This window comes from uncultured Alsobacter sp. (assembly GCF_945952055.1).
Taxonomy (GTDB): Bacteria; Pseudomonadota; Alphaproteobacteria; order Rhizobiales; family Beijerinckiaceae; genus Alsobacter.
The window spans coordinates 167,324-218,205 of the sequence record NZ_CAMFHB010000004.1; the positions used below are offsets into that span (position 1 = coordinate 167,324).

The 50,882-nt window shown below is 69.4% G+C and carries 50 protein-coding genes (1 of these 50 cut by a window edge); 18 read left to right on the forward strand and 32 right to left on the reverse strand.

All coding sequences use genetic code 11. The features are described from left to right. Positions 1-1,167, reverse strand: the 5' portion of a protein-coding gene (locus tag Q0Q47_RS04910; RefSeq protein ID WP_293855232.1) for a mandelate racemase/muconate lactonizing enzyme family protein. It extends 6 nt beyond the left edge of the window; the window shows 1,167 of its 1,173 coding nt (coding positions 1-1,167); the start codon lies at positions 1,165-1,167; its stop codon lies off the left edge, out of view. 138 nt (positions 1,168-1,305) lie between these two features. Between Q0Q47_RS04910 and Q0Q47_RS04915 the strand changes: the two genes are divergently transcribed. The 7 genes from Q0Q47_RS04915 to Q0Q47_RS04945 all read left to right on the forward strand — a co-directional run bounded on the left by Q0Q47_RS04915 (position 1,306) and on the right by Q0Q47_RS04945 (position 7,974). Continuing rightward, positions 1,306-2,070, forward strand: coding sequence for a FadR/GntR family transcriptional regulator (locus Q0Q47_RS04915; protein ID WP_293855235.1), 765 nt, complete (start codon positions 1,306-1,308; stop codon positions 2,068-2,070). Then, entirely contained in the window at positions 2,067-2,891 is an 825-nt protein-coding gene (locus Q0Q47_RS04920) for an SDR family oxidoreductase (RefSeq protein ID WP_293855238.1), read from the forward strand. Before Q0Q47_RS04915 ends, Q0Q47_RS04920 begins: the two co-directional genes overlap by 4 nt. Positions 2,892-3,096: 205 nt before the next feature. Then, complete coding sequence (locus tag Q0Q47_RS04925) at positions 3,097-4,338, forward strand: ABC transporter substrate-binding protein (protein ID WP_293855241.1); 1,242 nt, start codon at positions 3,097-3,099, stop codon at positions 4,336-4,338. A gap of 170 nt (positions 4,339-4,508) precedes the next feature. Continuing rightward, positions 4,509-5,429 carry a carbohydrate ABC transporter permease gene (locus Q0Q47_RS04930; protein WP_293855244.1) on the forward strand — a complete coding sequence of 307 codons (921 nt, stop codon included), beginning with the start codon at positions 4,509-4,511 and terminating at the stop codon, positions 5,427-5,429. Continuing rightward, positions 5,426-6,280 carry a carbohydrate ABC transporter permease gene (locus tag Q0Q47_RS04935; RefSeq protein ID WP_293855247.1) on the forward strand — a complete coding sequence of 285 codons (855 nt, stop codon included), beginning with the start codon at positions 5,426-5,428 and terminating at the stop codon, positions 6,278-6,280. Before Q0Q47_RS04930 ends, Q0Q47_RS04935 begins: the two co-directional genes overlap by 4 nt. A 7-nt stretch (positions 6,281-6,287) precedes the next feature. Next, positions 6,288-7,304 carry an ABC transporter ATP-binding protein gene (locus Q0Q47_RS04940; RefSeq protein ID WP_293855250.1) on the forward strand — a complete coding sequence of 339 codons (1,017 nt, stop codon included), beginning with the start codon at positions 6,288-6,290 and terminating at the stop codon, positions 7,302-7,304. Between the two features lie 49 nt (positions 7,305-7,353). Then, positions 7,354-7,974, forward strand: coding sequence for a LysE family translocator (locus Q0Q47_RS04945; protein ID WP_293855253.1), 621 nt, complete (start codon positions 7,354-7,356; stop codon positions 7,972-7,974). Positions 7,975-8,170: 196 nt separating this feature from the next. Here Q0Q47_RS04945 and Q0Q47_RS04950 read toward each other — a convergent pair whose 3' ends face one another. Both Q0Q47_RS04950 and Q0Q47_RS04955 read right to left on the reverse strand, forming a co-directional pair. Next, positions 8,171-8,374 (reverse strand): hypothetical protein, encoded by a 204-nt coding sequence (locus Q0Q47_RS04950; protein WP_293855256.1) that lies wholly within the window; start codon positions 8,372-8,374, stop codon positions 8,171-8,173. Positions 8,375-8,453: 79 nt separating this feature from the next. Next, complete coding sequence (locus Q0Q47_RS04955; protein WP_293855259.1) at positions 8,454-8,930, reverse strand: DUF3833 family protein; 477 nt, start codon at positions 8,928-8,930, stop codon at positions 8,454-8,456. Between Q0Q47_RS04955 and Q0Q47_RS04960 the strand changes: the two genes are divergently transcribed. Continuing rightward, positions 8,905-9,390, forward strand: coding sequence for a hypothetical protein (locus Q0Q47_RS04960; protein ID WP_293855262.1), 486 nt, complete (start codon positions 8,905-8,907; stop codon positions 9,388-9,390). The two genes, Q0Q47_RS04955 and Q0Q47_RS04960, sit on opposite strands and share 26 nt — an antisense overlap. 174 nt (positions 9,391-9,564) lie before the next feature. Here Q0Q47_RS04960 and Q0Q47_RS04965 read toward each other — a convergent pair whose 3' ends face one another. The 3 genes from Q0Q47_RS04965 to Q0Q47_RS04975 form a co-directional block, all read right to left on the reverse strand. Beyond that, entirely contained in the window at positions 9,565-10,620 is a 1,056-nt protein-coding gene (locus tag Q0Q47_RS04965) for a catalase family protein (protein WP_293855265.1), read from the reverse strand. A gap of 134 nt (positions 10,621-10,754) precedes the next feature. After that, positions 10,755-12,713, reverse strand: coding sequence for an acyltransferase family protein (locus tag Q0Q47_RS04970; protein WP_293855268.1), 1,959 nt, complete (start codon positions 12,711-12,713; stop codon positions 10,755-10,757). A 140-nt stretch (positions 12,714-12,853) separates the two neighbouring features. Next, complete coding sequence (locus tag Q0Q47_RS04975; RefSeq protein WP_293855271.1) at positions 12,854-13,642, reverse strand: cytochrome c; 789 nt, start codon at positions 13,640-13,642, stop codon at positions 12,854-12,856. Positions 13,643-13,838: 196 nt separating this feature from the next. Here Q0Q47_RS04975 and Q0Q47_RS04980 point away from each other — a divergent pair, with 196 nt between their 5' ends. From Q0Q47_RS04980 to Q0Q47_RS04995, 4 genes are all read left to right on the forward strand, one after another. Beyond that, positions 13,839-14,342, forward strand: a complete 504-nt coding sequence (locus tag Q0Q47_RS04980; protein ID WP_293855274.1) for a DUF2165 family protein — start codon at positions 13,839-13,841, stop codon at positions 14,340-14,342. 76 nt (positions 14,343-14,418) lie between these two features. Then, positions 14,419-15,702 carry an AAA family ATPase gene (locus Q0Q47_RS04985; RefSeq protein ID WP_293855277.1) on the forward strand — a complete coding sequence of 428 codons (1,284 nt, stop codon included), beginning with the start codon at positions 14,419-14,421 and terminating at the stop codon, positions 15,700-15,702. Positions 15,703-15,708: 6 nt separating this feature from the next. Next, positions 15,709-16,608: a hypothetical protein gene (locus tag Q0Q47_RS04990; RefSeq protein WP_293855280.1), complete on the forward strand. Its 900-nt coding sequence runs from the start codon at positions 15,709-15,711 to the stop codon at positions 16,606-16,608. Positions 16,609-16,669: 61 nt separating this feature from the next. After that, the gene (locus Q0Q47_RS04995) at positions 16,670-16,999 is read left to right on the forward strand and encodes a YciI family protein (RefSeq protein WP_293855282.1); all 330 of its coding nucleotides are present in this window, start codon (positions 16,670-16,672) and stop codon (positions 16,997-16,999) included. A 26-nt stretch (positions 17,000-17,025) separates the two neighbouring features. On the opposite strand, the gene Q0Q47_RS05000 is transcribed toward Q0Q47_RS04995, so the two are convergent. Then, entirely contained in the window at positions 17,026-19,317 is a 2,292-nt protein-coding gene (locus tag Q0Q47_RS05000; protein ID WP_293855285.1) for an FdhF/YdeP family oxidoreductase, read from the reverse strand. Positions 19,318-19,469: 152 nt separating this feature from the next. Here Q0Q47_RS05000 and Q0Q47_RS05005 point away from each other — a divergent pair, with 152 nt between their 5' ends. After that, positions 19,470-20,324, forward strand: coding sequence for a c-type cytochrome (locus Q0Q47_RS05005; protein WP_293855288.1), 855 nt, complete (start codon positions 19,470-19,472; stop codon positions 20,322-20,324). A 15-nt stretch (positions 20,325-20,339) separates the two neighbouring features. Here the strand turns inward: Q0Q47_RS05005 and Q0Q47_RS05010 are convergent, their stop codons facing one another. The 5 genes from Q0Q47_RS05010 to Q0Q47_RS05030 form a co-directional block, all read right to left on the reverse strand. After that, the gene (locus Q0Q47_RS05010) at positions 20,340-21,074 is read right to left on the reverse strand and encodes a ThuA domain-containing protein (protein ID WP_293855291.1); all 735 of its coding nucleotides are present in this window, start codon (positions 21,072-21,074) and stop codon (positions 20,340-20,342) included. Between the two features lie 34 nt (positions 21,075-21,108). Continuing rightward, entirely contained in the window at positions 21,109-21,942 is an 834-nt protein-coding gene (locus Q0Q47_RS05015) for a carbohydrate ABC transporter permease (protein WP_293855294.1), read from the reverse strand. Positions 21,943-21,954: 12 nt separating this feature from the next. Continuing rightward, positions 21,955-22,911 (reverse strand): carbohydrate ABC transporter permease, encoded by a 957-nt coding sequence (locus tag Q0Q47_RS05020; RefSeq protein ID WP_293855297.1) that lies wholly within the window; start codon positions 22,909-22,911, stop codon positions 21,955-21,957. Between the two features lie 66 nt (positions 22,912-22,977). Next, positions 22,978-24,234, reverse strand: coding sequence for an ABC transporter substrate-binding protein (locus Q0Q47_RS05025; protein ID WP_293855300.1), 1,257 nt, complete (start codon positions 24,232-24,234; stop codon positions 22,978-22,980). 55 nt (positions 24,235-24,289) lie between these two features. Then, a complete protein-coding gene (locus tag Q0Q47_RS05030; RefSeq protein WP_293855303.1) occupies positions 24,290-25,324 on the reverse strand; it encodes a Gfo/Idh/MocA family oxidoreductase in 1,035 nt (344 codons plus the stop codon). A gap of 101 nt (positions 25,325-25,425) precedes the next feature. Here Q0Q47_RS05030 and Q0Q47_RS05035 point away from each other — a divergent pair, with 101 nt between their 5' ends. Next, positions 25,426-26,460 (forward strand): substrate-binding domain-containing protein, encoded by a 1,035-nt coding sequence (locus Q0Q47_RS05035; RefSeq protein ID WP_293855306.1) that lies wholly within the window; start codon positions 25,426-25,428, stop codon positions 26,458-26,460. Between the two features lie 30 nt (positions 26,461-26,490). Here the strand turns inward: Q0Q47_RS05035 and Q0Q47_RS05040 are convergent, their stop codons facing one another. Continuing rightward, the gene (locus Q0Q47_RS05040; RefSeq protein ID WP_293855309.1) at positions 26,491-27,432 is read right to left on the reverse strand and encodes a Gfo/Idh/MocA family oxidoreductase; all 942 of its coding nucleotides are present in this window, start codon (positions 27,430-27,432) and stop codon (positions 26,491-26,493) included. 237 nt (positions 27,433-27,669) lie between these two features. Here Q0Q47_RS05040 and Q0Q47_RS05045 point away from each other — a divergent pair, with 237 nt between their 5' ends. Continuing rightward, positions 27,670-28,905: a PAS domain-containing protein gene (locus Q0Q47_RS05045; protein WP_293855312.1), complete on the forward strand. Its 1,236-nt coding sequence runs from the start codon at positions 27,670-27,672 to the stop codon at positions 28,903-28,905. A 10-nt stretch (positions 28,906-28,915) separates the two neighbouring features. Here the strand turns inward: Q0Q47_RS05045 and Q0Q47_RS05050 are convergent, their stop codons facing one another. Continuing rightward, positions 28,916-29,470: a YidB family protein gene (locus tag Q0Q47_RS05050; RefSeq protein ID WP_293855315.1), complete on the reverse strand. Its 555-nt coding sequence runs from the start codon at positions 29,468-29,470 to the stop codon at positions 28,916-28,918. A 131-nt stretch (positions 29,471-29,601) separates the two neighbouring features. Between Q0Q47_RS05050 and Q0Q47_RS05055 the strand changes: the two genes are divergently transcribed. Next, positions 29,602-29,877: a GlsB/YeaQ/YmgE family stress response membrane protein gene (locus Q0Q47_RS05055; protein ID WP_293855318.1), complete on the forward strand. Its 276-nt coding sequence runs from the start codon at positions 29,602-29,604 to the stop codon at positions 29,875-29,877. Here Q0Q47_RS05055 and Q0Q47_RS05060 read toward each other — a convergent pair. From Q0Q47_RS05060 to Q0Q47_RS05145, 18 genes are all read right to left on the reverse strand, one after another. Next, complete coding sequence (locus Q0Q47_RS05060) at positions 29,868-32,255, reverse strand: PAS domain-containing protein (RefSeq protein ID WP_293855321.1); 2,388 nt, start codon at positions 32,253-32,255, stop codon at positions 29,868-29,870. The two genes, Q0Q47_RS05055 and Q0Q47_RS05060, sit on opposite strands and share 10 nt — an antisense overlap. Positions 32,256-32,268: 13 nt before the next feature. Beyond that, complete coding sequence (locus Q0Q47_RS05065) at positions 32,269-33,741, reverse strand: ATPase domain-containing protein (RefSeq protein WP_293855324.1); 1,473 nt, start codon at positions 33,739-33,741, stop codon at positions 32,269-32,271. 106 nt (positions 33,742-33,847) lie between these two features. Further along, the gene (locus tag Q0Q47_RS05070) at positions 33,848-34,810 is read right to left on the reverse strand and encodes a LysR substrate-binding domain-containing protein (RefSeq protein ID WP_293855327.1); all 963 of its coding nucleotides are present in this window, start codon (positions 34,808-34,810) and stop codon (positions 33,848-33,850) included. 193 nt (positions 34,811-35,003) lie between these two features. After that, positions 35,004-36,464 (reverse strand): FAD-binding protein, encoded by a 1,461-nt coding sequence (locus Q0Q47_RS05075; RefSeq protein WP_293855330.1) that lies wholly within the window; start codon positions 36,462-36,464, stop codon positions 35,004-35,006. A 3-nt stretch (positions 36,465-36,467) separates the two neighbouring features. Continuing rightward, positions 36,468-37,592 carry an ABC transporter substrate-binding protein gene (locus Q0Q47_RS05080; RefSeq protein ID WP_293855333.1) on the reverse strand — a complete coding sequence of 375 codons (1,125 nt, stop codon included), beginning with the start codon at positions 37,590-37,592 and terminating at the stop codon, positions 36,468-36,470. 39 nt (positions 37,593-37,631) lie between these two features. Continuing rightward, on the reverse strand, positions 37,632-38,342 hold the full coding sequence (locus tag Q0Q47_RS05085) for an ABC transporter ATP-binding protein (RefSeq protein ID WP_293855336.1): 711 nt from the start codon (positions 38,340-38,342) through the stop codon (positions 37,632-37,634). Beyond that, complete coding sequence (locus tag Q0Q47_RS05090; protein WP_293855339.1) at positions 38,335-39,096, reverse strand: ABC transporter ATP-binding protein; 762 nt, start codon at positions 39,094-39,096, stop codon at positions 38,335-38,337. Before Q0Q47_RS05090 ends, Q0Q47_RS05085 begins: the two co-directional genes overlap by 8 nt. Positions 39,097-39,100: 4 nt before the next feature. Beyond that, positions 39,101-39,985, reverse strand: coding sequence for a branched-chain amino acid ABC transporter permease (locus tag Q0Q47_RS05095; RefSeq protein WP_293855342.1), 885 nt, complete (start codon positions 39,983-39,985; stop codon positions 39,101-39,103). A 4-nt stretch (positions 39,986-39,989) separates the two neighbouring features. Further along, a complete protein-coding gene (locus Q0Q47_RS05100) occupies positions 39,990-40,880 on the reverse strand; it encodes a branched-chain amino acid ABC transporter permease (protein ID WP_293855345.1) in 891 nt (296 codons plus the stop codon). A 70-nt stretch (positions 40,881-40,950) separates the two neighbouring features. Further along, positions 40,951-41,277 carry an NIPSNAP family protein gene (locus tag Q0Q47_RS05105; protein WP_293855349.1) on the reverse strand — a complete coding sequence of 109 codons (327 nt, stop codon included), beginning with the start codon at positions 41,275-41,277 and terminating at the stop codon, positions 40,951-40,953. Positions 41,278-41,459: 182 nt separating this feature from the next. Continuing rightward, entirely contained in the window at positions 41,460-42,215 is a 756-nt protein-coding gene (locus Q0Q47_RS05110; protein WP_293855352.1) for an SDR family NAD(P)-dependent oxidoreductase, read from the reverse strand. After that, positions 42,212-43,696 carry an FAD-dependent oxidoreductase gene (locus tag Q0Q47_RS05115; protein WP_293855355.1) on the reverse strand — a complete coding sequence of 495 codons (1,485 nt, stop codon included), beginning with the start codon at positions 43,694-43,696 and terminating at the stop codon, positions 42,212-42,214. Before Q0Q47_RS05115 ends, Q0Q47_RS05110 begins: the two co-directional genes overlap by 4 nt. 2 nt (positions 43,697-43,698) lie before the next feature. Beyond that, positions 43,699-44,898, reverse strand: a complete 1,200-nt coding sequence (locus tag Q0Q47_RS05120) for a cytochrome P450 (RefSeq protein ID WP_293855358.1) — start codon at positions 44,896-44,898, stop codon at positions 43,699-43,701. Positions 44,899-44,922: 24 nt separating this feature from the next. Next, complete coding sequence (locus tag Q0Q47_RS05125) at positions 44,923-45,684, reverse strand: SDR family NAD(P)-dependent oxidoreductase (protein WP_293855361.1); 762 nt, start codon at positions 45,682-45,684, stop codon at positions 44,923-44,925. Next, positions 45,681-46,385 carry a ThuA domain-containing protein gene (locus Q0Q47_RS05130; RefSeq protein ID WP_293855364.1) on the reverse strand — a complete coding sequence of 235 codons (705 nt, stop codon included), beginning with the start codon at positions 46,383-46,385 and terminating at the stop codon, positions 45,681-45,683. The genes Q0Q47_RS05125 and Q0Q47_RS05130 overlap by 4 nt, the downstream gene beginning before the upstream one ends. A 6-nt stretch (positions 46,386-46,391) precedes the next feature. Next, positions 46,392-47,138: an SDR family oxidoreductase gene (locus Q0Q47_RS05135; protein ID WP_293855367.1), complete on the reverse strand. Its 747-nt coding sequence runs from the start codon at positions 47,136-47,138 to the stop codon at positions 46,392-46,394. Beyond that, positions 47,135-48,307 (reverse strand): cytochrome P450, encoded by a 1,173-nt coding sequence (locus Q0Q47_RS05140; protein WP_293855370.1) that lies wholly within the window; start codon positions 48,305-48,307, stop codon positions 47,135-47,137. Before Q0Q47_RS05140 ends, Q0Q47_RS05135 begins: the two co-directional genes overlap by 4 nt. A 240-nt stretch (positions 48,308-48,547) precedes the next feature. After that, positions 48,548-49,090: a VOC family protein gene (locus tag Q0Q47_RS05145; RefSeq protein WP_293855373.1), complete on the reverse strand. Its 543-nt coding sequence runs from the start codon at positions 49,088-49,090 to the stop codon at positions 48,548-48,550. Positions 49,091-49,269: 179 nt separating this feature from the next. Here Q0Q47_RS05145 and Q0Q47_RS05150 point away from each other — a divergent pair, with 179 nt between their 5' ends. Together Q0Q47_RS05150 and Q0Q47_RS05155 are read left to right on the forward strand one after the other, a co-directional pair. Then, positions 49,270-49,740, forward strand: coding sequence for a GNAT family N-acetyltransferase (locus tag Q0Q47_RS05150; protein ID WP_293855376.1), 471 nt, complete (start codon positions 49,270-49,272; stop codon positions 49,738-49,740). A gap of 253 nt (positions 49,741-49,993) precedes the next feature. Further along, the coding region (locus Q0Q47_RS05155; RefSeq protein ID WP_293855379.1) for an MCP four helix bundle domain-containing protein at positions 49,994-50,882 on the forward strand (889 nt) is incomplete at its 3' end.

Here is a 50,882-nt window from a genome sequence, read left to right on the forward strand (position 1 = left end):
GACCCGCAGACGCTTCACGGCGTCCCAGTCGATCTCGATGCCGAGGCCAGGCCCCGTGGGCACCTCGAACAACCCGTTCTTCTGGCGCTCGATGCCGGGCTTCGCGCCCGTGATCCAGCACTTGAAGGGACTGCCGTCGGTCTCGCATTCCATGGCCTTCACGTTCGGCATGGCGGCGGCGAGCTGCACGCTCGCGGCCTCGCAGACGATGCCGGACATGCCGATGTGCGGGGCGTAGCGCACGTCGTGGGCGGCGGCGAACTCGGCCATGCGGCGCGTCTCGGAGATGCCGCCGGCCCGCGCCACGTCGGGCTGCAGATAGGCCAGCGTGCGCGACTGGACGAGGCGCATGGCCTGGTCGAGCGTGTAGTTGCTTTCGCCGGCGGCGAGCGGCGTGTCGCAGCGCTTGCGCAGCTCGACGTAGCCGTCCTCGTCCTCGGGGCGCAGCGGCTCCTCGAACCAGAAATAGCCGTTGGCGGTGAGCGCGCGGCCGACCTCGACCGCCTCCTCCAGGGTGTAGGCCCAGTTGGCGTCCACGCAGAGATCGACCGCGTCGCCGGCCCGCCTGCGCAAAAGCTCGATGCGGCGGCAGGCGTCGCGCACGGGGTTCGCCATCTTGACCTTGATGCGCGGGAAGCCGGCCTCGAGATAGCGCACCAGTTCCGCCTCCATGGCGGCGTCCGAGCCCCAGTTCACAGAGGCCGCGTAGACCGGCACGTGGGTGCGGCCCATGCCGCCGAGCAGGCGGTGGATGGGCATGTTCGCGGCCTTGCCGAGGATGTCCCACAGCGCGATGTCGACGCCGGCGATGGCCTCGAACAGCATGCCGCCGGACCGGCCCGAGAGCGCCCGGCGCATGGACTGCCACAGCGCCGTGATGGCGGAGGCGTCCTGCCCGATCAGGCGGGGCTTCAGCGACGTCTCGATGACGTCGGCATAGGCGCGCGGCGAGAAGCGGGCGAGCGCCTCGCCGACGCCGGTGATGCCCGCCTCCGTGCGCACCTCGACGAGGCAGATCGACACGTCGGTGTAGGCGCCCCAGGAGGTGACCGTGGGCGTGGGCAGCGTCTGGCAAAGCGGATGCGCGATGACGTCCGTGATGCGGAGCCCTGCCCCGCTCGCCGCCGGATCTGTCACGTCCTGGCCTCCCTCGGTCTTGCCCGTCATGGGACGGTTTCGCGGGACAAGGACTAGCGCGGAACTTCGTTGCTTGGCAACTGAGAAACTTAGTTGCTAGGTTTGCGGGAGCGTGCCATCCTCACCGCGATCGCCCGTGTCCCGGAATGCCCAAGCACCGGAATGCCAATGTCCGCTGAGCCTGCCCGCAAGTCCGTCTTCGCCGCGCAGCCCGCGAGCCCCTCGCGGCTCGCCGACACGGTGTCGGACGCCATCGCCGCCGCCCTCTTCGACGGCCGCATCGCGCCGGGCGAGGCTCTGCCCTCCGAGGGCGAGATCGCGAAGGAATTCGGCGTCTCCAAGCCCATCGCGCGCGAGGCGCTGCGCCAGCTCACCGCAGCCGGCCTCGTGCTGACCCAGCAGGGCAAGGTGGCCCGCGCCAAGGCGCTGAACGGCGACGCGCTGGAAAAGATCTACGGCTACGCCGTGCGCTCCAGCCTGACGCGGCTGCGCGAGGCCAACGAGATGCGCCGCGTGATCGAGACCGGCATCGCGCGCCTTGCCGCGCAGCGCCGCGAGAAGGCGGGCCTCGCGGCCATGCAGCTGGCGCTCGACGAGATGCGCACGGGGCTCGGCGACCCGACCCTGTTCACCGAGGCGGACGTGCTCTTCCACATGGGCCTCGCGATCGCCACCGGCAATTCGATGATCAGGGTGCAGATGGAGGGCATGCGCTCGGTGCAGCGCGAGGTCTCCGACCTCTTCTCGCGCCGCGCCAACCGCACCAAGGCCGACTGGCAGGCGACCATCGCCCGGCACGTCGCGCTCTACGACGCGATCGAGGCCGGCGACGCCGATCTCGCCGAGCAATGCGTGGCCAGGCACTACGCCGCCGCCGACATCGCCTCCTTCGAAGTGGCAGGCCGCAAGCTCAAGGGCGAGGCCGCGCCATGACCGCCGGGCGGTTCTCCCTCGCGGGACGGCGCGCCTTCGTCACGGGCGCCAGCTCCGGCATCGGCCGGGCCATCGCGCTCGCGCTGCACGAGCTCGGCGCGACGCTGGTGCTGCACCATTTCGGCGACCCCGAGGGAGCCGCCGCCTCGGCCCGCGCCGTCGGCGGGGCGCCGGTGTTCGAGGCCGACTTCACGCGGGCCGGCGCCGCCACGGCACTCGCCGGCGCCGTGCTCGATCGGCATGGCCCCATCGACGTCCTCATCGCCAATGCCGCTATCGAGCGCCGCGCCGCCTGGACGGCACTGACGGAGGCCGAAGTCGGCGCGCATGTCTCGGCGAACCTGCTGTCCCTCATCGCGCTCACCCAGGGCTTCGTGCCCGCTATGGCCGAGCGCGGCTGGGGCCGCGTGGTTGCCACCGGCAGCGTCATGGCGGCCCGCCCCCGCGCCGAGGCGCTGGCCTATGCCGCCATGAAGAGCGCGCAGTTCACCGCGCTGCGCTCCATCGCCCGCGAGGTGGGTCCCCGCGGGGTGACGATGAACGTCGTCTCGCCCGGTGCCATCCAGATCGAGAGGAACGCGGCGCGCTACGCCGACCCGGACTTCCGCCGGGCGGTGACGGCCAAGATCCCCCTCGCCCGCCCCGGCACGCCGGACGACGTGGCGGGCGCGGTGGCGTTCCTGTGCACCGACGCCGCGGCCTACATCACGGGGGCCAACATCCCCGTCGACGGGGGCTGGACGATCGGCGACGCGCCGGGGGCACTGCCGGGGGATGGTTCGTCCTCCGAGACGCGGCCTGCGGCCGTCGAGAGGACGTGAAACGTGGTCGGGGCTCGCGTCACCCCCTCCGCCGTCATGCCCGGGCTTGGCCCGGGCACCCACGACTTGGGACGGCTCAGGCAAAGTCGTGGGTCCCCGGGCCAAGCCCGGGGATGACGGCGGAGAGATTGTGCGGGCTGCGCAACGACCGCATAGGACGACGCAGAGTTTCAAAGCAACACGAAACCAAAAGGGAGGAACACCGATGAAGACCCTCACCACGCTCCTGGCCGTCTCGGCCACCGCGCTCGTCCTCGCCTCGCCGGCGCTGGCGGCCGAGCTGCGCATGACGATCTGGACCGGCAATGAGGCGCATCTGAAGATGCTCAACGGCTATGCCGAGAGCTTCAAGGCGACGCATCCCGACGTCACGGTGAAGTTCGAGACCATCCCGCCGGGCGACTACACGCAGAAGCTCACGTTCCAGCTCGCCGGCGGCAACGCGCCAGACCTCGGCTGGCTGATGGAGGACGCCGCCCCCACCTTCGCCACCGCGAACGTGCTGGAGGACCTCGCACCCACGCTCAACAGTGCCAAGGACTACGACTTCGCCGATTTCTCCAAGCCCGCCATGGGGCTCTGGATGACCGGCGCGAAGGTCTGGGGCGTGCCCTTCTCGACGTCGCCCTTCGTGATCTTCTTCAACAAGGACATGTTCGACAAGGCGGGCCTGGAAGATCCGCTGGCGCTCGCCGCCAAGGGCCAGTGGGACATGGCCAAGTTCCAGGACGTGTCCAAGAAGCTCACCGCCGCCAACGGCAAGTTCGGCTTCGAGTTCAAGGACGGCCAGGGCTACGACAGCCGCATCATGCACGCGCTGATGCCGCCGATCCGCGCCTATGGGGGCGACGTGTGGGTGGGCAAGACCTGCGGTTTCGACAGCCCGCAGTCCACGGCCGCCGTGAAGCAGCTCCACGAGATGGTGTTCAAGGACAAGTCCATCGTGCCGCCCGGCGAGAAGGGCGACTACTTCTCCGGCAACGCCGCGATGACCATCAACCAGATCTCGCGCGCCTCGCTGATGCCGCAGGCCGGCTTCAAGTGGGGCATCGCGCCCCTGCCGACGGGCCCCGGAGGCGAGTCCCCCGTCATCGGGCAAGCGGGCATCGTGGTGTTCGCTGCGGGCAAACAGAAAAAACTCGCGGCCGAGTTCGTCGCCCACATGACGACCAAGGCCGGAGTCGCCACCGCGGCGCAGTTCTTCCCGCCGGCGCGCCAGAGCGTGCTCGCCTCCGACGCCTTCGTGAACTCCAACAACCTCATCCCGCCCGCGCAGATGAAGGTGGTCGGCGACGCGATCGCCAAGGGCAAGGTGCTGCCCGCCCACGAGAAGAGCCCGCAGATCCTCGCCGCGATGAAGCCGCGCGTGGACGCTCTGTGGCGCGCGGACGCCAACGTGGAGAGCGCGCTGAAGGCGGTGTGCGGGGCCATCCAGCCGCTGCTGTGAGGGCGATCGCTCTCCTCCATCTCTCAGCGTCATGCCCGGGCTTGGCCCGGGCACCCACGACTTCGGGATGGCCCCGGCAAAGTCGTGGATGGCCGGGCCAAGCCCGGCCAGGACGCGGAGAGAGGGGCGCTTGAACTGGCCGAACGTCTCGACCCTGGGATTGGAACGCAATGCCCCGCCCCGCCACCGTCCCCATGGCGAACGACGACCCGCCGTGGCTCAGCCTGAAGATGCGCGAGGCCATGGAGGCCTGGCTCTTCCTCGGGCCGACGCTGGCGGGCTTCCTCATCTTCTTCGCCGGGCCGCTCGTCGCCGTCGTCGGCTACTCGATGACCGAGTGGAACCTGCTGTCGCAGCAGTCCACCTTCGTGGGCCTCAAGAACTACAGCCACGCGCTCACCGAGAACCCGGACTTCTGGCTCGTGGTGCGCAACTCGGCGATCTTCGCGCTGGGGCTGGTGCCGGCCAACATGGCGCTGGCGCTGGCGCTCGCCATCGCGCTGTCGCGCCCGTTCCGCGGCGTCGTCGTCTTCCGCACGGTGTTCTTCGCGCCCGTCGTCACCTCGGCGGCGGCGTGGGCGATCGTGTGGAAGTTCCTGCTGCAGGGCGAGGCGGGCTTCGTGAACCAGATGCTCGCTTACGTCGGCATCGCCGGGCCCAACTGGCTGCGCGAGCCCAACTGGGCCATGGTCGCGGTGATCGCGACCCGCGTCATCAAGATGGTCGGGCTCAACATGATCCTCTACATCGCCGCGCTGCAGGCGATCCCGCGCGACTACGAGGCCGCCGCGCGGCTCGAGGGCGCCTCGAGCTGGCAGATCTTCACCGGCATCACCTGGCCGCTGCTCGGCCCCACGACCCTCGTCATCATGGTCATCACCACGATCGGCTCGTTCAAGGTGTTCGACCACATCTACCTGATGACGGGCGGCGGGCCGGAGAACGGCACGCTGGTGCTGGCCTTCGCCATCTACGAACAGGGCTTCAAGTTCTTCAATGTCGGCTACGCCTCGGCGCTGGCGATGATCATGTTCGTCATCGTCATGGGGCTGACCCTGGTGCAGCTCGCCGTGCGGCGGAGGGACACGTGAGCGAATTCCTAACCCCGCGCCGGCTCGCGCTCATCAGCCGCATCTGCTGGACCTCGGCGCTCTGCGTCGTCGCCATCCCCTTCCTCTTCCCCTTCCTGTGGATGATCACCTCGGGGGTGAAGAGCGCGGCGGAGATCTTCGGCGCGCCCAGCCTGATCCCCAGGCATTGGCAGTGGCACAACTACGTCGAGGTCTTCACCTACCAGCCGTTCGCGCGGCAATACTTCAACTCGCTCTACATTTCGCTGAGCGTCACCGTCCTGACCCTGCTCTTCGCCTCGCTCGCGGGCTACGCGCTCGCCCGCATGCGCTTCGCCGGCGCGGCGATGGTCGGCCTCTTCCTCGTCTCGGCGCTGATGGTGCCGGAGGAAGTCACCATCATCCCGAACTTCTTCCTGATGAAGTGGCTCGGCCTCATCGACACCCACGTGCCGCTGATCCTGCTGCCCGTCTTCGGCCCGCACGGCATCGTCGCGACCTTCCTGATGCGCCAGTACTTCATGGCGCTGCCGAAGGAGCTGGAGGAGGCCGGCCGCATGGACGGCCTGTCGCGCCTCGGCGTGTGGTGGCAGGTGGCGATCCCGCTGTCGAAGCCTGCGCTAGCAGCGGTCGCCATCATCACCTTCCTGCACTCCTGGAACCTGTTCCTCGAGCCGCTGATCTTCGTGTCGTCGCTGGAAAAGTTCACGCTGCCGCTGGCGCTCACCAACTTCACCGACCCCTATGGCGTGCCGCTGTGGCACCTGCAGCTGGCGGCGACCAGCCTCGCGGTGGTGCCGATCCTGATCGTCTACCTGATCGCGCAGCGCCAGATCATCGAGAGCTTCGCCCTGTCGGGCGTGAAGGGATGACCCGACCATGGCCAGCCTGACCCTGCGCGGCATCACGAAGCGTTTCGGCCGGACCGAGGTGATCCGTGGCGTCGACCTCGACGTGAAGGACGGCGAGTTCGTGGTCTTCGTCGGCCCGTCGGGCTGCGGCAAGTCCACGCTGCTGCGCATGATCGCCGGCCTGGAAGACATCAGCGGCGGCGAGCTGCGCCTCGACGGCCGCCTCATGAACGAGGTTCAGCCGGCCAAGCGCGGCGTCGCCATGGTGTTCCAGTCCTACGCGCTCTACCCGCACCTCACCGTGCGCGACAACATGGCGTTCGGCCTCAAGGTCCGCGGCGTCTCCCTCCCCGACCGCCTCAAGCAGGTCGAGGCCGCGGCCGACACCCTGAAGCTCGGCGCCCTCCTCGACCGCTACCCGCGCGAACTGAGCGGCGGCCAGCGCCAGCGCGTCGCCATCGGCCGCGCCATCGTCGGCGAGCCGCAGGTCTTCCTGTTCGACGAGCCCCTCTCCAACCTCGACGCCGAACTGCGCGTCCACATGCGCTCCGAGATCGCCGCCCTCCACAAGCGTCTCGGCACCACGATGATCTACGTCACCCACGACCAGATCGAAGCCATGACGCTGGCCGACCGCATCGTCGTCCTGCGCGATGGCCTCGTGGAACAGGTCGGCACGCCCCGGGAGCTCTACGAGAACCCGTTCAACCTCTTCGTGGCGCAGTTCATCGGCAGCCCGAAGATGAACATCCTGCCGGTAGCCGCCGTGCGCCTGCCCGCGCCAGCCGGCGCGGTGAAGGTGGGCCTGAGGCCAGAGGATTTGCGCATCGTGGCGCCGGGGGCCGGGGTGGTGGACGGCACCGTCGTGCATGCGGAATACACGGGCGCGGCGAGCCTCGTGCATGTGGGGTTGGACGGCGGGGAGACGTGCCTAGTGGTGTGCCAGGGGGACGGGCCGGGGGATGGGGCGCGGGTAGGGTTGGGGTGCGAGGTGGGGCGGGTCAGATGGTTCGGAGACTCTGGGCAAGCTGTTTCGCAGTCTTGACCGACGAGCCAGACGGTTGCTGGATCGCAACCGTCCCTGAGGATTCCCCATGCCCCTCGAACCCTGGCTCGCCTTCGTCGCCGCCTCCACCGTCCTGGTCCTGATCCCGGGCCCCACCGTGCTGCTGGTCGTATCCTACGCGCTCGGACAGGGGTGGCGGGCCGCGCTGCCGATGGCGATCGGGGTCGCGCTGGGGGACTTCACGGCGATGTCGTTGTCGGTGCTGGGCATCGGGACGCTGCTGATGGCGTCAGCCACGCTGTTCGCGGCGGTGAAATGGGTGGGGGCTGCCTATCTCGTCTATCTCGGGGTGAAGCTGTTCCGGGCCGGCGGGTCGCTTTCGGCCGAGCCGCGGACGGGGGCGGCGAGTGCGTGGCGGATGGGGGCGCATGCGTGGCTCGTCACGAGCCTCAACCCCAAGGGCATCCTGTTCTTCGTCGCGTTCTTCCCGCAGTTCATCGATCCGCACGCGGCGTTCTGGCCGCAGGTCCTCGTGCTGCAGGCGACGTTCCTGGCGCTCGCCTTCGCCAATGCGCTGGCCTACGCCTACTTCGCCAGCCGGGCACGGGGACTGGTGCGCAACGAGCGGGTGATCGGCGGGGTGAACCGTGTCGGCGGGGCCATCCTCGTGGGGGCCGGGGTGGCCGTGGTGGCGCGGTCCGCAAGGTGAGACTGGCGCCAGCCACCACGCCGCTCATCCTGAGCCGCGACCCGAAGGCCGACAAGGCAAGGACGCAGCACAGGAGTTCCGCAGGCCGACTGCACCCTTCGGCTCGGCCGCAAGGCGGCCGGCTCAGGATGAGGGGCGTGGAGGCTGGAGACGGTGGGGTTCGCGGCTGAGGGCGCGGCTGCCCCCTGCCCTCGCCTCACCCGATGTTGCGGAAGGCGCTGCGGGTTTCCCACTGGGAGAACAGGGCGGAGCAGAGCTGCTTGCCCTCCTCCGTGCAGCGGCCATCCTGGTCGAGCCAGCCGCGGGACTGGGCCTGCTGGAGGGCTTCGGGGCCGAAGCCGGCTTGGGAAATGTAGTTCTCGAAGGCGAGGATCAGTTGCCTGACGGCGTCGTCGTTCATCGCGGTCCCCTCCGGTTACGACTTTCGTTCTACGCAGGGGCGGCGTGATTGGATCACGCCGGAGGGGCGCCCGCGCGGCTCAAAGCTTGCGGTAGGTCACGAACACCGTGGCGAAGGGCAGCCCGAGCCGGCCCGCCGAGCCTTTCACGCAGAAGCCGGTCTCGTCGATGCGGAAGAACCAGTCGTCGAAGTCCAGGCGCGAGGTTTCGCCGTCCTTGGCCGGGACGTCGCGGGTGTAGGTCCAGTGGAAGGCACAGCCGGCCGCCTCGCCCTTGGCGTGGCCGTCGAGGGTGGGTTCCTCGCCGCGGTAGCGGCCCTGGCCCTCGGGGTGGATCCGCCAGGCCAGCGTGTCGACCTGGCCGTCGTCGAAGGTCCAGGTCTCCGTGAAGCGGATCACGCCGCTCGCGGCGTCGTGCGTGCCCTGCGCGCGGATCGCGGCGCGGCGATCGAGGCCGCCGAGGGGTCCGGTGAGGATGGCCCAGCCCTGGAGCTCGCCGGTCAGCATCTCCTCCGGGCGGAAGATGGGGGTCGTGTCGGTGAAGTCGTCGATGGTCATCGGCAGGGCTCCCGGTTTCGACGGCAACGCCCCCTTCGGCCTGGCGTTCCTTGCCCATCGGCGCCGGGCGTTCAATGCTGCGTGTGGAGATACGGGACAGGCCATGAAGGTTGCAGAAGAGGACGTCGCCGGTACCAAGCGGACGGTCTGGATCGAAACGCCGGACGGAGGCGTCGCCGTGGTGACGGTGGACTCGGGCCGCGCCCCGAGCGAGGTCTGGGGTCGATCGGAATACGAGTTCAGGACCGACGTCGGCCGAGCCGCACTCGCAGCGCTCGTCGCCGCCCTCACGGGCGAGGAGAAACTTGGCCAGGAGAAATTTGGCGATGACCTGCAGGCCCTGGCGGCGATGCTGCTGGCGGCACGCTACCGCGACCGGACAGATGCCACCGACGACCTGCACACGTTCTGCCAACGGCATGGCATTGCGGCCGATTGGAGCACCTGGCACTCGGACTAGCGCATCGTCCCGTCCAGTGCGGCAAGTCGTGGGCCCGCCGCCAAGCCCGGGGATGACGCGCGCAGGGGTGGCGGCTCACGAGGAGGACGCTGGCGGGTGCCTGCGCCCTCCCCTCAGCGCGAGCGCTTGTCGAGCGTGTGCACGATCTCGACCCTTCCTCGGCTCGCGCCCCGGTCACGCCTCGTTCAGGCGGAACGCCGCCGAGCGAGGATAGGCGACGCGCCGCGAGCGGTTGACGGCACCGAGCGGCCGGTGGGCGGCGAGGCCCTGCCAGGGGCTGAAGGCCATGCCGTCGTCGACCGCGGCGGTAAGCGTGGGGCTCCACGCGTCCTGCGGGTCGGCCGTGATGCGGGCCACCGTGACGTGGGGGCTCTCGCTCTCCGGCCAGACGACCGACGCATCCTCGATCGGCATGGTATCCGGGTCGGTGCAGAGCTGCACGCGCAGGTCCCAGCCGCCACCATTCGCCTGGAACAGGGCGCTCATGGCGTGGCGCAGGCCATCGGGGTCGTCGCCCACCGCCACGTCGGTGCCGGAGAGAGCCGTCAGCGCGGGCGACGTGGGCGCCACCGAAACCTTGCCGACGAAGTCGCCCCACAGGAGCGGGGTCTGGCTGTGGTAGGTCTCGCCGGCGGGGTGGTGCTGGGGCTCGCCGCCCAGCGTCTTGAGCAGCGGGCTCTGGCCGCCGAAGGCCTCGACCGCCTTCTCGGCGACCCCGGCCACGGTGGACACGACCTCCTTCAGGCCCTCCACCCGGTCCGTCGTGGCGGCGAGCAGCTTCAGGTTGGCGAGGAAGGCGGCGGGGCTCGGCGCGGCGAAGGCGGGGCCGTTGACCAGCACGAAGTCCTGCACCGGGTCCTCGCTCTCCGGCAGGCGCGCGCCCGGCACCTTCAGCACCTTGATGGCCAGCCCGCGGGGCGTCGAAATGCGGTCGGGCAGGATGTCGCCGGGGACGGAGGAGAAGCGCATCACCACGCCAAAGCGGCCCGGCGTGGCGAAGAGCCCCTGGGCGTAGGCGGGCGGCAGTCCCGGCAACACCTCCAGGGTGCCCCGCACCACGGCATGGGCCTTGGCGTGGACGCTGCGCAGGCGGCGCCCCCCGTCGGCGAAGGTCTTGCGGCTGATGCCCACCATGGTCTCGGCGAGTTCGCCCGCCACCTTCGCTTCCTCCTGCGGGTCGATCTGCTCCATCGCAGGGTGGAAGGGCACGGGCGCGCGACGGTCGGTCATGGCGGATCCTTTGTTCCTGACGAGGCCGAACAACGCGGCGCCGGCGGGAACGTTGCCTGACCGGGCCTTGCCGCGAGGGCGGCTCGGCGGGGACATCGACAAGGACGAGGTGATCCAGGCCGCGGCGGCGGCCGTCAGCGCGCGGGGCGGCCTTCCGCCCAGAACTGCTGTTCGGCGAGCGCGGCCGCCAGACGCGGGGCAAGCGCCAGCGCGGCCTTCTCGGTGATGTGGCCGCGGTCGTGCCAGATGGGCGTGCCGTCGGCGAGCGCCTGCCCGCAGGCACGCTCGTCGCACAGCCCCGTGCGCAGCGGGGCGTAGAACAGGTTCGGTGCCGTGTGCGTCGCCAGGCGCGCGGCCTCGTCGAAGGGCCGGAAAGCCGCCTCGACCGCCGCCCGGTCGATGCTGCATCCGGGCTTGGTGGCGACCTGCCACGGCGCGTCGAGGCATTCGCGCGGGTCGAGCTTCGGCGGCGCGGTCCCGTCGAGGAGCAGCACGACGACGCCCCGGTCCGCCAGGCGCCGCGCGATGGCAGTGACGTTGGCGAGATAGGGCCCGGGGTTCGTGGCCCGGTCCTTCTCGAACAGGCGCTGGCCGATCGCGACCACGTCGCCTTCCCGCACATGGGCGGCGACGTAGTCGACGACCTCGGCGTTGTACTGCGCGCAGCGGGCCTGCGGCACCCGCGCCGCCTCCGCGGCCGGCAGCAGGGCGCATCCCCGCCCGACGGTCAGGTGGAGGACCTCCATGCCGCGGAACGCGCCCGCCACCGCCGGCGCGTAGTTGCGAGCGTGGCTGTCGCCGATCAGGAACACCGCCGCGCGCCCCTCCGAAGGCCGCGTGAGGCAGCGCCGGAGCGTCGCGGTCTCGAATGCGTCGATGTGGCAGGCATCCAGCGACCGGCCGGTCCGGAGATCCTTCCACCAGGTCCGCACGATATGCTGCGGATCGCCGGTCCCGACCAAGCGACCGAGATAGAGCCACCCGTCCAGGGGGCCGGCGACGACGAGCAGAAGGGAGGCGACGGCCGCGAGGCCCCCAGCCCCGTAGCCCAGGGTGCGTGCCCCCACCCGCGACCACGTGGCGTGACGCAGCGGCCGTTCGACGAACCGGTAGGAGGCGTGCGACAGCGCCAGCATAAGCGGCAGCAGCAGCAGCACCGACCACCCCTCGAGCCCGATGGTCCAGCGGGCGACCGAGATCACGCCCCAGTGCCACAGATAGAGCGAATAGGAGGTCTTGCCGAGATACTGGACCGGGGCCGCGGTGAGCGCGCGGTGCGCCAGCCCCCTGCCCTGCAGAGCGACGATCAGGCCGGCCGTGAGGGCGACCGCCGCGACGGTGGCCTCGACCGCGAAGCGCAGGGGGCAAAAAAAGCTCGCGAGCAGCAGAACCAGCAGCGGGGTGGCGGGCAGACCGCGCGCGGCTGCGGCCCGCTCACCGTCCCGCTGAGCCAGGCAGACGAGACTGCCGGCCGCGAGTTCCCAGGCGCGGGTCGGCATGAGGAAATAGGCCAGCGGCTTGTCGGTGTCGTAGAGGAGCACGAAGCACGCCAGCGACGCCGCGGCCACCATCACGAGCAGGGCGACGAAGGTCCGCATCCGGCCCCGGCCCGAGGCGAAGGTCCAGATGGCCAGCGGAAACAACAGGTAGAACTGCTCCTCCACGCCCAGCGACCACGTGTGAACAAAAGGATTGAGTTCAACCGACGCCGCGAAGTAGTCCGCAGCCTGGCGGATGAGGTAAAGGTTGGACAGGCCGAACAGCGCGGCGATCCCGGTGCGCAGCGACATGCGCGGAAAAGGGTCGAGCAGCGCGATGAAGGCCCCGGCCACGAGCACGAAGACCGCCAGCGCCGGAACCAGCCTCTTGACACGCCGGATATAGAAATCCAGCAGAAACTCGCGAAAATTCAGGAGCCGAACGCGAGGCAGCACGCTGGCCGTGATGACGTAGCCGGAGATGACGAAGAAGACGTCGACGCCGAGGTGGCCGCTCGGCAGGACGGACCGGTCAAGGTGATTGGCTATGACCGCCAGAACGGCCACGGCACGCAAGCCGTCGATCTCGGGCCGATATGCCTCCGCGCGAACCACTGCTCAAACCTAGTTAACCATTAGCTTAACGCTCAACCGCCCCAAATATGGGGCGCGTTCCGGAATGTAAAGACCGGTTGGTCATACGGTTTCGCAACCGTCTGGCCGGCTGCCTTGGTGAAGCATCCCTTGCATGCGGCTCAGCGGGCCATCGCCTGAAGGTAGGCCACGACCGCGTCGAGGTCCGCGTCCGAGAGCATGGACCGGTCGAAGCCCACCATCTGCTGCTGCGGCCAGGTCCGCACCGCCTTGGGATCCCTGATGAGCGCGCGCAGGCCCGCCTCCGTCAGGTAGGCCGCGGCCGGCATGGGGCGGCCGAGGTCGGGGCCGACATCCGCCGAGCCGCCTCCCTTCATCCGATGGCAGGGCATGCATTGCGCCACGAAGACGTCCTGTCCGTGCCGCGCCGCGGCGCCGACACCGGCCGCCACCGCGATCTGCGGCCAGCGATGCGCCGGGCTCTCCACCCCGACGATGGTGGCGACCTGCCAGGGCCACTGCTCCGAGGTGATGCCCGAGAGGGTCGGGTTCTGCCAGACGAGGTAGAACGGCCCCGCCGTGCCCGTGCCCTTGGGCAAGGGCTGCCAGGGCTTGGCGGGATCCTCCACGGCCATGTAGGCGACCGAGCCGCCCTGGGCGCCCTTGCGCACCAGCGCCATCGGGATCTGCGAGGTGAAGCCGTCGGAGGCCTGCACCTCCAGCGTGTCGACGTCGTCCGTCGGCAGCCCCTTCAGGAGCTGAAGCAGCGGGACCGCCCTGGCGGCCGGCGAGGTCTGCGGCACCGGCATCTCGATGGCGTCCGGGGAGGCCAGGAGCTCGGCCTGGGTCAGGACGCGCGTCTGCCCGCCGATGCGCAGGGTCAGGTCCGCGGCCGCGGCCGGACCGCAGAGCAGGAGCAGGGCGGCGAGCCAGCGGGCGGGGCGCAGCATGGGGATCCTCCGGAAGACGGGCCCCTGCCCTGCCTCTGAGCGGCCGACAAGGACAAGGAGCGCAGGACGGGGTGGCGATGGCGATGGCCTGGGTTCGGCTTGAGGCCATTGTCGCCGACCCGGCCCCCAGCACAAGCCCGGCCTTTGCGTGCCGTCGACGGCCGTGCTCATCTGTCGCGGTTCGGAGGGCTCCCCCATGGTTCTGCTGCGCCTGTGCAAGGCGGCGCTCGTCGCGGCCGTCGCGCTGTTCTTCACCCTCGTCGCCTTCGGCAACGTCACGGACTACGGGAGCAACTGGGAGTTCGTGCGCCACGTGCTCGCCATGGACACGATCTTCCCGAACTCGACCCTGACATGGCGCGCGATCACCAGCGTGCCGCTGCAGACGGCGGGCTATGTCGGCATCATCGCCACCGAAGCCGCCGCGGCCGCGGTGCTGTGGTTCGCCGCCGCCCGGATGATTGCGTCCCTGCGCGGCCCGACCTTCGAAGGCGCACTGACGATCGCGGTCGCGGGCCTGACGCTCGGCTTCCTGCTCTATGCCGTCGGCTTCGTCACCATCGGCGGCGAGTGGTTCGCGATGTGGCAGTCGAGCACCTGGAACGGACAGGCGAAGGCGTTCGAGTTCCTGTCGTGGATCGGCATCACCATGCTGATCGTGCTGATGCCCGAGCCCGCGGCGGCCCAGCCGGGGCGCTGAGGCCGCGCGCGAAAGTCTTGCAGCCAGGCCCTGCCCGTCTGGTATCCTGCGCCACCCGCGACGAGGACGAGACACCATGTATGTTCGCCACCTGGAGATACGGGACCTGCGCGCCTTCCGCAGCGCGGCGGTCGACCTGCTCTACCCGGGTCGCGAGCAGGACGCCGCGTTCGAGGAGGTGGTGCGCTGGCCGGTCCGCCTGCCCAACGTCAACGTCTTCCTCGGCAACAACGGCTCAGGCAAGAGCACGCTCCTGGATGCCGTAGCCCTGGCACTCATTTCACCGCTGGTGTCGTCATCCGGCTACCGACCCCAGTCGCTCATCCGGCGGGCCAGCCGCGGCAAGGTGGACACCGCCGAAATGGCGGTGGACCTCGTGCTGCACGAGCAGGACGGGCGGGCCGATGGGGACCTGGCCCGCTTGGCGGCCCGCGTCGAACGGCGCGGGGCGATCGAGTTCCTGAACCCCATGTCCTCCGTCATCCTGGATCGCTACTTCGAGGAGAAGGACTCTTCGTTCTTCTTCGTGGGCTACGGCGCGTCCCGGCGCGCCGAGGCGCTGTCGGCCAATGACCTCGCGACGCGCCGGCGCGCGCGGGCCGTGCGCTACGAACGGGTCTCGACCCTGTTCGAGGACCATCTCGCGCTGGTGCCCCTCAATGCCTGGCTGCCGGGCTGGGCGATCGAGAATCCGGGGCGGCACAAGCAGGTCGTCACGTTGCTGAACAAGCTGCTGCCGCCGGGCGTCACCTTCACCGGTGAGCTGGAGGCCGGAGAATATCTCTACAATTTCCGCAGCCTGGTCGTGCCGTACACGGCCTTGTCGGACGGATACCGGGCCTATCTGAGCTGGGTGGGGGACCTCCTCTACCACCTGTGCATGGGCGCGCCCTCGGGATCGAAGCTCGTCGACAGCCGCGGCGTGATCATGGTGGACGAGATTGACCTGCACATTCATCCGGCCTGGCAGCGCTCGATCATCCCGACGCTGTCGCGCACCTTGAAGAACATGCAGTTCATCTTCACCACCCACAGTCCCCTCGTGGTCAGCACGATCGAACGGGCCAACATCTACAATGTCGAGATGGGCCCCCGGGCCACGCCTAAGGTGAGCCGCCCGGCGCAGGAGACCTTCGGCCTGTCCGCCGACCAGATCCTGCGGTCGGACGTGTTCGGGTTGGACTCTACCCGCGACCCGGAGTTCGCCGAGAAGCTGCGGACCCTGTCCCGAGCCGCCGAACAGGGCGAGAGCGGAGCGGCGCTCGCCTTCCTGCGCAGCGCCTCGGCAGGCGGCGGCGAACCGCCGCCCGAGCCCTCGGCCGTGCCGGATTGGTTTCAGAAGTTCTCCGACCGCAGCTGAACGGCAATGATCAGGCACCAGCCCCCGCTCGCACGTGCCGACCTCGAGGCCCGGATCGACGCGCGGGCCCCGGCTTGGCGCGCCGAGGCGGCGAAGCGCACGGCCACGTTCCTAACGGCCGGCCGCTTCGCGGAGCCGAACGGCTCGATCTGGAGCGACATCAAGCCCGTCTACATGCAGCTCCAGTACAACAAGTGCATCTATTGCGAGCGCGTGCTGGGGGCAGAGCTCACGGGGAAGGCGGAACACGACGTCGAGCATTTTCGACCGAAGGGCCAGGTGAAGACCTGGCCGTACGCCAGCCGCAAGCCCAGCGTGAGCTACGATTTCCCGACGGGCACGCCCAACAAGACGGGCTACTACTGGCTCGCCTACGACATCGAGAACTATGCGTGCTCCTGCAAGGGGTGCAACTCGGACCGCAAGCGGGACTACTTCCCGATCCTCGGCCCTCGGGCGGCCGCGCCCACCGACATCGTGTCGCTGAACAAGGCGGAGCAGCCGCTGCTGTTGTTTCCCAGCGGCACGATCGGAGACGATCCGGCGCGCTTCATCACCTTCCTCGGCGTGGTCGCGCAGGTGCATCCGGCTGCCAAGGGCGTAGATCGCCTGCGGGCCCAGGTCACCATCGACTTCTTCAGCCTCAACGACCGCGAGGAGCTGCTGGCCGATCGGGCGCGCGTGATCCGCGAGCTCGCCTCGAAGATGCGACAGCTCCAGGACAAGGATCCCGCATGGAGAGCCGCCGCGCAGCAGGATCTCGAGCAAATCCTCTCCGATGCCAGCCCGCAGGCCGCCTGCGCGCGCGCCTATGCCGAGCTCGTCAAGACGGATGTCCAGAAGGCCTGGGAGATCTACCAGGACGTCCAGCGCTATCTCTCTCCGGGGCCGCGCCGACCGCGCTGAGCCCGGCAGGCGCCAACGATCCCGCCTCCCCCGCGTTGGTCCTCCCCAAGGAGGACACGACATGCCGAAGTTCGTCACCATCGGCTATGGCGACCGCGCCGGCTACGACCGCACCGCGCGCGAGGTCCTGGAGGCGGCTCATGCCGCGGATGCCGGCCTTAAGCAGCGCGGTGCCGTGATGGGGATCGCGCGCACGCCCGTGCAGGTGCGCAATCCCGACGGCGCGGGGGTTGCGGTGCAGGAGGGGCCGTTCCTGCGCTCGGCGCTGCCCGTCGCCGGCTTCGCCATCGTGGAGGCCGCGAGCCTGGAGGAGGCCGTCGCCCTGGTGTCCGGCGTTCCCTGCGCCGTGGCCCACGGCGTGGTCGAGGTCTGGCCGCTCGAGGAGACCTGAGGGCGGGGCCTCCTCGGCAGCGGCCCTCAGGCCGGGACGATCCGCACCGGCACCGACTTGTACGCCGGGGTCTTGGACTTCCAGTCGTGCAGCGAGAGCGGCACCAAGGGGTTGAGCTCGGGGTAGTAGCCGGCGACGCAGCCGTCCGGCAGGTCGAAGGGCACGACCTCGAGGTGGCCGACCTCGCGATGGGCGCCGTCCGGCGCGTCGCCGCGCAGGCCCACGCGCTGGCCTGCGGCGAGGCCGTGGCGGGCCATCTCGGCGGGGTTGATCAGCAGCACGTCGCGGCGGCCCTCGATTCCGCGCAGCCGGTCGGAGAAGCCGTAGATCGTCGTGTTGAACTGGTCGTTGCTGCGCAGCGTGATCAGCCGCATGCGGCCCTCCGCGGCGGGCCAGCCCGTGGCGCAGAGCACGGCGGGCGGGGTGAAGTGCGCCTTCCCGTCGTCGGTCTTCCAGACCCCGTCATGGGCGGCGTTGCCCCGGTAGAAGCCGCCGGGTGTGAACAGCCGGTCGTTGAAGTCGTGGAACTCGTCCGGATAGGTCCGGGCGATGTCCTCGCGGATCGTGCCGTAGTCGGCCACCCACCGGTCCCAGTCCACCTTGGGATTGGGCGGCAGGGTGGCCTTGGCGATGCCGGCCACGATGGCCGGCTCGGACAGGAGATGGTCGCTGGCCGGCGCATGCGTGGCGCGCGAGCCGTGGATGTTGCTCAGGCTGTCCTCGATGCTGACCACCTGCGGCCCGCCGGCCTGGATGTCCTCCTCGGACCGGCCGAGGCAGGGCAGCAGCCAAGCCTCCTCGCCGCACACCAGGTGGCTGCGGTTGAGCCTGGTGGCGATCTGGACGGTCAGGGCGAGGCGCGACCACGCCTCCTCGACCGCCGGGGCGTCCGGCACGGCCCGCAGGAGGTTGCCGCCGAGGCTCAGGACGGCGCGGATCTCGCCCGACAGGATGCCCTCGCAGGCCTCCACCGTCGTCACGCCCTTCTCGCGCGGCGGCTCGAAGCCGAACTGGCGGGCCAGCACGTCGAGGGGCACGAGCTCGGGCTTCTCGCTGATGCCGACCGTGCGCTGGCCCTGGACGTTGGAGTGGCCGCGCACGGGCGAGATGCCGGCTCCCTTGCGCCCGATGTTGCCCCGGAGCAGAAGCAGCGACACGAAGGCGGCGACGTTGTCGAAGCCCCGGGCGTGCTGGGTGAGCCCCATGCCGTAGATGCCGATGACGTTGCGCGCCTTGCGGTAGACCGCCGCCGCCTCCTCGATCGCGGCCCGCGCCAGGCCCGTCTCGGTCTCGATCTCCTCCCACGGGATCGCCTTCACGGCGCGCGCGAACTCCGGGAAGCCGGAGGTGTTGGCGGCGATGAAGTCGTGGTCGAGCACCTTGCCCGCGGTGCGGTCGTCCTCCTCCAGGAGGCACTTGGCGAGCCCGGTCAGCGCCGCGATGTCTCCGCCGGGGCGCACCTGGTGATACTGCGCCGAGATGCGGGTGGACGACCCGGTCAACATCTCCAGCGGGTTCTGCGGATTGATGAATTTCTCCAACCCCTTTTCCCGAACCGGGTTGAAGGTGACGATCGTCACGCCGCGGCGTACGCAGTCCTCCAGCGTGTGCAGGAAGCGCGGGCTGTTGGACCCGGTGTTCTGGCCGAAGAAGAAGATCGCGTCGCAGTGCTCGAAGTCGTCCAGCGTCACCGTGCCGACCGGCACGCCGATGAGGCTCTTGAGAGCGACCGAGGTGGTCTCGTGGCACATGTTCGAACTGTCGGGCAGGTTGTTGTGCCCGTAGAGCCTGGCGAAGAGCGCGTAGAGATAGGCGGTCTCCAGGCTGGCCCGGCCCGAGGTGTAGAACACGGTCGACTTGGGTTCGAGCGCCCGCAGCGCCCGGCCGATGCCGGCGAAGGCCTCCTCCCACGCGCAGGGCACGTAGCGGTCGCTCGACGGGTCGTAGCGCATGGGGTGGGTCAGGCGGCCCAGCTGCTCCAGGTCGTGGTCGTTCCAGGTGCGGAGCTCGGCCAGCGTGTGCCCGGCCAGGACCTCCGGCGTGCAGCGCCGGCTCGTCAGCTCCCACATCGTCGCCTTCGCGCCGTTCTCGCAGAACTCGAAGGGATGGGGATGGGCGGGCTTGGTCCAGGCGCAGGAGACGCACATGAACCCGCCGGCCTTGTTCTGGCGCATGAGGGTGCGGGTCACGGCCGGCCCGTCGGCCTCCTGCAGCAGGACCGCCGCCATGCCGCGGACGGATCCCCAGCCGCCCGCCGAGCCTTCGTACTCGACCGTCTTCTCGTCCGTGTGGGGGGCGTCGTCGTTGGCGGGGGCCATGGGGCTTCTCCTGCTCGGCAGCAACTCTCCTCAACGGCCGCCCGCACCCGCGCGTTCCGGGGAGCTTGGCCGCGAGAGCTTGGCCGCGGCTGCGAACTCCCGGGGCCGGCGCGGCGTTGTCGAGGCGGTGAGGCTGCGGGACGCATGGGCCGATGACGGGATCGACGCGCTGGGTCTGGACCTCTCTGGCCGTGGCGGCGGTCGCCCTGCCCGCGGCGGCGGCCGTCTTCACCTGGTCGGGGGTCTATGACGTCTCCGCCCTCAAGCCCCACACCCGGGGGGTGTTCTGGGTGCTCGGCGCCGCCCGCGCGGCCTCCATCGCCACGCACGCCAAGGACGTGTCCGTGCCGGCCGGGTTTCCGGCGACGCAGGACGGCGAGGCCGGACGCCGGCTCTACGAGACGCATTGCGCCGCGTGCCACGGCGCGCCGGGCCTGCCGCCCGGTCCCTTCGGCCTCGGCATGAACCCGACACCGCCCGCCCTGGCCGAGATGGCGCGCACGCTCAGGGCCGCGGAGATCTTCTGGGCGACGAGCAACGGCATCAAGATGACCGGGATGCCCGCCTGGGCCTACCGACTGAGCGAGGAGGACCGCTGGTCCATCACGGCCTTCGTGCTGGCCTCGTCGTCCGTGGTGCCCGGCGAGTATCGCGCGCGGCACGGCGAGGAGGGCGGCGGGCGGCGCCTTCCCCCGGCCGACGCCCCGAAGCCGGCCTGGATCGCCGAGGGCGCGGCCGACCGCGGCCGGGTTGCGATTGCGCAGCACGGCTGCCCGACATGCCACGTCATTCCGGGCATCGTCGGGTCCAGCACGGGCATCGCCACGCCGCTGAAGGGGATCGCGGCGCGCCAGTACCTGGGCGGGGTCGTGCCCAACACCCCGGAGACGATGGTGGCGTGGCTGCGCGATCCGCCGGCGATCAAGCCGGGGACCGCCATGCCGAACGTCGGGCTCGGCGAGTCCGACGCGCGCGACATCGCGGCCTACCTGTCGCGGCTCCAGTGAGCCGCGCGCGGGCGCTCAGCCGATCGGCTCGATCGGCGGGCGCATGAGGTTGGCCGGCGGGTTGCGGTCCTGCATCACCGGGGCCGCCCAGCGGATGCCGTTGGCGATGACGTGCTGGACGGTGTCGTTGTGGTAGGTCGGGAAGGTCTCGTGACCCGGGCGGAAGTAGAAGATGCGGCCGCGGCCGCGCACATAGGTGCAGCCGCTGCGGAACACCTCGCCGCCCTGGAACCAGCTCAGGAAGATCAGCTCGTCCGGCGTGGGGATCTCGAAGGGCTCGCCGTACATCTCCTCCTTCTCGAGCTCGAAGTAGCGGTCGAGGCCCTGGGCGATGGGATGCTCGGGGGTGACCACCCAGATCCGCTCCTTCTCGCCGTCCTCGCGCCAGTTCACGGTGCAGGCCGTGCCCGTGAGCGTCTTGAAGATCTTGGAGAAGTGGCCGGAGTGGAGCACCACCATGCCCATGCCCTGGAGCACGCGCGCGTGGACGCGGCGCACCACCTCGTCGGACACGTCGCCGTGCTTCTTGTGGCCCCACCAGACGAGCACGTCGGTCTTGTCGAGCACCTCCTGGGTGAGGCCGTGCTCGGGCTCCTCCAGCGTCGCGGTGCGGATGCTCTCGAAGCCGCGCTTGCGGAGCGCCGCCGCCAGCACCGCGTGGATGCCCTCGGGATAGTTGCGGGTGACGACGGGATTGTTCTTCTCGTGCCAGAACTCGTTCCAGATCGTCACGTTGATGGGCTTGCTCATCGATGCACCTGCCAGGCTGGGAAGGAAGAGGGTTTCACTTGATCGCGCCGGCCGTCAGGCCGCTGACGATGCGGCGCTGGAGGAGCACGAAGACGAGGATCACGGGGGTCACCACCACGCTGGCGAAGGCCATGGCGTTGCCCCAGTCGGAATAGTCGGCGCCGACGAAGCCGTAGAGGCCGACGGTGGCGGGCTGCAGCTCGTTCTTGTTGACCAGCGAGACGGGATAGACGAACTCGCCATAGGCCAGCAGGAAGACCAGCGTGCCCACCACGATGTAGCCGATGCGCGCCACAGGCAGCGTGATCCGCAGGAAGGCCGAGAGCCTGGTGCAGCCGTCGACGCGCGCCGCCTCCTCCAGCTCCACCGGGATCTGGGCGAAGGTGGTCCGCAGCATCACCACGGCGAAGGGCAGCGTCTTGGTGGTGGTGGCGAGCACCACGGCCGTCTGGGTGTTGATGAGGTCGATCTGCCTGAAGATCACGAACATGGGGGTCGCCAGGAGCGCCGGCGGCAGAACCTGCGACAGCATGATGCCCACGAGCACGGCATCCATCCAGAACGAGCGGACCCGCGACAGCGCATAGGCGGCGCCGGTGGCAAGGACGAGGCTCAGCGCCGTCACCGCCGAGGCGATGACGAGGCTGTTGCCCATGTAGCGGGCCATGTTCTCGCGCGTGAAGATCCAGGCATAGGCCGCGAAGGTCGGCGCGTGGGGCACCAGCGTCGGCGGGCTGGCGTTGAGTTCGAACGAGGGCTTCAGGCTCGAGGCGTACATCCAGTAGACCGGGAAGAGGTAGCACCCGGCGATGGCGAGCCCCAGCGCCGTCAGCATCCAGCGCTTGGGGGTGGAGAGAAGCTGGTCCACGGCGCGTCCTCCTCACAGGCTCTGTTCGGCGCGGACGCTGCGCAAATAGGCGACCGCGACCACGAAGACGACGGCGAGCATCAGGGTGGAGATCGCGGCGCCGCCGGAGAAGTCGAAGACCTCGAAGGACAGCTTGTAGGACCACACCGGGAAGATGTTGCTGCTGTCGACCGGGCCGCCGTGCGTCATCGTCCAGATCAGGTCGAAGGCGCGCATCGTGTAGATCGTGGACAGCGCCACCAGGGCATACAGCGTCGGGCGCAGCAGCGGCAGGGTCACCGAGAGGAAGCGACGGACCGGGCCGGCGCCGTCGATGGCCGCGGCCTCGTAGAGCTCGCGCGGGATGCCCGCGAGCCCCGCTGCGAGCAGGATCATGTTGAACGGCAGCCCGAACCAGACATTGGCCATGGTGACGGCGAGCAGCGACGTGGCGGGGTCGGACAGCCAGTAGACGGGCTTGGCGATGTGGCCGAGGCTGGCGAGCGCGTAGTTGAGGACGCCGTTGTCGGAGGCGAGCAGCCACTTCCACACGGCGCCGATCACCAGCGGCGGCAGGATCCAGCCGGCGAGCACCAGCCCGCGCAGGAAGCTCGCGCCCGGGAACCGCTGCTGGAAGAACAGCGCGACGGCGAGGCCCCCGGCGCATTGCAGGACCACGTTGAGGCCGACGAACAGGACAGTGTTGCGCAGGACCAGGGGGAACAGCGGATCGGCGAAGAGCCGGGTGTAGTTGTCGAACCCGACCCAGGGGCGCGAGAGGCTGCGCAGGTTGCCGACCGAGACCTCCTGGAGGCTCATGATGATGGTGTAGAGCACCGGATAGCCGACGAAGGCGATCAGGTAGAGCGCGGTCGCGGCCACCAGCACCGGCCAGATGGCGGTGGAGTCGGTGAAGCGGTCGAGGACACCGCGGCGCATGGCGGCGCGTGGACGGCCGGGTCTCGCAGCGGTGGCGTCGATGCTCGTCATGGCGCGGTGTCCGGGAGGGCGGGCGGCCGCGGTCCGGGGACCGCGGCCGTCATGCGGCGGCGTGGGTCAGAGCCCGTCGATGGGGTTCTTGTCGAGGAGCGGCTTGACCACGGCCTGGGCCTTCTCGAGGGCCGCGGCCGGCGTGGCCTGGCCCGTGAGGGCCGACTGGATTGCCGTCTGCACCGCCGCGGAGATCTGCGGCCAGGCCGGATGGGGCCCGCGCGCCTTGGCGAACTCCATCTGCCGCTTGAAGACCTCGTAGGCCTTGGGGTTCGACGGGTTGTCGATGGCGATGGAGGCGACCGGCGGCAGGCGCCCGCCGCTCCAGGCCTGCTTCATCTGCTCGGGCTCGGACATGAACTCGATGACCTTGAACGCGAGCTTGGGGTTCTTGGCGCCCTTGGGCACGCCCCAGACATAGCCGCCCAGCGCAGAGGCCTCGATGTTCTTGCCCTCGCGCACCGGCAGCACGGCGACGCGCCACTCGAACTTGGCGTCCTTGTCCATGCGCTGCAGCTCCCAAGGTCCGCTGACGACCATGGCCGAGCCGCCGCCGAGGAAGGCGCTGGTCATCTCGAACTGGCGCTTCACCAAAACGTCCTTGGAGGCCTGGCCGCTCTTCACCCAGTCGGCCCACAGCGCCAGGGCGGCGACGGAATCGGCCGAGGTGAGGTCGCGCAGGTTGCCGCCCGACTGCTGCAGGAAGGGCAGCCACTGGAACGTCCCCTCCTCCGACTGGATCGCCGAGAAGCCGATGCCGTAGACGTTCTTGGCGGGGTCGGTGAGCTTCTCGCTCGCGGCCTTCAGCTCGGCCCAGGTGCGCGGCGGCCTGTCGGGATCGAGCCCCTTCGCCCGGAACATGTCGGCGTTGTAGTAGAGGGCCAGCGTGTTGGCCTCGCCCGGCACGGCGAACTGCTTGCCGTTCCAGATCGTCGTGTTCCAGCTTCCGGGGAAGTAGCCGTCCTTCTTGATGACCTTGGAGGCCTTGACCATCTCGGTCAGGTCCTCGAGCGCGCCCTGGCTGGCGAAGCTCGCGACGACCGGGTTGTCGATGGTGATGAGGTCGGGCACGTCACCCGTGGCGATTCCCTTGATGAGCTGCTGCGAGAGCTGGCCGAAGGGGATGAACTTGTGGTCGAGCGGGTTGTCCGGGTTGAGCTTGTCCCACTTGGCGAGGTTGGCCAGCGCCGGTTCGGTGGCGTTGCCGAAGATGTGCCACATCGTGATCTTCTCGCCGGCGGCGGCGGAGCCGGCCGACAGGGCGGCCACGGCCACGGCACCCATGAGGCCCGCCAGGGCCTGACGCCTCGAACTGCCTTGCATCGTCTTCTCCTCCCTCGTTGTCCGCGGCGCCCGCCGCGGTGTTTGAACCGTCGTGTCAGGCGCCTGCGGGCGCGATCTCCACGCGCCGGCGCTCCCGCGCGCTCTCGATGGCGGCAAACACCATCGCGAGGCTGCGGACGTTGTGCTGGCCGGCCGTCTCCGGCGGCACGCCGCTACGCACGGCGGCGACGAAGTCACGCATGACGCCCTCGTGCCCGCCGATGCGCAGGGCCGGATCCGCCGGGGGCACGTCGATCGGCACGCCGTCGCGCAGCACGCCCTGCGCCGTCGTCCCCTCGCGCTCGGCGGCGAAGCGGTCGTGCCCGTCCCAGGTCAGCGTCCCGGCCGAGCCGACGATGCGCCAGGCGCTCTCCCAGCTCGTGCGGAGCCCCTGGGCGCACCAGCTGCCGCGGTAGGTGTAGGTGGCGCCGCTGTCGAACTCGAAGATCGCGTAGGCGCTCGCCCCGTGCGCGTACCAGGAGCCCTTCGGGTTCTCCTCGTGGCAGTAGACGGCGACCGGCTCGCCGCCGACCACGTAGCGGGCGGCATCGAAGGTGTGGATCGCCATGTCGAGCAGCAGGACGTTGCGCATCTCCTCGCGGAAGCCGCCGAAGCGGGGCGCGAGGAAGAAGTCGGTATGGACGCTGGTGACCTCGCCGATGCCCCCGCCCGCGACGGCGGTGCGCAGGCGGCGGATGCCGTCGATGTAGCGGCGGTTCTGGACGACCGCGTGGATGACGCCGGCGGCGCGGGCCGCGGCGATCATCTCCCGGGCACGGTCGAGCGAGTCGGCCATCGGCTTCTCGCTCAGGACGTGGCAGCCGGCGCGGAAGGCCTGCATCACCACACCGAAGCGGGCCTCGGGCACGACGACGTCGAACACCACGTCGGGCCGTACGGTGGCCAGCGCCTGGGTCAGATCGGATCCGGTCCAGGCCTCCGCGAGCCCGAATTCCGCGGCCCTCTCCCGGGCGCGGGCGGGATCGATGTCGAGGAGGCCTGCGACGGTCAGGCCGTCGATGCGGGCGGCGGCGTCGAGCCAGCGGCGGCTCATGGCTCCGCACCCCACGAGGAGAGCCCTCATGCCCATGCATTTCCTCCGTACTCGGCGCTTTGGCGCGCCGTAAACGTTTACGACGTTGCTACCGGACCCATGTTTTGTCAATACGGAGAGCGCAGCGGAGCGAGGGCATGGAACGCAGGGGCGTCGGAATCCGGGAACTGGCTCGCCAGCTCAACATCTCGATCGGCACCGTCTCCCGCGCCCTCAACGGCCGCGGCGAGGTCAATCCGCAAACAAGGATCCGCGTCCAGGAGGCGGCCGAGCGCCTCGGCTACGTGCCCAACCAGTCCGGCCGCACCCTGCGCCAGGGCAGCACGCGCAGCATCGCCCTGATGATGCGCATCTCCAGCGACCGCATGGCCTCGGGCGAGACCTTCTTCATGGGGCTCTCGGAGGGGCTGCAGGACACGCTCGCGCCCCTGGGGCTCGACCTGGTGCTCCTGCCCAGCGGCCCGTCGCATGACATGTTCGAGTTCCTGCGGCGCGCCGTGGAACGGCAGATCGCCGACGGGTTCATCGTCACGGACACGCAGAGGACCGATCCCCGGATCGACTACCTGATCCGCCGCCGCATTCCCTTCGTGGCACTCGGCCGGTCGCTGTCGGGGGGACCGCATCCCTGGGTCGACCTCGACTTCGAGGGCGTGGTCGACGATGCCGTGGCCCGCTTCGTCAAGGCGGGGCACCGGCGCATCGCGCTGGGCCTCTCCGTGCGCGCCGTGAACAACCGCGTCGTCGCCGAGGAGGCCTACCGCAAGGCACTGGCGGGGCACGGCCTGCCCTTCGATCCGGCGCTGGTGCTGCGGGTGCCCAACGCCGAAGGCGGCGGCCAGGAGCTCGGCAGCGCCGTGCTCGCCCTCCCCGACCGTCCGACGGCGCTGTTCGTCGCGCAGGAGACGCTGGCGATCGGCCTGTATCGCCGCTTCGCCGAGGCGGGCCTCGCCGTGGGGCGGGACCTGTCGCTCATCGGCTTCCGGCGCAACCCGTCCTGCCAGTCGCTGACGCCGGCACTGACCTGCTACGACCTCTCGCTCCAGAAGCTCGGCGCCCGCCTGGCCGACATCCTCGTCGCCGAGATCGCGGGCCGCGAGGAGGCAGCGGCGCCACAGGAGCTGTGGCCCATGCACCTCGTACCGGGAGGCAGCGAGACTGTCCGGGGCTGAGAGCCTGAGATGTCGGCGCCGCCCCTTCGATCAATCCTCGAACGGCTCGACCTCGACGCGCCGGCCCACCAGGAAGGCATCCGCCACGAGGCGGAAGGGATCGGCGTCCACGTCCGTTCCGCCGCCCGACAGCAGCGCGGCGAAGCGGCGGTAGATGCCCTGGTATTCGCGCGATGGCTCCTCGACGGCCGGCTTGCCGTTGATGGAGAGCTTCGAGCCACCCTCAGCGAGCAGCAGGTGCAGGCCGTCCTGGGTCTCGACTGCGATGTCCCAGGACTGCTTGCCCGTCTGGCGCCAGTCGAAGACCGCGGACAGGGTCTCGTCGGCGCCGCCCGTCGCGGCGAAGACGAGGTCGGCCGCGATGGGGGCGGCGCGGTTGGCCGGGAACGACAACGTCGCCGACCGCACGAAGAGCGGCGTCGGCATGATGCGGGTCACGATCGACAGCGCGTTGATGCCGGGGTCGAAGACGCCGAAGCCGCCGGGCTCCCAGATCCAGGCCTGGCCCGGATGCCAGTGGCGCACGTCCTCCTTCCAGGTCACCTCCAGCCGGCGGATCTGCCGGCCGGCGAGCTGGCGGCGGGCTTCCTCCACCCCCGCGTTGAACTGCGAGTGCCAGGTCGCGAAGAGCGTCAGCCCGGCCGCCGTGGACCGGCGCTGCAGGTCGACGAGTTCGCTGACCGTGGCCGCCGGAGGCTTTTCCAGGAGCACGTGCTTGCCCGCCGACAGCGCCGCCCTGGCGATGACGTAACGGACCTGCGGCGGCGTGCAGATGGCCACCGCATCCACGCCCTTCGCGTCGCGCAGCAGGTCCTGCCAGTCGCGATAGGACTGCGCGAGCCCCGGCAGGCTCTCGCCCCGCTGGCTGGCCACCGCCACCACCTCGAAATCCGGGTCGGCGGCGATGACGGGGACGTGCTGGTCGGTCGCGATCTTGCCGAGGCCGATCAGGCCGATGCCGTAGCGTGCCATGGTGTCTCCTCCTCCTGGGTGGGCGTTTGGTCCGCCAAGCCAACGCGGAACGGGGCGGCCGGATCACCGTCATGGGTCGATGCGGGCAAATATTACAAAAGCCAAATTCGTAGCCGCAGCGCCACAACGTTTAGATTGCTCAATGTTTGCGAAACGAGTCCCGGGTTAAGACCCGTGCACGACGGTGCAGCACCCCCCGAACTGGTCCGATCGAACGATCCCGGCTCGGATTCCACCATGACGTCCCACCATCCGCTACCCCGCCACGCGGCCACGCCGCCGTCCCTGCACGAGTCGACCTTCGGGGTCGGCGAGCTGTTCTTCTCCCGCACCGACCCCGCCGGCATCATGCAGTCCGGCAACGCGGTCTTCCAGCGCGTCAGCGAATATTCCTGGGACGAGCTGATCGGTCGTCCGCACAAGCTCATCCGCCATCCGGGCACGCCGCGCGCCGTGTTCCACCTGCTCTGGCAAACGATCAAGGCCGGCAGGCCCATCGGCGCCTACGTCCAGAACAAGGCGCGCAGCGGCGCCTTCTACTGGGTCTATGCCGTGGTGACGCCCATTCGCGAAGGCTATCTCTCGGTGCGGCTCAAGCCCGTCAGCGACCTGGTGCCGCGCATCAAGGCGCTGTACGCCGCCCATGCCGAGATGGAGCGCAAGAGCGGCTGCACGCCGGCCGAGAGCGCGGCACTGCTGCTGGACGAGATCAGGGGCCTGGGTTTCCCGGACTACGGCGCCTTCAGCGCGGCGGCGTTGGCCCGCGAGCTCAACGCCCGCGCCGACGCGCTGTCGCGGGACCGGGACGCGATGACCGGGTGCCTGAACGAGGTGTCCGTCCTGACGCGTTCGATCCTGCTGCTGTCGGATGCCACGCACCGGTCCTACGCCGCCCTCAAGCTCGCGCCGATGAACATCAGCCTGGAGGCATCGCGCGCCGGGCAGGCCGGCATCCCCACCGGCGTCGTCGCACGGAACTACCAGATGCTGGCGGGCGAACTGAACGACGTGCTGACGGCCTTCGTGGTCGCGGCCAACGAGCTCGGCGAAAGCGTCAACAAGAGCCTCTTCCTGGCGGGCACCGCGGCCCTGCAGCGCGAGATGCACGCGGTGTTCGATGGCGAGCGCGGCGGAGGCGGCAGCACGCGGGCCGCCGACATGGCGATCCTGCATGAGCAGCAGGGCGCTTATTTCAGCATGGCGTCCGCCAGCCTGGACGACGTCGCGCGCGCCAGGACCGCGTTCGTCCGCTCCTGCACCGCCATGGGCCGTCTCGTCTCGGCGCTGGAGGTCATGCGGGTGATGGGCAAGGTCGAATGGGCCCGGGTCGGGGTCTCGTCCGGGCACATGGACGCGCTGCTCAGTCAGTTCGGCGCGTTCCAGACCGAGTTGCGCGACACCTTGCGCAAGCTCGACGGGCTCAACAAGGACCTGGGCCTGCTGGCGACCCAGGCGCTCGCCGCGGCGGCCTGACGGGCCGCGCTCAGGCCCCGGCGGGCAGACGGCCGTCCGGGGTCAGGCTGTCCACCGTGCGCGGCAGGTCCTGCGACAGGCGGGACAGGAGTTCGTCGCGCGAGAGGCCGGTCTTCTCCTGCAGAGACTGCAGCACGTCCGGGCCGATCGAGCGCTCGAGCTCGTCGGCCGTGATCTCGCGGTTGGGACCGCTCGACACCCACGAATGGGCCGCGTCGCCCATGCCGTTCTGCTGGAAGCGCTCCATGAGCTCGCGCAGGCCGTTGCCGAGGAACCCGCCGGCGCCGGCGCCGCCCAGCATCGAGCCGAGGCCGCCACCGGTGGAGCCACCGCCCAGGATGTCGGAGATCATGCCGCCGAGCCCGCCCGAGCTGCCGGTCTGCGGCACGCTGCCCTGGCCCATCCCCGCTCCGGTGGCCATTCCGGCGCCGTTGTCCAGGCCTCCTCCATTCCCCATGCCGCCGGCTCCGCCGCGCAGCATCTCCGCGATCTTGTCACGGTTCTGATAGCCGGCGATCGCCAGCAGTCCCAGGAGGGCGGTCATCGAGGGAAATTCACGGGACATCGGTCGGGCTCCAGGTTGCGACTTGCCTGCGCTCCAATCCGCCCAAACGGGCAAGGTTCCGCATCGAACCTTTTGCCCCCTTCGAAGGTTAGCTTGGCGTTCAGCTTGGGCAACATCTCGGGAAGAGGACCATGGGCATTCTCTGGACCATCATCATCGGCTTCGTGGCGGGCGTGATCGCCAAGTTCATCACGCCGGGCAGCAACGAGCCGTCGGGCTTCATCCTCACCACCATTCTCGGGATCGTGGGGGCGTTCGTGGCGACCTATGTCGGCCAATCGATCGGCTGGTACCGTGCCGGAGAAGGCGCGGGACTGATCGGGGCCGTGGTCGGCGCGATCATCGTCCTCGTGATCTGGGGCATGATCGCGGGTGGACGCAGCAGCAGCACGACCACCTACCGCTGATCCGCACCTCGCGCCTGTGACGAACGCTCTCCGCCGACCAGCGACTGGATCACGGCGGAGAGTTCGTCCTGGCGGAACGGCTTCGAGAGCTGGGGAAAGCCCAGGTCGAGGCTGCCGCCTGCATAGCCCGTGACGACCAGCACCGGCATGTTCGGAGCCCGCTCCCCGGCCAGCCGCGCCAGGTCGACGCCACTCATGTTGGGCATGGTGAAGTCGGTGACGAGGATGTCGAAGTCCTGGCCCGAGGAGAGCATGCCGAGCGCCTTGGCGCCGCCATTCGCCTCCGCGACGCTGTGGCCGAGTTCGCGCAGCATCTCGGCCATTCCGGCCCGCACCAGTTCCTCGTCGTCGACCAGCAGGATGCGCAGGCTCGCCGGCGCGGGCGCCGGAGCCTTCGGGCGCGTATTGCGCGCCCGCGGGGCCGGCGCCTTGGCGACCGGCACCAGCAGCGTGGCGGTCGTGCCGGTTCCGAGCAGGCTCGCCAGCGTGAAGGAGCCCCCGAGCTGCGCCGCCAGGCCGTGCACCATGCTCAGGCCGAGGCCCGTGCCGGCGCCCACGTGCTTGGTGGTGAAGAACGGCTCCACCGCGCGGCGCAGAGTGTCGTCGTCCATGCCCTTGCCGGTGTCCTCGACGGTCACCTGGATGAGCGGGGTTTCCTCGTCCCACGCCGGCGTCGCGGAAATGGTCAGCGTGCCGCCGTCCGGCATCGCATCGCGCGCGTTGACGCACAGGTTCAGGATGGCGAGCTCGAACTGGTTGGCGTCGAGGAAGGCCGCCGGCAGGCCGGGCTCCGCCTCGATGCGCAGCGTGATCCGCGCCCCGATCGAGCTGGCGATCAGGTCGCGCATGCCGTGCAGGAGCGAGCCCACGTCGGCGGGCCCCGCCTCCAGGGTCTGCCGCCGGGCAAAGCCCAGGAGCCGCTGCACCAGCGTCTTGGCGCGCTCGGCCGACTGGAGCGCGTTGCCGATCATGCGCGCGGCGCGGCCGTCGACCCCGCCGTAGCGCCGGTTCAGGATGTCCAGCGCGTTGGTGATCGGCATCAGCAGGTTGTTGAAGTCGTGCGCGACGCCGCCGGTCAACTGGCCGAGGGTGTCGAGCTTGGCCATCTCGTGCATCCGTGCCGTGGCCTCGGCCAGCCGCTGCTGGTCCAGCACCCGGTCGGTCACGTCCGTGGCGAACTGGTAGGCGCCGACGATCCGGCCCGCCTGGTCGCGGAGCGGGTTGAAATTCATCTCCAGAAGGCGCTCCTCGCCGCGCCTGTCGGCCAGCGTCACCACCTCGGTGAAGGCCTCGCCGGCGATGGCCCTGTCCCACGCCCGCGCCAGGACGGCCGCGGTCTCCGGGCGATCGTGCAGGATGTCGTCCAGCACGTCGCCGTGGCGCGGAACGCGGCCGAACAGTTCCCCGAAGACGCGGATCGCGGCCCGGTTGATGGCCAGGATCCGCCTCCCCGTGTCGAGCACCTGGACGAAGCTGTCCGTCCCTTCGACGATGTCGGCCAGGAGCTTGCGCTCGGCGAGGGCCTCGGAGACGCGCTTCTCCAATGTCTCGTTCAGGGTGACGAGCTCGAGTTCGGCGCGCTTGCGCGCGGTGATGTCCTGGAACAGGACCGCGACCTGGCGGCGCGAGGCAGGCTCCACCCGGAAGGCGGAAAGATCGAGGTGACGCTCGGTCGCCTCGAGCATCCGCTCGAAGCGGATGGTCGAGCCCGTCACCAGCACGTCCCGGTACATCCGGATCCAGCCGTCGGCCTCGTCGGGGACCATGTCGCGGACCCGGCGTCCGACCACGCTCGTGAGCCCGGCGTGGCGTTCGTAGGCGGGGTTGGCATCCACATGGACATAGTCATCCAGCGGTCCCGACGGGCCGTCGACGAACTCGATGACGCAAAAGCCTTCGTCCATCGAATTGAAGAGGGTCCTGTACCGGGTCTCGCTTTCGCGGATCTGGATGAGCCTGGCGCGGGCCTCGTACTGGCGACGGCGGCCGCGCAGGGCCGAGTTCGCGATGCTGACGAGCGTCGTGGGATGAAACGGGCGCTCGAGGAAGGTCACGTTGCCCAGGGTCTGGAGCAGGCGGTCGGCGGACGGGTTTCGCTCCAGGCCGCCGCCGCGCTGCGTGAGCAGGATGACCGGTAGGTCGGACCATTCCTCCTGGCGGTTCAGCCAGTCGGACAGGCCGCTGAGATCGGCGGTGGACAGCGCTTCCTCGGCCACCACGGCGAAGCCCGCGCCGGCCTGGAGTTCATCGACGAGGACGCACAGCGAACTGCAGTCGCGCGCCACCATGCCGGCCTCGCGCAGCATCATGGCCGCGACGTGGGCGTCGCGGCCGAGAGGCGCGAGGATGAGCGCGCGTTCGGAGATGGGTCCCGGCATCAGGCGGGGACCGTCACGGGCTGGCCGGCGCGGAGCCGGCCAGGACTGGAATGCCCGTCAGAACCCCCTGGAATCCGGTGAGTGGCTCGCCCAGCGTCACGCCGCGGCCGTCGATGCTATACTCGCGAATGGTTTCCTCGTGATGGCCAGAGCGCTTCTTGACGATCGAGATGGCGCGGCGGACCCGACCCATGGCCTCGAAGTAGCGAAGCAGGATGACGATGTCCGACAGATAGGTGACTTCCACGGGTGTCGTCATGTCGCCGACCAATCCGTGCTGGGCCACCGTCATCAACGTCGTGACGCCCTTGCGGTTCAAGTACTGCAGCAACTCGTGAATGTGGAGAATGAGCGCGGTCTCGCCCGGCATCGAGACGCTGTAGCCGTTCAGGCTGTCGATGACGACCGTGGTGGCCCCGCGTTCGACGCTCTCGCGCACACGCTGGGAGAACTCGCCGGGCGTCAATTCCGCCGCGTCCACCTGGTGCAGTTCCATCTGCCCGCGCGCGATCATGCCGTTCAGGTCGATTCCCAGGCCCCTGGAGCGCTCGATCAGCCAGTTCCGCTCCTCGTCGAAGATGAACATGGAGGCCTTTTCGCCCAAGGTGACCGTGGACTGGGCGAAGGTGAGCGACAGGATCGACTTGCCCGTCCCGGCCGGCCCGATGATCAGGGTGCTCGAGCCCCGGTCGATCCCACCGCCGAGCAGGGCATTGAGCTCGTCCGAGGGACTGGGCAGGACGCCACCCGTCACGTCCGTGCGATGCTCGGCCGAGATCAGCCGCGGGAAGACGCGGATGCCGCCGGTGTCGATGGTGAAGTCGTGGAAACCGCCGCGGAACTGCCGGCCTCGGAACTTGACGATGCGCAGGCGTCGGCGCTCGGCGCCATATTCAGGCGCAAGCTCCTCCAGGCGGATCACACCATGCGCAATGGAGTGCATGGCGCCGTCTTCCGGCATGGCCGACTGGTCGTCGAGCAGCAGCGTCGTCGTCCGCTGGCGAGCGAGGTACTGCTTCAGGGCCAGGATCTGCCTGCGGTACCGCAGCGAGCTCTGGGCCAGCAAGCGGATCTCCGACAGGCTGTCGAGGACGACGCGTTGGGGCTGTATCCGCGCCAGCGTCTCGAAGATCCGCTGCGTGGTCTCGCCCAGTTCCAGGTCCGACGAATAGAGCAGGCTTTGCTGCTGGCGCTCGTCGAGGAGGCTCTCCGGCGGGACGAGCTCGAAGATCTCGATCCCGTCCAGCGACCAGCCGTGCGAGCGCGCGCTGCTGACCAGCTCGTCCTTTGTTTCGGACAAGGTGATGTAGAGGCACTTCTCGCCTTGCGCCGTGCCTTCCATCAGGAATTGGGTGGCGACCGTCGTCTTGCCGGTCCCGGGCCGTCCTTCGAGCAGGAACAATCTGCCCCGGGACAATCCACCACCAAGCACGGCATCCAGGCCGGAGATTCCGAACCGTGCGCCTTTTTCTTCGTCTGTCTTCACGCCCTCTTCCCCGGTCAACTGCACGGAGGCAGGGCGACAACGCACGAGAGGCCGTCAAGTTGCAGGCATCGCCACAGCTAAAATCAAGCTGTGGCGCGGCAGGCCTTCAGGCCGCTCCGGATCGGGCCTGGACGCCGAGCCCGGCATCGTCCATCCCCTCGCTGCGCGGCACGGTCTGTCGGAGGAACGCGGAGAACCCCCTCGCCGTCTCGCCCAGCACGACGCCGCGCGGCCAGGCGAGGCCGATTTCCAGCGGCGGGATCGGCTCGGTGATGGCGCGGCGTTCGATCTTGTGGCCTTCGAGCGACCAGGGCCGGTAGATCGTGTCGGCGACGATAGTGACGCCGAGCCCGAGCCCGATCCATTCGCGCATCGCCTCCACGGTGGTCGTCCGCATGACCACGTTCGGCTCGAAGCCGTAGGGCCGCCCCAGCTCGCGCATGACCCGCTCGCCCTCGTCGACCATCAGGAACACGTAGGGCCAATCCTTCAGACGCGCGAAGGACACGGTCTTCTCGGCGAGCAGCGGCGAGTTGGCGGAGAGCCAGAGCCGGCGCTGCGCGCGTGCGAGGGGAAGGCTCTCCAGCGTGTCGTGGCGCGTCAGGTTCGACGTCAGGAACACACCGACGTCGGCGTCCCCGCTCATCAAGGCCGCCTCGCATTCCGGCCGCGTGCGCTCGACGAGTTCGACCTCCACGTTGGGATGGGCGCGCCGGAACTTCTCCACGTAGGGCAGCAGGAAGTAGCCCATGACGATGTAGCTCGCCACGACGCGCAGCCTGCCCGACAGGTTCAAGGACCCCTGGAACGGCCAGCGCTGCGCCTCCTCCACGGCCTCCAGGATCTTCAGCGCCTGCTGGTGGAAGAGATGCCCGCGATGGGTGAGCGTGACGCCGTTGACGTGACGCTCCAGCAGCGGCGTGCCCAGAGACTTCTCCAGCTCCATGATGGCGGTGGTCACGGCCGATTGGGAGATGCCGACCTCGACGGCGGCATTGGCGATCTTCCCCGCCTTCGCCGCCGCGACGAAGTAGATGAGCTGGCGAAGTGTGAAGGGCGGGGTTTTCATCGCGGTATCTTATTTTTCGATACCGGGGTGGGCAATATTGGATTGCTTAGCCGTCAGAGATGGCTCCCTCCCCTCCTCGCGTCGTGCCCGGGCTTGGCCCGGGCACCCACGACGTCAGGGCGGCCCCGGCAAAGTCGTGGATGGCCGGGCCAAGCCCGGCCAGGACGGCTGAGAGATGGAGATCTAACCGTAGTCAGCCCTTCGGCGCGTTCGCGAGGTTCACCAGCGCGATGCGGCTCGCCAGCATGCTCGGCTGGTGGGCGCCCTGGAGCGCGGGGGCCTGTACCGCTGCGGTGCGCCCCGCGGCGGCCGACTCCCCGGCGATCTTGCCGAGCGTGAACCCGCCGGCGAGCCGCATGCCGCCGAGTTCGGCGGTCGGGTTCAGGCCGCCCACGGTGTCGCCGGCGGCGTAGAGGCCGGGGATGCCGTCGCCGAAGACGTCGACGACCTGCATGGCCTCGTTCACGCGCATGCCGCCGCTGACGAAGTTGGAGCCGACGACCATCGGCACGGCATGGAAGGGGCCCTGCGCGATCGGGCGCCGGCCCTCCGGCAGGATCACGCGGCCGAATGAGCCGTCCCGGGTGTCGGTGCCGGCGAGAAACGCGTTCCAGGCCGCGACCGAGGCTTCGAGCCCGGCGGCATCGATGCCGGCCCTGACAGCCAGTTCGCGCAGGGTCGGTGCCGAGACGGAGGGCTCGGGCATCTGCTGCAGGAGCTGGCTTTTCCGGGTCGCCGTGACGTCGTCGAAGATGTAGTGCGCCGCCTTGCCGGGCTGGTGCTGGAGCGCCTCGACGCGGCGCTCGTAGGGCCCCGCCTCGTCGTGGAAGCGCTGGCCGGCCTGGTTCACCGCGATGCAGTCCTCGACGAAGGAGGACGAGACGATCACTAGCGGCAGCACGAGGCCCATGTTGATGAGGTCGGCGCCCACCGCGCCCGCCATCAGGTGCCCGTCGCCCCGGCAACTGTCGACGCCGAGATAGGGCGCGCGGGCGAGATAGGCCGGCACGTGCCGGGCCCGCAGTTCCGGGTTCGACTGGTAGCCGCCGGTGCCGAGCACGACGCCGCGGCGCACGCGCCAGCTCACGGGCCCGTCCGGGCCCTCGGCGATGAGCCCTGCCACCCTGCCCTCCTCCATCACGAGGCGCTTGCCCCAGGTGCGGGTGAAGAGGCGCACGTTGGGCCGGGCGAAATCGGGCGCGAAGGCCGTGCGGAAGGCGGCCATGTCCTCGACCGCCAGCATGCGGTCGGTGGTGTGCTGCAACGGCCTCGGGATGAACCGCGAGAAGCGGATGCCGCGCGCCACGAGGTCGTCGTAGGTCGCGGCGCTGTGCTCAACGAACAGGCGCACGAGCACGGGGTCGTGGATGACGGGATAGCGGTCGCGCAGCAGGTCCATGCTGCGCTCGGCGTCGGCGACGAAGCTCTCGACGCTGTCCTCGATGCCGGCGTCGCGCTGGGCCTTCGCGTTCACGAAGGCCATGTAGCCGGTGGACCAGACGGAGTTGCCGCCGATGTCGTCGAGGGCCTCGACGACGTGGACCTCCGCGCCCGTGGCGGCGGCGGCGGCCGTGGCCGCCATCCCGCCGGGCCCCGTGCCGACGACGAGGACGTCGCAGTCGTGCACGGGTCCGGGCGCGGAGGTCGTCGTCATGGCTTACTCCGCGAGGTTCCAGGCACCGCCCTTCACGCGCATCACCACGCTGCCGTGGGTCGGCACGCGGCCTTCGCCGAAGGTCATCGAGCCCGTGCCCATCAGGACCGGCACGTTCTTCGTGTTGGTCATGGCCTGGCGCAGGTTCTCGCGGGTCACCTCACCGGGGATGCTCTTCACCGCCGCGGCGATGATCTGCATCATCGAGTAGCCGGTCGCGGCCCAGTGGTCGGGGGCGACGTTGTACTTCTCCTGGTACTTCTTCGCGAACTCCTTGGTGGTGTCCGAATAGCCGGCGACGAAGATCGCCGGGAACAGGGTGCCGTCGCCCGCGGCGCCCGCGGCCTTGATGTACTGCACGGAGCCCAGGCCCGTGTCGCCCGACAGGATGACGTCGTTCTTCAGGCCGGCCTGCTTGGCCTGCAGGATGATGTTGGCGGCCTGCTCCGGCGGGGTCGTCACGAACAGGCACTTCGGGTCGGCGTCGACGATCTTGGTCGAGAGCGCGGTGAAGTCCGTGTCGGTCGCGAGGATGCCGACGTCGGCCAGGATGTTGACGCCCTGCTTCTTCAGCGTGTCGCGGAAGACGTCCTTCTGGATGACGTAGCCGGGGTTGTCGATGATCGACACCAGGAAGCAGTTCGCGGGCTTCAGCTTCTGGGCGATGTAGTTGGCGAGCGGCGGCATGTAGGTGATCGCCGTCTCGGTCGACTTGAACACCCATTCGCCGAGCGGCAGGACTTCGTTGGTCATGGCCACCGTGAACATCGGCACGCCGAGCTTCACGGCCACGGGGCCGGTCGACATGGCCTCGGCCGAGGAGATCGGGCCCAGCACCAGCTGCACCTTGTCGGTCTCGGTGCGGCGGGTCAGGAGCGCGATGGCCTCCTGGCGGTCCGACCGGTTGTCGTCATAGGTGATGGTGACGGTGTGGGGGCCGTAGCCGCCCGACGCCTTCAGCGCCTCGTCGGCCATCTTGATGCCGTTGACGAGCGGCACGCCGACGAAGGCATAGACGCCGGTGGTGGCGAGCACCGCCGCGATCTTCACCTCGGCCGCCTGCACCGCGCCGGCGGCGAGGCCCGCCACCACCGCGGTCGATACGAGCAGTCTGCGCAGGATTGTCATGATTTCCTCCCGTCCTGTGACGTTTGCAGTTTCGATCATTCACTCGGACATCACGCCGAGGTAGTGCGCGACCACGGACGCGTCCGCGGCCAGTTCCTGGCTCGTCCCGGACAGCACGATCTTGCCCTGGTCGAGGATGTACGCGCGGTCCGCGAGATCGAGCGCGAGGCGAACGTTCTGTTCGATGAGCAGGATCGTCATTCCGCGGGATTTCAGCTTGCGCAGCGCGGCGAAGACCTGGGCGATCACCACGGGGGCGAGGCCGAGGCTGGGCTCGTCGAGCAGCAGGAAACGCGGCGCGCCCATGAGCGCACGGCCGATCGCCAGCATCTGCTGCTGGCCGCCGGAGAGCGAGCCGGCCAGCTGGGCGCTGCGCTCCTTGAGCACCGGGAAGAGGTCGTAGACGTCCTCCAGTCCTCCCGCCGGCGGGCGGCCCTGGAGCGCCGTCTCGCCCAGCTGCAGGTTCTCCAGCACGTTGAGCTGCGGGAAGACCTGGCGGCCCTCCGGCACCTGGATCACGCCGGACTTGCTGACCGCCCACGGGTCCATCGCGGCGAGGTCCCGGCCTTCCATCAGGATGCGGCCGGCGGCCGGCTTCACCAGCCCGGAAACGGCGTTGACGAGGGTGGACTTGCCCGCGCCGTTCGGCCCGATGAGGGCGACGACCTCGCCCGCGCCGACGTTCAGCGAGACGCCGCGCAGGGCCTGGATGCCGCTGTAGCGGACCTGGAGATCGGAGACCTCAAGCATCGCTGCCTCCGATGTAGGCGGCGATCACCGCGGGATCTCGCAGCGCTTGCGCCGGCGGGCCCTCGGCGATCAGCCGGCCCCCGTCGAGCACGTAGATCTTCTCGCACAGCTTCGAGACGAAGCGGATGTTGTGCTCGATTAGCAGGATCCCCTTCCCGGCCTCGGCGAGGTGCTGAAAGAGCTCGGCGAGGATGTCGGACTCCACGTCGTTCATGCCGGCGATCGGCTCGTCGAGCAGCATGTAGTCGGGCTCGGACGCCAGCGCCCGCATCATCTCGACCTTGCGCTGGTGGCCGTAGGAGAGGCCGCCGGCGGGATAGTCGGCATAGGCGCTCATGCCGAACTGGGTGAGCAGCGAGCGCGCCTTGTCGCGGATCGCCTGCGTCTCCTGGCGCGACGCCGGCAGGCCGAAGAGCGCCGACAGCGTCGAGCAGTGCTCGTGCCGGTGGAAGCCGATGAGGATGTTGTCCAGCACCGAGTTCTCCGGGAGGATCCGGATGTTCTGGAAGGTGCGGGCGAGCCCGGCCCGGCAGATGTCGTCGGGCGCGGCGCGGGTGATGTCGCGGTCCTCCAGCAGGATCTGGCCGCCGCTGACGTCCATCATGCCGGTGATCATGTTGATGATCGTGGTCTTCCCGGCGCCGTTGGGGCCGATGAGACCGGTGATCGTGCCTCTCGGCACGGTCATGTTGACGTCGGCGGAGGCCGTGACGCCGCCGAACCTCTTGCTCAGATTGACGAGCTTCAGCGCCATGGCGTCAGCTCCCCGCCGTCGGCGCCGGCGCAGGCGCCGGCTTGGCCCGCAGGCGCTTGGCGTGGATGCGCTCGATCAGCGTGTCCGCGACGCCCTTGGGCAGGAAGTTGATGGTGAGGATGAGCAGGAGCCCGTAGACGAGCATCCGCGCCTCGGCGAGCGGACGCGCGAGTTCCGGCAGGATGATGAGCAGTGCCGTGCCGACGATCGGGCCCCAGATCGTGTTGCGGCCGCCGAAGACCACGTAGGACAGGATCGCGATCAGGAACGGGAAGCCGAACTGCGAGGGCACCAGCGTGTAGGAGTGGAAGGCCTCCAGCGCGCCGTAGAAGCCGGCCAGCGCCCCCGACACGATGAAGGCGAGCCGGTGGTGCGCCTCGATGGAGACGCCGAGGGAGGCCGCCACCGCCTCGTTCTGGCGGATGGCGTCGAAGGCGCGCCCGATGCGGCTGCCGGTGATCGCGGTCATCAGGTAGATCGTCGCCAGGGCGCAGACGGCGAGCGTCAGGGTGTCGACGACCTTGGGGATGCCGTTCAGCCCCGCCGCGCCACCGGTGATCTTCTCGGCGTAGTTGTTCAGCGACAGCATGATCTGGATGAAGGCGACGGTCGCGATGGCCTGGTAGACGCCGCGCAGCCGCGCCAGCGGGATCGCCAGCAGCAGCGAGACGAGCCCGCCGCCGATGGCGGCCGCGACCAGCGCCACGGGGGCAGGCAGGCCGTAGGTCACCACGAGCACGCCGCCGGTGTAGGCGCCGACGCCGGCGACGCCGACGGTCGCCAGCGAGAAGACGCCCGAGCGCAGCACCAGCCACTGGCTGTAGGCGAGCCCCAGATGCAGCAGGAAGAGATCGAAGAGCGGCAGGTAGCCGAGGACATAGGCGTTCATCGCGCTACCTCCGCCGGCCGAGGCTGCCGGCGCCCTCGCGGCCCATCAGCCCGTTGGGCATGACGAGCAGGATGACGAACAGCACCGAGAAGATGAAGGCGGTGGTGAGCCCGGAGGGCAGGTAGGCGATGGTCAAGGTCTGCAGCATGCCGAAGATGAGGCTCGCCAGGAGCGCACCGGGGATGCTGCCGAGCCCGCCGAGGATGATGATGACGAAGCCGTAGAGGAGATAGGGCTCGCCCATGGTGAAGTTGATGTTGTTGAAGGCGAGGCCCACCAGGACGCCGGCCGCGCCCGCGAGCGCGCCGGAGATGAAGTAGGTGAGGTTGTAGATGCGGTTGGGGTTGATCCCCATGAGCATCGAGGCGCGCTCGTTGTCCGTCACGGCGCGGACGCGGCGGCCAAACGGCGTGCGGTAGATGAAGTAGCCCATCACCAGCACGATCAGGATGGCGCAGCCCATCATCACGAGCTGCAGCAGCGACACGCGCAGGCCCCAGAAGCGGTAGATGACGACCGGCATGGTGTCGAAGGGGAAGCGCAGCACCTGCGTCTTCGAGATCCACTGCCAGATCGTCATGATGACGAGGCTGGCGCCCATCGAGGAGATGATGGCGCCGAACTCCGCGTCACCCGACTTGCGCAGCCGGCGGAAGCAGACGATCTCGATCAGCATCGACAGCGCGCCGGAGGCGAGGATCGCCAGCAGGAAGCCGAGGATCAGCGGGCCGCCGTTCACGACCGTGTAGTAGGCCACGAAGGCCCCCGTCATGAACACGGCCCCGTGCGCGAGGTTCAGCAGGCGCTGCACCCCGAACACGAGGTTGAAGCCCACGGCGAACAGCGCGTAGACCCCTCCCACGACGATCCCGTTCAACAGCTGCTGAAGAAGCATTCTCCCCCCTGCATTCGCCCGTTTCTCGCGGTGGGCGATCCCGAAATCGAGCGGAAGCTCGGCCTCGACGTCAAGTCTTCTGCGAACCCAAGGGCGAGAACGCCGTCGGCTTCAGGATGCGGCTTTCCTGCTTCACGAGCAGCGGCAGGATGCGACCGAGGAAGGCGCGCCACTCGGGTTCGGCCAGCAGCTTCGCCCGCCGCTCGTCGCGGTCGGCGAGGCTCGCATAGCCCCACAGGTGCACGGTCTGGTTCTGCTCGCCGAACTCGGACGTGAAGTATCCGATGAGGTTGCCCAGGATCCGCATCTGCATCTCGCGGGGCGCGCCGTCGTACTCGGCCATGAACACCGGGACCTTGCCCGGCAGGAAGGTGTAGACGCGTTCCTCGATGATCATCGTTGGATCCTTTCTTCAGTCCCTTCGATCTCTCCACGCGTCATGCCCGGGCTTGGCCCGGGCACCCACGACTTTGCCGGGCAAGGCTGCGTGTTCTGCCCGAAGTCGTGGATGGCCGGGCCAAGCCCGGCCAGGACGGCGGAGAGGAGGAGCAAGGGTGAGAACATGGATGGCACTCCCCATCACGTCGCCAGGAAGCCGCCGTCGACGGGGATGTCGGCCCCGCTGATGTAGGCCGCCTTGTCCGTGGCCAGGAACACGACGACGTTGGCGACGTCGTCCCACTCGCCGGTGCGCCGGAGCGGGATGCGCTCGATCAGCTTGTCGCGGGTGCCGTGGCTCGCCCCGCGCCGGTCGCGCATCGGCGGCATGACGCCCGGGTTGATGCAGTTGACGCGGATGCCGTTGGGCCCGAGTTCGGCGGCGGCCGCCTTGGTGAAGGCGACGATGGCGCCCTTGGTGGCGTGGTAGGCCATGTGGACGCCGGGCGTTCCGACTTTGGCGCAGATCGAGCCGATGGTGACGATCGAGGCCCCCTTGCCCATCAGCGGCCGCATCGTCTGCACCGCCAGGAACGTGCCGCGCAGGTTGATGGCGATGAGCTTGTCCAGGAGGTCGGACGACAGCACGTCGGGCGCCGCCGAGCCGTTGGCGCCGGCGTTGCAGACGAGGATGTCGACCCTGCCCTCGCGGGCGCCGATGTCGGCCGCCGCCGCGGCCCAGTCGGCCGGGCTCGACACGTCGAGATGGCAGTAGCGGGCCCGCAGCCCGGCCGCGACCAGCGCCTGCGCCGCCGCCTCGCCGTCCGCGTCGATGATGTCGGCGAGGATGACGGTGGCGCCGGCCTCGGCCAGGAGGTCCGCCTCCCGCCGGCCCATGCCGGAGGACGCGCCCGTGACGAGGGCGACGCGGCCTTCGAGCTCCCTGGACGCGCTCATGCGGCGGCTCCGTTGTCCGCGAGCGCGGCTTCCGCCGCGATCTGGCCGAAACAGAAGCCCTCCGACAGGTTCGAGCCGTCGGAGGGGTAGAGCATGCCCGTCGCCTGGCCGAGTTCGCCGGCGGCATAGAGACCGGGGATCGGCTGGCCGCGGGTGTCGAGGATCTGGGCGCGGGCGTTGCGGCGCGGGCCGCCCGTGGTGTTGGAGCCGCCGGGGTAGAGCTTCACGCAGTAGAAGGGCCCCTCCTCCACCGGCACCATGGTCTCGGCCGGACGGCCGAAGGGGTCCGGCGAACCCTCGCGGCAGGCGCGGTTGTAGGCCTCGACCTCCGCCTGGGCGGCGGCCGGGTCGGCGACGCCCGCCGCCGCGGCGGCTTCCGCGATGGTCGATCCCTTCGCGATCCAGCCCCGGGCGACCTCGGCGCTGTTGTCGGCGCTCCAGGTGTAGATCCCGACCGCGTGCGCGCCGACCGAGGGCAGCGTCAGCATGCCGGCCTTGCGGCGCTTCTCGTCGAAGAACCAGTAGCAGGGGTTTCGCGGCGTTTCGCCCGTCGCCGGATCATAGGCCAGCAGGTGGTAGTAGAAGCCGTGCAGGAGGTTCGCCTGCGCGCTCTCGTCGGCGAAGCGCTTCCCGTAGCGGTCGGTGATGACGTAGCCGGGCGGGTTCAGGAACAGGATGACCGGCAGGTCGCTGCCGTCCTCCAGCTGGAAGTTGCCGATGGCGCGGCCGATCATCTGGTTCATGTGCCAGAGGTCGGCGCCGACCTCCTGGGCCATGCGCACGCCGTCGCCGGTGTTGCCGGGATTGCCGTAGAAATAGACCGGCCAGGTGCGCAGGTAGTCGCGCTTCATGCGCGCATTGTGCAGGTAGCCACCGCAGGTCAGGATCACGCCCTTGCGGGCACCGATGCGCCGGCCGTCGGTCGTCTCGACGCCGACGATGCGCCCGTCGTCGGCCCGGATGAGGCGGTCGGCGGGGGAGTCCCACAACACCGGCACGCCGGTCTTGGCATGAAAGTTCTGGGCGAGCTTTTCCCAGAGAAACACGCCGGCCTTGCCGTTGAGGTCGAGGCGCGTCTTGGCCCCGCCCGGCTGGTACACGCCGAAGGCATCGGACCCTTCGAATTCCGGGTGCTCGGCACCACCGACCCGGGCGAGGTTCAGCTCCGGGGCGATCTCGAGAAGCCAGTCGATCAGGCCGGTGGCCCGGCGTGCCCAGGCCTCGCTGACGTCGCGGGGCACCATGCCACCGGCGCAGCGGTCGAGATAGGCGGTCGCCTTCCCGACGTCGGTCGTCGCCATCATCATGCCGCCCGACATGCGGGTGCTCGGAGTGTGCGCGTCGGCCGGCTCCTTCTCCAGCACGAGCACCTCGGCGCCGGCCCGCCACGCCGTGATCGCGGCGGCGAGCCCGGCACAGCCGAAGCCCACGACGACGATGTCGGCGCTGCGGTCGAAGCCCAGGGTGCCGGCGGAGGCCATGGTCAGCCCGCCTTCCGCACGACGAAGGGGAAGCTGTGGAAGTGCTTGCGGGTGGTGCTCTCGTCGATGGTCGGCGGATTGGCGGGATCGAAGTCCGCGCCCGCCGAAAGCAGCGCATGCACGACGAGGTGGATGGTGCCGTATTCGGTGCCCTCGTCGACCTCCATCCCGGCGCCATAGGGAATGCCGGCCGCCAGGATGCGGCCGACGCAGGCATGCATGCCCGCGCCGAAGGTCATCCCGTGCAGCTGGACCTTGCGGGGCAGTTCGCGGAAGGGGTTGTACTCGGCCGCATCCGGCCCGAACACGGACGGGTCGCGGTTACCCTGGGCGATGTTGATGTCGACGATCTCGGCCTCGGCCGCGGTCTCGCCGTTGGGCAGGTGCACCGGGCACAGCGCCTTGCGGCGGGCGACGGGGCTCGCCGGGTGCAGGCGCAGCGCCTCCCAGACGAACTTCTGCATCAGGCCCGGATCGTCGAGGAGCTTCTGGCGCGTCTCGGGATGCTTTTTGCACCACGAGAGGATCTCCCACATGGTGTTCTGCAGGCCGTTGGCCATTGTGAAGGCGCCGGCCAGGATGAAGAAGGCCGTGTCGCGCACGAGCTGGTCTTCCTCGATCCGCCCGTCGAAAGCCTGCAGCAGGCGCGTGAGCATGTCGTCCGGCAGCTCGACCGAGGGGTCCTTTTCCCTGGCGGCGATGAGGGCCCGCCGGCGGGCGGCGGAGTGCTCGTAGTAGGATTCGCGGAAGATGCGCAGCGCGTCGACGATCTCGGCGATCGCGGCCTCGCGGTTGCCGCCGATCATCTGGCCCATGGTCGGCGCCTTGCCGAGCTTGCCGATGATGAGAAGGATCTTGTCGGTCTGCTCCTGCGTGTGGTCGCGGTCGAGGCCGGAGGCGTCGGCGACCAGGTTGACCAGCACGCGGTAGGCGAATTTCGACAGGTCGCCGCGGCCCTCGGCGACGACGGGCTCCAGCGTCTCCTTGAGCGCGTTCGGGAACACCTTGTTCTGGTAATTCCGGAAGAACTCGCGGGTGAACAGGCTCTGGACGACGCGGCGCTTCTCCTTGTGCTCGTCGCCGTGGAGGCTGACCACGGTCGTCGGCAGGAAGATCGGGTCGGCGTCGTAGAGCGCCTGCTTGAGGTCGGGCAGGCGCAGCGCGGGCTCGAGCTGCGCGAAGACGTTCAGGTTATGCGTCATGTGCCATTCCCTCCCGTGTCGCCTTCAGAGGTTCGTGATGCCGAGTGACAGGCCGCCATCGACCACCAGCGAGGTGCCGGTGGTCCATTCCGCGCAACACATGTGGGCGATGCCCTCGGCTAGCTCTTCCTCGGTGCCGATGCGCCCGAGCGCGTGCGAGGATTCGAGCGACTTCATCCGCACAACCTGCTGCTCGGCCGTGATGATGCCCGCCCGGATGTTGAGCTCGGTCGAGACCGCGCCCGGGATGACGCAGTTGACGCGGATCCCCTTGGGGCCGAGTTCGGCCGCCAGGACGCGCGCCAGCACCTCGACGGCGCCCTTGGTGGCCGCGTAGGGCGACACGCCCGGGAAGGACCGTCGCGTGTGCACCGAGCCGAGGAAGATGACGGCGCCGCGGCGCTTTTCGAGGTGCGGCACGGCGAGCCCGGTCAGGATCATGCCGGAGACGACGTTGCTGTCGAAGACGTCGAGCAGGGCCTTGCGGTCCATGGTGTCGATGGGCCCGCGCAGCATGTTGCCGGCATTGTTGACGAGGGCGTCCAGCCCGCCGCCATGCGCCACCGCGGCCTCGACGACGCGCGCGCAGTCCTCGTCCTGCGTGATGTCGGCCACCTCGTAGCGGCAGAGCGGGCCGATGCTCTCGGCGACCGCCTTCAGCTTCTCCGGGCGCCGGCCGCAGATCGTCACCTTCGCGCCGTGGCGGGCGAAATGGCGGGCCGTGCCCTCGCCGATGCCGGAGCCGCCGCCCGTGATGAGGACGGACATGGTGTTCATGGCTCTCATGCGGCTTTTCCCTTGTCGCAGCCCATGGCCCACTGGGCAGCCTGGCGCAGCAGGCGGGCGTGATTGGGCTCCGTGATCGAGGCCACGTCGTGCCCCGTGGTGATGGTGACCGACCGGCCATGCTCGCCGGCGCGGCCGAGCGCCCAGGCCACCGGATAGCTGTCGCCCGCTGATGCGGTCCCCTCGGCGAGAACGACGGCCTGCGGATCGATGGCGAGCGCCCGGTAATGTTCGTCGGTGACCGTGAACGGCTTCACGCCGGCGGTCACCGCGTGCTCCTTCACGGTGTGGACATGCACCGGCTCGACGCCGGGCACGTGGAAGCTCTGCCCCCACACCCAGCCGCCGCCGATGAGGTCGTGCCATCCCGGCCAGTCGTCGAAGCTGATGCAGCCCGTGTGCAGCGACAGGATCCCGCCGCCATGCGCGGCATGGCCCGTGAGCGCGTCCTTCAGGTCGGCGCCCACGGCGTAGCCCCATTCGGCGCGGAAGGGGTCGTATTTCTCGTTGCCCAGCATGCGCCAGCGCAGGCCCTGGACGACGACGAGGTCCGCCCTGCCCCGCGCCAGGCCCGCAACGAGCTCGGACGGCTGCGTCACGATCTCCACGGCGAGCCCCGTCGTCGACAGGATGCCGGCCGCGGCGGCCGCCATGCGGTCGAAGTCGTGGAAGATGCCGCCGGTGAAGAGGAGCGCGCGCATGCCGCCTCAGTTCCTCGGCAACTGCTTGAGCAGGCTGTGGCTGACGCCGCCGTCGACCACGAGCTGGTGGCCGTTGACGTAGCGGGCGCTGTCGGAGGCGAGGTACCAGACCGCCTCGGCGATGTCCTCGATGGTGCCCAGCCCGCCGTTCGGCACCGCGCCGCCGCGCAGCGCCCGCGTCTTCGGGTCGGCGTAGAAGGGCGCCGACATGCCGCCGTCGATGAAGCCCGGCGCCACGCAGTTCACCCGCAGCCCCAGGGGGCCCCACTCGATGGCCATGTGCTGGGTGAGCGTGGCGATGGCGGCCTTGGCGGCCGGGTAGGCCCCGGTGCCCGGCCCCGGCGTGATGGCGTTGATCGAGGTCAGGTTGACGATGGCACCTGGCTTGCCGGCCTTGGTCATGGCGTGCGCGGCCACCCAGGCGCAGGTGTAAGTGCCCATCAGGTGGACGTCGAGCACGCGGCGGAACTGGTCGGGCGTCTGCTCCAGGAGCGACCCCAGCGCCAGGATGCCGGCATTGTTGACGAGCACGTCCGGAGCCCCGAACCGCTCGAAGGCGGCCTCGATGGCCGCCTGGTCCGTGACGCTGGCCAGCAGGGCGACGCCGTTCTTCAGCGTGGCCGCCATGGCCTGCGTCTTCGCCGGATCGACGTCGACGATGCCGACGCGCCAGCCCTCCCGGTCGAACTTGAGGGCGATTCCTGCGCCGAGGCCGGCGGCGGCGCCGGTGACGATGACGGACTTCATGCTCATGAGGAGGCTCCGGGGGCGAGCAGCACCGGGTAGGACGAGAAGTTCTTGCGCACGGTCGTGGTGTCCTGGATCGCGGGACGGGCCGGGTCGGGCCGCACGTCGCGCGCCATCAGGGCCCGCACGAGCTGCGTGACGATGCCGTACTGGTGGTCGGCGGGATTGGTGTCCGGGCCCGACACGAGCCCGCCGTCGAGGTCGCGGCCGAGGCACATGTGCATGCCGAAGCCGAAGGTCAGGCCCCAGGGCTGGATGCCCTTCGGATACTCACGGTCCGGGTCGAAGACGTCGGCCGTCGGGCCGAACAGGTCGGCCTGCCGGTTGGCGGCGGCGAGGTCGAGCACCACGCGCTGGCCCGACACCGGGCACTCGCCCTCTTTCAGGCGCCACGCGACCGGGCTCGCCGGGTGCAGGCGGAAGCTCTCGTGGACGCAGCGCTGGAGGAAGAGCGGGTCGTCGAGCAGCTTGCGGCGGGCGTCGAGATCGGGCCACCGCAGAAACACCTCGTGCAACGCGTGGATCATCGAGTTGGCGGTCGAGTGGGAGCCTGCCTGCAGGAAGAACGCCATCTCGCGCAGGATGACGTCGTCCGACAGGCCGAGCTTCTCCTGGTCGCGCAGCAGCAGGGTGAGGATGTCGCGCGGAAGGTCGTCCCCGCCCCTGGCGAGCGCCTCCTTGCGGCGGGCGACGGAGGGAGCGTGGAACGTCGTGCGCAGTTCCTCCAACCCCGCCCGCACCTCGGCGCGGACCTGCTCCTTGTCGCGGGTGGAGTGGACGAGCGTGGCGCCCTCGGAAAAGATCTTCACGAGGCGCAGCAGGCGCTCGGTCTCGGCCGCCGACTTTTCCGGGCGGTCGATGCCGGCGAAGTCGGCCGTCAGGTTCATCGTGACGCGGTAGCCGAAGTCGACGAGGTCCATGTGCCCGTCGGTGCCGACGGTGCGGAAGACCTGGGCGAGCGCCGGGGGAAACACGTTCGCCTCATACCAGGCGAAGTAGTCCTTGCGCAGGATCGAGAACTCCAGGACCCGGCGCTTGTGGTGCTCGGCGCCGTGCAGGGTGAGCAACACGTCGGCCATGACCACGCCGCCCTCATCGTAGAGGGCCTGCCGCATGCTCCGGTCGGCGAGAACCTTCGAGATCTCGTTGTAGTCGGTGACGACCCGCTCGTTCATGGCGCCTGCTCCCCTTGCCGTACGCATCCGCACGGGTGCCGCGGTTCGCCAGGGAGAGACAGGAACGGCGCGTCCGCCCAGGACACGCGCACGAAGCCGCGGGGCCGCCACGGCGATCGTCCTCCGGCTCCTCCCTGAGACCGCGGACTCGTGCGACGGTTCCCCATCGCGCGGGAGTGGTCAATTTCAATAAACCAAAGGCCGCTATCTGTTTTCCAGATAGCGTTTGATCGTGCCGTCTCAGGCCCGCGCCTTGGGCCAGCTCTCGCGGATCGGATCGGACCCGTCCCAGTCCCGGGACGCGTCGGCGATCTGCTCGAAGACCGACCGCCGCGCGGCATTGAACTCGGCCACCTCGAAGATCGTGTCGGGATCGGCCGGATGCTCGAGATAGCCGAAGGGGCCGTAGCCCGAGCGGCCCTCGTGGACCATCGCCCAGCCGGCGGCCCGCGCCCGTGCGATGGTGGCGTCGAAATCCGGCGCCCACGACGAGACGTGCTGCAAGGGCCCCCCATCGGGGTACCGCTCGAGCCATTCCGTGTAGAGGCTGCGGCCGGGGCTCACCTGCTGGATGAGCTCGATCTGGTGGCTGCCGCTGTTGGCCAGGGCCGCGTGCATGACGAGGTCGATCGGCTGGCCGCGATACACGCAGACCGGGATGCGGATCTCGCGGGCGACGAACCAGGGCCCGATGCCGACCACCTCGGCCATGAAGCGCATGCGGGCGTCGATGTCGGGGACCACGTAGCCGGACTGGCGGATCGGCCCGAAGATGCGGCTCATGACGTCACTCCCTTGTCCGGCCGAGACTGGCCCCGCAGGACCGCTGTTGGCAATGGCCGTGGGACAATCGCGAGTCCCAACAGCATCTTGTGCGAACGAGCACAGACATTGATTCCGCTTCAGCGTGTAATTTTTTGTCTTACATGCTGCCGATTGCGGCGCGCGGCGGAGGCGAGGCCATGATCATCAGACCGTTCGAAGCAGGCGACGCTCCGGCCCTGGCTCCCCTCCTCGAGCAGATGCAGGCGCACTACGGGGTCGCCTGCCCTCCGCGCGACGAGATCGTCGCCAGCCTCCTCGACCTTCCGCCAGGCAACAGGATTCTCTTGGCCCAGCTCGCGCTGGGCCACCTCGCCGGGTTTGCGGCGCTCGCGACCGTCTTTCCCGGTCCCGGCCTGCGCAAGGGGCTGTTCCTGAAGGAACTCTACGTGGATGCGGACCGTCGCGGCGAAGGCATCGGCAAGGCCCTGATGCAGGCCATCGCGCGCGTTGCGGCACAGGAAGGCTTCGGCCGCGTCGATTGGACGGCCGACCGCACCAAGCCCCAGCTTTCTGCCTTCTACGAGGGGCTGGGCGCCACGGCGCAGGACGAGAAGCAGTTCTACCGGATCAGTGGCGACGCTCTCGCCACGCTGGCCACGACCTCCTGACCGACCGTCGGATTGCGCCTTTGCCCTGACGCAGGACCAGTGTCCCAAGCTGGGACATATGGCCACGCTCAGGCTGCATCGCCTTAGGGTAGTTTTGTCAGGATTTGCACGTATTCGTCAGTCCGTTGGCGCAACAGCCAGTACCAAGGTCCGGCAAGTAGGAGGGACGCTTTTTCGCCCTGCTCCCGGGTCCGAGCCGCACCTGAATTGTTTGCTTTGATCTCTTCAATTGCCCGCCCGCCAAGGATTGCAGATGAAAAACGCTTCGTTGAAAGTCGGCCTCACGGCTCTCGTGGTGACCCTGAGCCTCGTCGCCCTCGCCGTCGGTGCGGTCGCGATCAAGAACATCCGGAGCATGCAGGAGCGCCAGACAGACATCGCCAGGGACAAGATTCCGTCCATTCGCGTCCTGGGCGAAACCAATGCAGCCACTCTCACCGTGAGGCTGGCCGTCCGCAGGCTCCTCCTGGCCGACAAGCCCGAGCTGGTCACCCGGTCGGTCAACGACGTCAAGGCCGCCCAGGAGGAGGTTGCGAAGCAGACCGCCGCCTATGAGCGCCTCGGCCTGTCGAACGAGGAACGGAAGAACTGGGCCGAGTTCAAGGAGAGCTGGGCGCGCTACGGACAGACGATCGAGCGCATCATCGAGCTCGTCCGCGCCGGAAAATTCACCGAGGCCGCCGATCTGCAGGAGGCGACCCGCACCACGACGACCGTCAACGCGGCCAAGATGCTGGCCGCCAACATCGAGATCTGCAATCGGGACGCCGACACCGCCCTCGCCGAGGCCGACCAACTCGGCGATCTCGCGGTGATCGTCGCCTACGTCCTCATGGGCGTGGCCGCGCTGTTCGCCGTGGCGGCGTTGCTCGTGATGCGCACGCGCATCCTCTCGCCGATCCAGGCCATCACGGGGGCCATGCGCGAACTTTCGAGCGGCAATCTGGCCACCGAGGTCCCCTTCGCGGAGCGGCGGGACGAACTCGGCCAGATGGCCGGCGCCGTCCAGGTCTTCAAGGACAACGCCATCCGCGTGAAGGCGCTCGAGGAAGAAGAAAAGAGGGTGGCCGCAGAACGCCTGCGCCGCGCCCAGTCCATGGTCGAGGTGGTGGGCGAGGTCGGCGAGGTCGTCCGGCGTGCCG

Excerpts from the sequence above, each read along its gene's own strand:
- Q0Q47_RS04955 (WP_293855259.1), bottom strand. The coding sequence starts at position 8,930 with ATGACCATCGACGACTTCACCGACACGACCCCCATCTTCCGCCCGGAG.
- Q0Q47_RS05005 (WP_293855288.1), top strand. The coding sequence starts at position 19,470 with ATGACGGGATCGACGCGCTGGGTCTGGACCTCTCTGGCCGTGGCGGCG.
- Q0Q47_RS05140 (WP_293855370.1), bottom strand. The coding sequence starts at position 48,307 with ATGAACGAGCGGGTCGTCACCGACTACAACGAGATCTCGAAGGTTCTC.
- Q0Q47_RS05025 (WP_293855300.1), bottom strand. The coding sequence starts at position 24,234 with ATGCAAGGCAGTTCGAGGCGTCAGGCCCTGGCGGGCCTCATGGGTGCC.
- Q0Q47_RS05130 (WP_293855364.1), bottom strand. The coding sequence starts at position 46,385 with ATGCGCGCGCTCCTCTTCACCGGCGGCATCTTCCACGACTTCGACCGC.
- Q0Q47_RS05075 (WP_293855330.1), bottom strand. The coding sequence starts at position 36,464 with ATGACGACGACCTCCGCGCCCGGACCCGTGCACGACTGCGACGTCCTC.
- Q0Q47_RS05145 (WP_293855373.1), bottom strand. The coding sequence starts at position 49,090 with ATGAGCCGCATCTTCGGGCCGATCCGCCAGTCCGGCTACGTGGTCCCC.
- Q0Q47_RS05135 (WP_293855367.1), bottom strand. The coding sequence starts at position 47,138 with ATGAGCATGAAGTCCGTCATCGTCACCGGCGCCGCCGCCGGCCTCGGC.
- Q0Q47_RS05090 (WP_293855339.1), bottom strand. The coding sequence starts at position 39,096 with ATGGCGCTGAAGCTCGTCAATCTGAGCAAGAGGTTCGGCGGCGTCACG.
- Q0Q47_RS04985 (WP_293855277.1), top strand. The coding sequence starts at position 14,419 with ATGTATGTTCGCCACCTGGAGATACGGGACCTGCGCGCCTTCCGCAGC.
- Q0Q47_RS05110 (WP_293855352.1), bottom strand. The coding sequence starts at position 42,215 with ATGAGCGCGTCCAGGGAGCTCGAAGGCCGCGTCGCCCTCGTCACGGGC.
- Q0Q47_RS05105 (WP_293855349.1), bottom strand. The coding sequence starts at position 41,277 with ATGATCATCGAGGAACGCGTCTACACCTTCCTGCCGGGCAAGGTCCCG.
- Q0Q47_RS05030 (WP_293855303.1), bottom strand. The coding sequence starts at position 25,324 with ATGGGCATGAGGGCTCTCCTCGTGGGGTGCGGAGCCATGAGCCGCCGC.
- Q0Q47_RS04950 (WP_293855256.1), bottom strand. The coding sequence starts at position 8,374 with ATGAACGACGACGCCGTCAGGCAACTGATCCTCGCCTTCGAGAACTAC.
- Q0Q47_RS05100 (WP_293855345.1), bottom strand. The coding sequence starts at position 40,880 with ATGCTTCTTCAGCAGCTGTTGAACGGGATCGTCGTGGGAGGGGTCTAC.
- Q0Q47_RS05035 (WP_293855306.1), top strand. The coding sequence starts at position 25,426 with ATGGAACGCAGGGGCGTCGGAATCCGGGAACTGGCTCGCCAGCTCAAC.
- Q0Q47_RS05085 (WP_293855336.1), bottom strand. The coding sequence starts at position 38,342 with ATGCTTGAGGTCTCCGATCTCCAGGTCCGCTACAGCGGCATCCAGGCC.
- Q0Q47_RS04925 (WP_293855241.1), top strand. The coding sequence starts at position 3,097 with ATGAAGACCCTCACCACGCTCCTGGCCGTCTCGGCCACCGCGCTCGTC.
- Q0Q47_RS04975 (WP_293855271.1), bottom strand. The coding sequence starts at position 13,642 with ATGCTGCGCCCCGCCCGCTGGCTCGCCGCCCTGCTCCTGCTCTGCGGT.
- Q0Q47_RS05000 (WP_293855285.1), bottom strand. The coding sequence starts at position 19,317 with ATGGCCCCCGCCAACGACGACGCCCCCCACACGGACGAGAAGACGGTC.
- Q0Q47_RS05045 (WP_293855312.1), top strand. The coding sequence starts at position 27,670 with ATGACGTCCCACCATCCGCTACCCCGCCACGCGGCCACGCCGCCGTCC.
- Q0Q47_RS05060 (WP_293855321.1), bottom strand. The coding sequence starts at position 32,255 with ATGCCGGGACCCATCTCCGAACGCGCGCTCATCCTCGCGCCTCTCGGC.
- Q0Q47_RS04965 (WP_293855265.1), bottom strand. The coding sequence starts at position 10,620 with ATGACCGACCGTCGCGCGCCCGTGCCCTTCCACCCTGCGATGGAGCAG.
- Q0Q47_RS04915 (WP_293855235.1), top strand. The coding sequence starts at position 1,306 with ATGTCCGCTGAGCCTGCCCGCAAGTCCGTCTTCGCCGCGCAGCCCGCG.
- Q0Q47_RS05125 (WP_293855361.1), bottom strand. The coding sequence starts at position 45,684 with ATGAGAGCCATGAACACCATGTCCGTCCTCATCACGGGCGGCGGCTCC.
- Q0Q47_RS05050 (WP_293855315.1), bottom strand. The coding sequence starts at position 29,470 with ATGTCCCGTGAATTTCCCTCGATGACCGCCCTCCTGGGACTGCTGGCG.
- Q0Q47_RS04920 (WP_293855238.1), top strand. The coding sequence starts at position 2,067 with ATGACCGCCGGGCGGTTCTCCCTCGCGGGACGGCGCGCCTTCGTCACG.
- Q0Q47_RS05010 (WP_293855291.1), bottom strand. The coding sequence starts at position 21,074 with ATGAGCAAGCCCATCAACGTGACGATCTGGAACGAGTTCTGGCACGAG.
- Q0Q47_RS04945 (WP_293855253.1), top strand. The coding sequence starts at position 7,354 with ATGCCCCTCGAACCCTGGCTCGCCTTCGTCGCCGCCTCCACCGTCCTG.
- Q0Q47_RS04940 (WP_293855250.1), top strand. The coding sequence starts at position 6,288 with ATGGCCAGCCTGACCCTGCGCGGCATCACGAAGCGTTTCGGCCGGACC.
- Q0Q47_RS05150 (WP_293855376.1), top strand. The coding sequence starts at position 49,270 with ATGATCATCAGACCGTTCGAAGCAGGCGACGCTCCGGCCCTGGCTCCC.
- Q0Q47_RS05115 (WP_293855355.1), bottom strand. The coding sequence starts at position 43,696 with ATGGCCTCCGCCGGCACCCTGGGCTTCGACCGCAGCGCCGACATCGTC.
- Q0Q47_RS05095 (WP_293855342.1), bottom strand. The coding sequence starts at position 39,985 with ATGAACGCCTATGTCCTCGGCTACCTGCCGCTCTTCGATCTCTTCCTG.
- Q0Q47_RS05055 (WP_293855318.1), top strand. The coding sequence starts at position 29,602 with ATGGGCATTCTCTGGACCATCATCATCGGCTTCGTGGCGGGCGTGATC.
- Q0Q47_RS04980 (WP_293855274.1), top strand. The coding sequence starts at position 13,839 with ATGGTTCTGCTGCGCCTGTGCAAGGCGGCGCTCGTCGCGGCCGTCGCG.
- Q0Q47_RS04995 (WP_293855282.1), top strand. The coding sequence starts at position 16,670 with ATGCCGAAGTTCGTCACCATCGGCTATGGCGACCGCGCCGGCTACGAC.
- Q0Q47_RS05020 (WP_293855297.1), bottom strand. The coding sequence starts at position 22,911 with ATGACGAGCATCGACGCCACCGCTGCGAGACCCGGCCGTCCACGCGCC.
- Q0Q47_RS04990 (WP_293855280.1), top strand. The coding sequence starts at position 15,709 with ATGATCAGGCACCAGCCCCCGCTCGCACGTGCCGACCTCGAGGCCCGG.
- Q0Q47_RS05070 (WP_293855327.1), bottom strand. The coding sequence starts at position 34,810 with ATGAAAACCCCGCCCTTCACACTTCGCCAGCTCATCTACTTCGTCGCG.
- Q0Q47_RS05120 (WP_293855358.1), bottom strand. The coding sequence starts at position 44,898 with ATGACGCATAACCTGAACGTCTTCGCGCAGCTCGAGCCCGCGCTGCGC.
- Q0Q47_RS04930 (WP_293855244.1), top strand. The coding sequence starts at position 4,509 with ATGCCCCGCCCCGCCACCGTCCCCATGGCGAACGACGACCCGCCGTGG.
- Q0Q47_RS05040 (WP_293855309.1), bottom strand. The coding sequence starts at position 27,432 with ATGGCACGCTACGGCATCGGCCTGATCGGCCTCGGCAAGATCGCGACC.
- Q0Q47_RS05080 (WP_293855333.1), bottom strand. The coding sequence starts at position 37,592 with ATGACAATCCTGCGCAGACTGCTCGTATCGACCGCGGTGGTGGCGGGC.